This is a genomic window from Rhizobium sp. BR 249, from assembly GCF_047445895.1.
Taxonomy (GTDB): Bacteria; Pseudomonadota; Alphaproteobacteria; order Rhizobiales; family Rhizobiaceae; genus Rhizobium.
The window spans coordinates 1-56,876 of the sequence record NZ_JARWKX010000001.1 but is presented as its reverse complement, the minus strand read 5'-3'; the positions used below and the strand labels follow the sequence as shown (position 1 = coordinate 56,876).

Genomic DNA, 56,876 nt, shown 5'->3' with positions numbered 1-56,876 from the left:
AATCCTCGATCAGATCGTCGGTATCCTCAATGCCGGCCGAAAGGCGGACCGTGCCCGGAGAAATGCCGAGTTCGGCACGCGCTTCCTCCGTCAGATTCTTGTGCGTCGTCGTTGCCGGATGCGTGATCAGGCTCTTGCTGTCGCCGAGATTGTTGGAGATCTTGACGATCTCAAGCGCGTTCTGCAGCGCGAAGGCCGCTTCCTTGCCGCCTTTCAGCTCGAAGCAGACGAGCGTCGAGCCGCCTGTCATCTGCTTGGCGATGATATCGGCCTGCGGATGGTCCTTGCGGCCGGGATAGATCACCTTGGCGACCTTGCCCTGCTCCGCCAGGAAGTCGGCGATCTTCGCCGCATTCTGGGTCTGCTGCTTCACGCGCAGCGGCAGCGTCTCGATGCCCTTCAGCAGTGTCCAGGCATTGAACGGCGACATGGCCGGGCCGGTATGGCGGAAATAGTCGTGCAGGTTCTCGTCGATCCATTCTTTGTCCGACAGCACGACGCCGCCGAGGCACCGGCCCTGGCCGTCGATATGTTTCGTGGCGGAATAGACGACGATATGGGCGCCGAGTTCCAACGGCTTCTGGAAGAGCGGCGTCGCGAAGACATTGTCGACGACGACCTTGGCGCCGACCTGGTTGGCGAGCTTGGCGACGCCGGCGATATCGACCACCTCGAGGGTCGGGTTGGTCGGGCTTTCCAGGAAGAACACCTTGGTCTTCGCAGTGATCGCCTTTTCCCAATTTTCGAGATAACGGCCGTCGACCAGCGTGCACTCGATGCCGTATTTCGGCGCCAGCGTCTCGACCACCCAGCGGCAGGAACCGAAGAGGGCGCGCGCGGCGACGATATGATCGCCAGCCTTCAGCTGGCAGAGGATGGCGGCGGTGACGGCGGCCATGCCGGAGGCGGTGGCGCGGGCGTCTTCGGCGCCTTCCAGCGCGCACATGCGCTTTTCGAACATGTCGTTGGTGGGGCTGCCGTAGCGGGCGTAGATGAAACCGTCCGTCTCGCCCTTGAAGCGGGCTTCGGCCGCTTCCGACGTGTCATAGACGAAACCCTGCGTGAGATAGATTGCCTCGGAGGTCTCGCCATATTGCGAACGCAACGTTCCGCCGTGAACGAGTTGGGTTGCCGGGCGCCAGGTCTTGCTCATGCTATCACCTTCACATAACAAAAAAACCGGCCGCAAAAGCAGACCGGTTTCACACCCGGTCTTTTTAGCCACTTGTTTAACGTGGCTGCAAGCCGACCGGCCAAATCACCACGGGATAATTCTGCAATACTGCTGTTAGCTGCTTGCGTCAATTCCCCGAGTTTGGTTTTGTCGGCGCAAAAGATGGATGGGGCATGATGGCTCGCGAAACGGGAATTCTGGCTGACCGCGCAATTTCGGCGCTGTTCGAAACGGGGCGTCTTATCTCCGAGCGGGAGCTGGACCGCGACCAGATCCAGCCGGCAAGTCTCGATCTGCGCTTGGGCGCCAAGGCCTTTCGCGTGCGCGCCAGCTTCATGCCTGGGCCTTCGCATCTGGTCTCGGACAAGCTCGACCGGCTGAGCCTGCATGTGATCGACCTTTCCGAAGGCGCGGTGCTCGAAACCGGCTGCGTCTACATCGTGCCGCTGATGGAGAGCCTGGCGCTTCCGGCCGACATGTCCGCCTCGGCCAACCCGAAGAGCTCGACCGGCAGGCTCGATATCTTCACGCGCGTCATCACCGACTACGCCCAGGAATTCGACAAGATCCCGGCCGGCTATTCCGGCCCGCTCTATCTCGAAATCAGCCCGCGCACCTTCCCGATCGTCGTGCGCCGCGGCTCGCGCCTGTCGCAGATCCGCTTCCGCGTCGGCCATTCCCTGCTCGGCGAGCCGGAACTTTTGAAGCTGCATGAAAGCGAGACGCTGGTGGCGAGCAAGCAGCCGAACGTCTCCGGCGGCGGCATCGCGCTGTCGATCGATCTCACCGGCGACAAGGACGGCCTGATCGGCTACCGCGGCAAGCACCACACCGCCGTCGTCGACGTCGACAAGAAAGATCAGCACGATATCTTCGATTTCTGGGAGCCGCTCTATAGCCGCGGCCGCAACGAGCTGATCCTCGATCCCGACGAGTTCTATATCCTCGTCTCGCGCGAGGCCGTGCACGTGCCGCCGGATTATGCCGCCGAGATGACGCCCTTCGATCCGCTGGTCGGCGAATTCCGCGTTCATTATGCCGGCTTCTTCGATCCAGGCTTCGGCCACGCGCCGGCCGGCGGGCGCGGCAGCCGCGCCGTGCTCGAAGTGCGCAGCCACGAAGTCCCCTTCATCCTCGAAGACGGCCAGATCGTCGGCCGCCTGGTCTACGAGCACATGCAGGAAAAACCGGCCAGCCTCTACGGCTCCGGCCTCGGCTCCAACTATCAGGCCCAGGGCCTCAAGCTCTCGAAGCACTTCCGCATCTGAAGCGCTTTCCCCGAGACGACTTGACAGCGGCCCCCATCTGTTGGAAATCTCGCCTCATCGCGGGTGTAGCTCAATGGTAGAGCAGCAGCTTCCCAAGCTGAATACGAGGGTTCGATTCCCTTCACCCGCTCCACAGCCCCACAACCGTTTCGCTAATGTTCGTCCAACGGTGTCCAATATTGCAATGAAAATCAGCTACATAGGATAAGCTACGGCCTCGCGCGCGCGTGGCGAGGTGCAACGGGGTGCAGTGACATCCAGCAAAATTTTCGGTACAAAACCACGGTACAAGCCGCAGCATTCAAGGCCGATACCGTAAATGGCGCTCACAGACGTTCAACTTCGAAATGCCAAAAAATCCGAAAAACCCTACAAGCTACCAGATGGTAAGGGCCTCTATCTGTATGTGTCGACGGCCGGCGGCAAGTCCTGGCGGCTTGACTATGCGTATTTTGGGAAGAGAAAGACGCTGACGCTAGGCGCTTATCCCGCCATTGGGCTGGCGGAAGCCCGCAGCCGGCGAGATGAAGCAAAGAAAAAGTTATCAGAAGGCTTGGATCCCTCGCTGGCGAAGAAGCGCGAGCAATTGTCCGCCAAGGCGGCGGCTGGAAACACCTTCGGACTGATCGCTGATGAATTTATCGCGAAGCTACGTCGCGATAAGCGCGCGGAGCCGACCATCGATAAGAACACGTGGATGTTAAAAGTCCTCGCGAAGAAGCTTTCGCCCTATCCAATAACTCAGATCTCGGCGAAAGACGTGTTGGACGTCCTGAATGGCATCGAGAAAAGTGGGCGAGTGGAAAGCGCCCTCGCTAGCTGACAGCTTTATGGCTCGTGATTGTTCGACCCGAGCTATTGAATCAAGTCAGTAGATCGAGTTGCGAGAAGTAGTCAATCTTCCAAATATCCCCTCTTGCATCTTTGTCAAATACCAACTCTGTTCCATTGTTGGACAAGCCTCGTGATAGAATCCGGCTCCTCAGCGTATGATTTCCATAGTTGACGGCCATTCGGGCAAGGCGCTTTTTGCTTGAAATCACTGTCGGCCGCTCGGGCTTGTCCAGCCTACGCCTCGTATATCCGAACAAGAGACCTTGATCAGGAAGAACTCCGCATCCTTCTGCCGAAAGCAAGGGGACACGCTCCACCTCCTGCGGACCAAGCTCATTGCCGGTAACGTGGTAAAGCTCTTTGCCGAAGTGAGCATGCAGGCTCTCAAACATATCGTAGTCAGTTTCTTCGTTACCACCGGTTAGAGCGAACTCCACGACAACGACTTTCTCACATGCGCTCGCAGGCGAGGTATCTTCGACCAATCCAATCTGGGCAATGCAGCCATAATTCACACTGCCGCGGTTGTCTTGCTGCAGAAATGAGCGGACATAGCCATCAAGGATCGCGGCGATGCCGGAATTAATTTTGTCTATCGGGATGGCCGCAAGTTCAGTTGCCGCGTAAGAAAAAGAACGCAGTGCGAAGGCGCTTCTCTGCCAACGCTGCGCGCGAAGTGCGGGTGCCAGTTTGATGCTGTGTAAAAGCATGGTTAGCTTCGAAGCACATATAGGGCACCGACCTTGCCCGCAAGGCAAACTATCTTCACACCGGAAGAGAGAAAGCAGACTGGGCGACAACGGCAAGTTAAGCTCTGCAGCCCCATCGAAGAGGGCATCACGGACGCCGACGGCGCCAGTAGGAGTCATCATAGTTCACCTTTAGGAATTGAGTAGCAGGTTGGGCAGCAACATGCGATTCCGGATGCAAAGCGCGGAAATCTGTGCCGCGATGAGCTTTCCGCGAATTATCGTGGATTTGATCATTTGATGTAGGCGATCACGCGAATAGAAGCGCTCTGCGGCGTGAAGCTCTCGTTGCCGTGTCCTTTTCAAGAGAGTCTCGCGACGCTTTTAACAGAGCACGTCGTAGGCCCACTCCAGTTCCGCCAGCGAAAGTCAGTTGCTTCAGGGAACGGTCACCCATCGCACTCATGGCGCGCACGAGATTCGTCGGCCTGATCGGTCTCTTGCGGTTCCGCCACCTACCGGTAATCGCCCTGCAGCATAATCTGCAGCAGCGTTTTCCTATTCACTCTAATCGTGGAAGCAGCGTAAACGAGAGCAAGGGTCACCTTCGTTTGACTCCACCTGCGATGCAGCAGCGAGCGAGACACGTAGATTTTGCCGTATTCTATCGGTCCCCAAGCTTTCTTGAGATGATTGAAAATCGTGATGGCTCGATTCAAGCTCGGCGCAAAATCAAACTCTGGATCCTTGAAACGATCGGCGCCGTGATGGAGGTAAGTCAGAGCGCGGTTAGCTGTATCGATTGCTTTGGAATACGGCTCGAACAGCGCTGCCATGATGTCGAGGCTAGCAATCCTAGTGAAGGCTTCATACCCACCGATCTCATCGTAAATTTCAGTTAGGAAGTCGATGCCAGTGAGTACATATCGGGCGACAATGTCTCTCGCCACTGTGATAGGCTCATCGGCGAGGCCTACTGATCGTTCGGCTTCATCCATGTGCCGTAAGACGGCTTGCGTCATGAGGGTAATTCTCATTCCGCTGTCTGTTGGAAAAAGCGCCCAGCCAACAAAGCCGCACGAAAGCACTGCTTTGAGACCCGGGTATGCAGGTTCGCCGTTGGAGATGACGGCTAAGGCGTCGCGAGCTTGAAATGTCTTTCCTAGAGCTAGTTCGCGGAAAGTCTTCTCGGTAGCTATTTTTCGAGGAACTTGGCGGCGGGCTATCAGCACCTCTACCGCCTTGACTGCCTCACTTAACTCTTGGGACTCAAATATATCTGATAGGTCGATCATTCGTGGACTTTATCCGGTGGTTCTCAAATGGATCACCTGACGATAAGCTGCTAAGGTCCGCTTTGCGATGGCGCAGAAGGTTGTTCCTGGATAAAATTCGTTTTCTGTGAAGGCTGGTCAAAATATACAAAAATACGGTAGAAGAACCGGTATCGGTACCGGATCAATCGGAATCGTACGGCAGATACAATAGCTTACGTCTCTATTTCGATTCCCTTCACCCGCTCCAGCAACTTCAATAGTTAAGTATTGTGACGTTTCACTCGCGTGACTGCCGTTTCACTTGCGATCTGGGCGATCGTGGCGATTTGCGACTAGCTTTCCGTCGGTCGCCAAGCATTCGGTGAGTTGACGGTCAAACGTGATAAAATCATCTTGTAAGCCAATCGTGTAGCCGGTCTAGGTCAGATAAATGACAATGCTAGTTGCTTCCATGGACCATAGTCCACAGGAGATTCCGAATGATCGTGGGGGCTGGCATACGACCGCCCTCCTGGTGTCTGAGAGCGCCGAACAGTGGGGATGGGAGACTACGCTAGGACCGTTGTTGAACCGTCAGAGCAAGACGTTGAAAAAATGGGCCGCGAACCGCAATCACCGATACCGCGAAGAATTCCGTGGGCAGTTTCCCAAAGTCCTTGCGAGCAGTGAGGTCTTCGGTCTGGCTTTTAGCGTCGAAGGTGGCACAGTTGCAGATTCACTCTCTGAGTTGATCGTCAATCTGGGCTTAAGTCAGCATATTTTGATTTCTGGGCGGGAAGTATCGGTGGTCGGCTTATCATCAGGCCGTGAGTTCGCGATTTCGATCGTTCAGGCTTCCTACGTTATCTACCTTCTATATTTTATCTGTCGAATGCATGCTCTGATTCTTGATCAAATGCGAGACCAAACTGGAAACCCTCTTCCGTATTGTGATTGGCAGATTAGCCCAGACAACTTTCCTCTTGGGGTCACCGGGCCGATGGCCGAATTGTTTTCCATATCTGCCAATAGCGCTTCAGCCCTACGTCTTATACGCGGCAATTTCCGCGTGTCGACACACCTCGGAGGTGACCCCGGGGCAGAGGTTTGCGATAATCTTGCTGGGATGCTTCGGCAAGATTTGCAGCGAGGAGCCTGCAATTTTGACCTCGCCGCGAAGCCCAAGAAGGGCGCGCTATACTGGGAAATCCATTCACCCACTCCACATACCTTTTCTACAGCGACGTCGATCTAATCTCCGAAGAACCGGATCGGCTTATATTGCCGATGCGCGATGATCAGGCTTCGATCGGGCTGGATAATATAGGTTTCCTCCACCTGCCGGCCGTACTGGTCGATAAAATCATGCGGAAAGGACGAGCCGGGAGGCGATTTAGTGAGTTTGGTGCGCGGTTGGCCGTTATAGGTGATGCTCCCCGGTATGGGTTCGAGGCCGGGGCCGCTGTAGGTCGTGGTGTTGCACCCCGCAAGAGCGAGAGTGCCGATGAGGCCGATGATTGCGGGTTTCATGTCCATCCCCCTCCGATGCGCGGAACGATACGATCATACTCGCTGTCATGTCCCATGCATCAAGCAAAAGCCTGTCCGCCTTCAATCCTTTGCGAGGCGCTGCCCGGAACGGCGTGATCGCGGCAAGGTCAGCGCAAAAGAAAGGGCGGCCGCAGCCGCCCCTCGGCATGCTGTTTTCGATCGCCTCAGAATTCCGTCCAATCGGCATCCTGACTTTTCGGCGTGCTGCTGCCTGCGCCGAAGGCGTTGGCGAGATGTTGGCCGAGCGCGCGGGCGGGCGAGGCGGCCGGGCGGGCGGTTCCTTCCTTGGCGATACGGATCGGTGCCTTCGAAGCCGGGCGCGCGGTCGCGCGCGGTGCTGCGGCCGGCGGCCGGGCCGAGGCGATCGGTGCGGCGGCGGCAAAGCCGGCGGTGCCCGTCAGCCGGAACTGGCCGAGCAGATTGTTGAGCGCGGCCGCTTCCGTGGCGAGGTTGTGGCTGGCGGCCGTCGACTGCTCGACCATTGCCGCATTCTGCTGGGTGCCCTGGTCCATCGTGTTGACGGCGGTGTTGATCTCCTGCAGCCCGATCGACTGCTCGCGGGAGGCTTCGGCGATCGCGTGGACGTGCTGATTGATCTCCTGCACCTCCTGGACGATCGAATCGAGCGCCTTGCCGGTTTCGCCGACGAGCGAAACGCCGGTCTGGACATGCGTGCCGGATGTGGTGATCAGCGACTTGATCTCCCTGGCGGCATTGGCCGAACGCTGTGCAAGCTCGCGCACCTCCTGGGCGACGACCGCAAAACCCTTGCCGGCTTCGCCGGCACGGGCCGCTTCGACGCCGGCGTTCAAGGCCAGCAGATTGGTCTGGAAGGCGATGTCGTCGATGACGCCGATGATGTTGCCGATCTCGACCGAAGACTTCTCGATCTGCTGCATGGCGGAAACGGCCTTGCGGACGATCTCGCCGGATTTTTCGGCGCCGAGACGGGTGCGGGCGACGAGCTGGCTCGCCTCCTCGGCACGCTTGGCGGCGTCGCGCACGGTCGTGGTGATCTCTTCGAGCGCCGCCGCCGTCTCTTCGACGGAGGCGGACTGCTGTTCCGTCCGCTTGGAAAGCTCGTCGGCGGAAGAACGGATCTCGTTGGCGCCGGCGCCGATCGCCCGGGCATTGGCGCCGACCGCCTGCATGGTCTCGTTGAGCTTCTCGACCGAATTGTTGAAGTCCTGGCGCAGCGCATCGAGGTGGGCGATGAAGGGTTGGCCGATAGACGAGGCGAGGTCGCCGGAGGCAAGGCGGCGCAGGCCGTCGCCGAGAGCTGCGACGGCACCTTCGAGTTCGGAGGCTTCGCGGGCCTTCTGCGCCTCGCGTTCGCGGCGCTCGCCGTCACTGACGCTGCGGTCGGCTTCGGCGCGCGCCTCGATGTGACGACGCTCGATGGCGTTGTCGCGGAAGACGGAAACGGCCTGGGCCATCTGGCCGACTTCATCGCGGCGGTCGAGGCCGGCGATCTCGCTGTCGGTATCGCCCTCGGCAAGTCGCGTCATGCGCAGGCGCAGCTCAGCCATCGGGCCGGCAATGCCCTTCTGCGCCACGACTATGCCGAGGCCGATCGCGACGAGAGCGGCGATGCCGATCAGAACGGCGCTGAAGGCCATCCGTCCATCGACGGAAGCCGAGAGCGCATCGCCGCCGTCGTTGAGGAGTGCCATCATCGCGTCGTTGTTGGCGATCATCTTCGGCGTCAGCGCATCGAGCCTGGCATTGATCAGGGCGACATTCGCGAGTGCACCGGCGCTGTCCTTGCCCTTGCTCTGTTCGATGATCTTGTTCGCCAGAGCTTCGATTTCATCGATGCCGGCCTGGATTTCGTCGATTGCCGCCTTGCGGCTCGGCACCAGGGCGAGTGCCTGTTTCATCCGGTCGCGCGCCTGCGGCAGCCTGCTCGGTGTGGCAAGCGCGGTCTGATATGCCGGTGTGTCGGGTTTCATCTCGGCAACCAGCGTGACCTGCAGCACCGAGGCCACGACCGAGGCGCTGGCGCGTGCACTCAGCATCGAGGCTGTCGCTTCATGATCGATGAAGGCGCTGTAGGCGGCGTCGGCCCGGCGGAACTCGGAGATGACGTAGACGAGCCCCGCCATCATGATCAGCCCCAGCAGCGCTACGACCGATATGATCTTCGTGCGGATTTTCAGATGCTTCAGCATGGAAATATCACCCGATTGGCCGAGCGTTTCGCGCCCGGCGCTTTGAAATCAATTGTTGCAAACAGAGCGCTGCTGACGCGTGCATCATGCGATCGGCTGGCGGGGTCCGATGTCGTCGGTGGAAATAAACGGCGCTATTCTTTAATGCCGCCCTAACGCGGGACGCCGGACGCCCACAATTTCCAAGGTTCGGATCGTTATCCCCGGCATATTGCGAAAACTGCAATCGCCGCGATGTATCGGCGCATCGGCATTTCGTCTTTTCGCTGTGGCGGCAGATGCCCGGATGCGACGGCGAGGGGGCGGAAGCCTCGCGATGTATATTCCCCGCCGGCCGTGACTCTGATACATCTCGGCGATGCCTAAAGCGCGTCGCGATCTTTCAGATTCGCTCCTTGCGCTTTGGTCTTTGTTTTTACGCATGTCGTTATCGCAAAACCGCCGCACACTTTTGCGCGACATGCTCTAGCGCTTAACCCGAGACCGGATCACGATGATGCAATCCAAGCTGACATCCCTGATTTTGAAGGGATTTTTTGCGGCCGGGCTGTTTCTCGGGGCATTGCTTTCGAGCTTTGCGGTATCCGCTCAGGAGGGCGCGCCTTCGCTGCCGCTGCTCTTCGATGCGCGCGAACGCCTGGCCAAACCGGATCTTTCCTCGCTGGTGCGCCTGCGGTTCCTGACATCGGTCGACTTCCCGCCCTTCAATTTTACCGATCAGAACGGCAAGCTTTCCGGTTTCGACGTCGATCTCGCCCGCGAAATCTGCAGCGAGCTGGAGATTTCGGACAAGTGCCAGATCCAGGCAGTTCCCTTCGCCGATCTCAAGGGGGCGCTCGCCGCCTCGCAGGGAGATGCCGTCATTGCCGGCCTTGCCGTGACCCCGGACCTGCGCCGGCAATTTCTCTTCTCGCGGCCCTATCTGATGCTGCCGGCCCGTTTCGTGCGCAATCTCGCTGCACCGCTGGACGGAAAAACGGCGGCGGCACTTTCCGGCCATCCGGTCGGCGTCGTCAAAGGTACGGTGCATGAAGCCATGCTGGCCGCCTTCTTTCCGGCGATCAAGGCCCAGGCCTTCGACACCAAGGAGGCTCTGCTGGCGGCTCTTAGGGATCGCAAGGTCGATGCCGCCTTCGCGGACGCATTGCAGCTTTCCTTCTGGGTCTCGTCGCCCGCTTCGGCCAAATGCTGCGCGCTCTTCGACGGCCCCTACCTTTCCGAACATTTCCTCGGCGAGGGCATGACGATCATGCTGCGGCAAAAGGACGGCGTGCTGACATCGGCCATCGACCATGCGCTCGCGGCGCTGTCGCGCAACGGCCGCCTGCAGGAAATCTATCTGCGCTATTTTCCCTATGGGCTTTATTGAAGAATAAACGTTAGCCCTTGCGGAAGCGGGCAATCGCGCTGCGTTCGATCGCCGCGCAGGTGAGTTTGTCGAGGCCGAGCCGGTCGCGCAGCAGGCTGAGCAGCCGCAGTTCCTCCGCCTTGACCGAGAGATCGGCGGAGGCCACTTCGACGGCGAGCGCATAGGCGGTGTCATAGAGCTTTGCCGGCAGGGTATCGCGCACGGTTTCGAGAACGACGTCGAGGCCTTCCGGCCCGGCCAGAAGCGAGGCGCAGTCGCGCGCAATCGAAATCAGCTTGTCGTCATCGAAATCCTTGAAGACCGGCAGGAACCCGATCAATTGGCCGATTCTCGTCATCTCCCTGTCGTTCATCGTGCTGTCGACGGCGGATGCCATCACCATCACATAGATCAGGGCGTCGTGGGCGGAAAGCGGCTTGTTCATCTCTGATTCCTTTTTCAATCAGCCCAGATTAGGAATTGGCGGCGGCCATTACAAGGGATCGGTCAGCTCTCGCGGCGACCGATCCTGCCGAGCTCCGCCGGTCATTTCCGGCGCGGATCGCCGCCATAGATGCCTTTCCCCGCCTGTCTGGCCTTTTCGGAGACGGCCGCAAGCGGGGAGGCCGCCGCTGCTTCAGCCCAGCCGTTTTCGGCGAGCCACGCGCCGAGATCCTGGGTGCCGAGCCGGCAGGCAGCCGTCGCCGTTCCCTGCCATTCGGCTGTGTCGAGATCGCAGGTGACGCTGCGGTTGCGCAGCAGTTGGCGCAGCGCCGTCTTCGCCATCATGCCGCAGGGCCATTGCCGGCCTGCCGGCCCGCATATCCTGTCGGCGGGTGTGGGGACGATGCCGGCAAGCTGGAGCCTGCGCTCGCCGAAGAAAAGACTGCCGGCATTTTCGACCATCGGCCTCGGCAGCTCCATCGCCTTCGTCGCGGCGGGACTTGCCGTTCCGCCGGCGGCCGGCGCCGCTTGCTGCGGGATATCGGCGGGTTTGGGAGCCGTGCCGTCACGCGCCGCCGGAGAGGGCGGAGCCGCCGGTTCCCCCGAGCGGGCGATCATTTCGGCACGTTCGTCGGATATCGTCGCTGCCGGCTCGGCGGCAGCATCCGGCACTGCGGTCGCGGTCCCCTCTGCGGGTGAGGTTTCTTCTCCTGCCGTGTCGCCGCGAAGCCTTGCTTCGCCCGCCATCAGCAGACCGGCCACCACCGCCATCCCTGTGATACCTGTGAAGACGGCAGCAGGGCGCATGGAATATCTTCCTATTGACTGGCCCAGATGATGCGGGCGATCCAATCGACATCGGAAAGATCGAGAGTGCGGTTGGGGTGCTCTGGATTGAGCGACATCAGCTCGATCGAGCGCGGGCTCTGACGCAGCAGCACCTTGGCCATCACCTCGCCCTCGCGTGTGCGCACGACGACGCGGTCGTTGCGGCGCACCTGCGCGCCCGGCTCGACGATCAGCACGTCGCCGTCGCGATAGAACGGCATCATGCTCTCGCCCTGCACTTCCAGCGCATAGACGCCGGCCTTTTGCGATGGGGCTGTCGGAAATTCCACCACGTCCCAGCCCTGGCCGGCAGGAAAACCACCATCGTCGAAGAAGCCGCCGGCGCCCGCCTGCGCGAAGCCGAGCAGCGGAATGGAGCTGCCCGGAGGCTGAAACGCTGCTTCCGGCAGCCCGGAAGGGTTGGCGCCCGGCCGCATGAAGGCAAGAAACTGCTCCATGCTCGCCCCTGTCGCATCGAGCACCTTGGCGATCGATTCCGTCGAGGGCCAGCGCAACCGTCCGTCGGCGGAAAGCCGTTTCGATTTGTTGAAGGAGGTCGGATCGAGCCCGGCGCGCCGAGCAAGGCCTGACGGCGTCAGGTCATGCCGTTCGGCAAGCCTGTCGATCGCTCCCCAGATTTGCTCATGTGACAGCATATGCGCCCGATCCTGTGCGGCTCATCCAACGCCGCGCTTCAACCGAGCGGAATATTAACCGACCGTATTGTCCGAGTAAAGACAGGAAAGGAATAAAATCCTCTTGGTGCGCAGCGCTCAGGCGACCATCGCCATGTTGATCTTGCCGAGCTGGATGACAGCCTGCGTTCGGCTGTCGACATCGAGTTTCAAGAGGATTGCCGAAACATGCGCCTTGATCGTCGCCTCGGAGACGCCGAGCTCATAGGCGATCTGCTTGTTCAGCAGCCCTTCGGCCAGCATGGTCAGCACCCGGCTCTGCTGCGGCGTCAACGTGTGCAGGCGGCGGATCAGGTCGGCGACGTCGGGATCTTGCTCCTGCCCGTCGCGATAGCTCTCGGGCGTCGCAATGTCGCCGGCAAGCACCGTCTGGATGCTGCGGCGAATGTCCTCGATGCCGGAGGACTTGGAGATGAAGCCGGAAGCGCCGAGTTCCAGCGCCCGGCGGATCGTCGTCGCGTCGTCGCTTGCCGAGACGATGACGATCGGCAGGCTGGCGAATTCGGCGCGCAGCGCCATCAGGCCGGAAAAGCCGCTGACCCCGGGCATGGCGAGGTCGAGCAGAATCAGATCGGCATCCGCATTTGCGCCCGCAGCCGCGCGGGCGGCGGCGAAATCGCCGGCCTCGACGATGGTCTGCCGGCCTTCCATGCCGCTCACCGCCTGGCGCAGCGCATCCCGGAAAAGCGGATGGTCGTCCGCGATGATGATGGTCTGTTCCTGCATCGAAAACTCCCTCCCAAGAGTCCGATCATGCCTGCATGTGTCGCCATCCCCTCCGCGTCGCATGCGCATTTGCTCGAATGACTATATCAGATCAGGTCTTCTGCGGAAGGGGACTGGTGTTTTCCTCGGTCTGGAACTCCTTCACCATCCCCATGAAACTCTTCATCATCCGCTCCATGATGCTGATCGAGCGGTCGATCTCCGCATCGCTCGGCAGCGCGCGTTGAACCAGGCCGCCTTGTTCCAGCTTCGTCACCCGCTCTGAAAGCCGGTCGAGCTCGTCTTCATAGGCCGCCCGCTCGTCGGCCGCCATCCGGCAGACCAGGGCTCCGTCCTTGTCCTGGCAGATCGACATCGCGCCGGTCTGCCGGTCGAGCCGGACGAAATGGTCGCCGCTCCTTTCGAGCTGGAAGCGGCTTGCATCGGGTTCGGCCGCCGCCGCCGCAAGCGGCAGCAGAACGGCGCCAAGCGCGAGAACCAAAACCTTCATCGTCTCATCCTCCGGATTTTTCCCGTGGCCATCCCCTTTTACGCGCCGGGGCGTGGACATCGCCGCGTCTTTCCGGCAAAGCGCTCATGATCGAGGACCAGCATATCGTGAGGCCATGATGACCGTGACACCGACCCTTTACAAGATCGTGACGGAAGCGCTCTGGCAGGAAGCCAGACAAACCGGCATTTTTCATGGCGCCGGCATCGATCTCAAGGACGGTTTCATCCATTTATCGACGGCTGCCCAGGTCAAACAGACCGCCGCGCTGCATTTTACCGGCCAGTCGGGCCTGTTGCTCATTGCCGTCGATGGCGCCGCCTTCGGTGACAAGCTCGTCTTCGAGCCCTCGCGTGGCGGCGATCTCTTCCCGCATCTCTATGCCGATCTGCCGCTGGCCGCCGTGCTCTGGGAGGCGGCGCTGCCGCTCGATGAGAGCGGCGCCCATGTCTTCCCGGAGCTTACGCCATGATCGATCCCTTCCAGCGTTTCGCCCGCAAGGGGCTTTTCCTGTTCGATCCGGAAACGGCGCACGGTATGTCGATCGCCGCGCTGAAATCCGGCCTCGTGCCGGCCTGCCGGATCGCTCCCGATCCGCGCCTCAGCCAAACCGTTGCCGGTCTCGTCTTCGAAAACCCGATCGGCATGGCTGCGGGCTATGACAAGAATGCCGAGGTGCCGGAGGCGCTGCTGAAGCTCGGTTTCGGTTTTACCGAGATCGGCACGGTGACGCCGAAGCCGCAATCCGGCAATCCGCGCCCGCGCATCTTTCGCCTGATCGAGGATGAAGGCGTCATCAACCGTCTCGGCTTCAACAATGAAGGCCATGACGCCGCCTTCACGCGCCTGGCGGCGCTGACCGGCGGCGGCGTGATCGGCGTCAATATCGGCGCCAACAAGGATAGCGAGGATCGCATCGCCGACTACGTCGCCGGCATCCGCCGCTTTTATTCCGTCGCCCGTTATTTCACCGCCAATATCTCCTCGCCGAACACGCCGGGCCTGCGCGACCTGCAGGCGCGCGAAAGCCTTGCGGCGCTGCTGTCATCCGTGCTGGCGGCGCGCGACGAGATGGCCGAGGCATCCGGCCGGAAGATCCCGGTATTTCTGAAGATCGCCCCTGATCTGACGGAAGAGGGTATGGATGACATCGCGGCGGAAGCGCTCTCGCATGCGCTCGACGGACTGATCGTCTCCAACACCACGCTTTCCCGCGAAGGGCTCAAGGATCAGCGTCAGGCGAAAGAGACGGGCGGTCTTTCCGGCGTGCCGCTGTTTGAAAAATCGACGGCGGTGCTTGCCCGGATGCGCAAGCGTGTCGGGCCCGATCTGCCGATCGTCGGCGTCGGCGGCGTCTCCTCGGCCGAAACCGCATTGGAGAAGATCAGGGCGGGCGCCGATCTCGTCCAGCTCTATTCCTGCATGGTCTATGAAGGTCCCGGCCTGCCCGGCAATATCGTCCGTGGCCTCTCGGCGCTGATGGACCGCGAAAAGGCCGGCTCGATCCGCGAGCTGCGCGACAGCAGGCTGGATTACTGGGCGGCGCGGAAGGTCTGATCGGCCCGCGGCCGCACCAGCATCGCCAGGAAGAAGCCGCGGAAGAGCAGGAAGGCGTTCATGGCAAGCCACAGACCATGATTGCCGAAGAGCGGCACGAAGACGGCGAGCATCAAGAGATAACCGGCAAAGGACATCAGCATCCGATTGCGCATGTCGACTGACCATGTCGCGCCGATGAAGACGCCGTCCATCAGGAAGGCCAGGGCGCCCGTCAGCCCGGTAATGGCGGCCCAGGGCAGGTAGATGCCGGCTGCCTGCCGCACCTCCGGCGAAGTGGTCAGCACCGAGATCAGCCAGGGCCCGGCAAGGAAGAAGAAGGTGGAAACGATTGCCGCCAGCCCGAAGGACCATAGTGTCGTGAGCTTCAGCCCACGGTCGAAGGCCGGCCGGTAGCGCGCCCCGATCGCCCGGCCGGTGATCTGCTCGGCGGCATTGGCAAGCCCATCGAGATAATAGCCCGACAGCAGGAAGAAGTTCATCAGCACGGCGTTGGCGGCAAGCGTCACCGCCCCGAAGCCGGTGCCGATCCGCGTCATGATCGTGAAAGCGCCGATCAGCACGAAAGTGCGGATCAGGATGTCGCGGTTGAGCGCAAAAAGCTCCGCCAGGCGATGCCGGGAAGAGATCTCGGTCCACGCCGGCCGTTCCGCCTTGTTAAAGCCGCTGAGCACGATGAGAAGTCCGGCGATCGCCCCGGCCGTCTCGCCGGCCATGGTTGCCCAGGCGACACCCGCCACACCCCAGCCGAGCGACAGGCCGAGATAGATGGAAAGCAGGATGTTGATGCCGTTGATCAGTGCCTGCAGCAGCAGGCCGACATTGCCCTGTCCGCGCCCGAGCACGAAACCGAGGATCGCATAATTCGCCAGCGCCGCCGGTGCCGCCAGCATGCGGATCGCGAAATAGGTGCCGGTCGCTTCGGCGATTGCCCCTTCCGCGCCCATCAGCTTCAATCCCGCCGCCATCAGGAGCGGCGAAAGACAGAGCAGCGCCAGCCCGCAGCCGAGCGCGGAAATCAAAGCCCGCCAGAAAACGGCCTGCTGCTCGTGCTGGTCCCGCCGGCCATAGGCCTGGGCCGTCAGCCCTGTCGTCGAGGCGCGCAGGAAGTTGAAGCTGCCGAGGATGAGATCGAAGAGCATCGCGCCGATCGCCAGCCCCGCCAGCGCTTCCGCATCGCCCATGCGGCCGACGACGGCGGTGCTCGTCAGCCCGAGCAGCGGTGTGGTCATGAAGCCGAGCGTCATCGGAATGGCGATCGACAGCACCAGCCGGTGCGTCACGTCGAAGGCAAGAGAGTGGCTGTTGCTGCGCGTATCCATGACCTGCCTCATATTGAGGCGGAATCGCCTCGGCTGGAAAGCACCATGGCCCAATAGGGCAGGTTCCTGGAAGATGCATTATGCGCGACGGCGACGCCGAGGCCGTCATAACGCCCGAGCATGTTTTCCAGATGATGCGGCGAGTTGATCCAGGCCGTCACCACGGCATCGACGCTCTGCTGGCCCGACGCAATGTTTTCCGCTGCCGGCAGCCGCACGCCGCTCGCCTTCACGCGCGCGCCGAAACTGTCGGTCATGCCGATCAGATGCGCCATCTTGCCGACGCTCGCCATACGTTTTGCCTGGAAGAGGGCGGCAGTCTGGGCCGCCGGATCGACCTCGAGCGGCGGCAGGCCGTTCTTCGCCCGAAGCTGGTTGACGAGCGGCAATACGCTCACTGTCTCGTCCTCACCGTTCGAAGGAGTGCCGGCAATTCGCGGGGTCGTGGTGCAGCCGGCGATGCCGGCGGCGAACGCAAGTCCGGAAAGACGCAGCAGACTGCGCCGGGAAAGATCGATGGATGTCATGTTACCGGCGATAGCTGAAAAGGCGAAGGATGACGAAGAGCGGGATGACGATCGTCGCCCCGAGGAGGAGATAGTCGCCGACGCGCCCAAGCGCCGAAAAGCCCCGGTGCCAGATCTCCAGGATGAAGTCGCGGAACCCATAGATGATATTCCAGGGCGTCAGGCCGAACACGGTCATGACGAAACCGACGATCAGCGACACCACGACGAGTTTTATCAATGTGCGGCCGAGCGAATCGCCGAGGAACCTGTTCACCTGATCGGACATGCGCCATCTCCTGTTTGCCCATGGGAATAAGGTTGCGGAGCGCCGCCCGCAAGCCCTTTCCTGGATTGGCCGTTCCGCCTCTGAAATAGGACTTGAGTTTTTTTGTGGCCGCCGCCAAATGCGGGCAAAAGAACGGGTGCATGATGCAATCTCATCAGCTTTCCTCAGGCGACGTCATCGTCGACCGCCGCGCCGATTATGCCAGGATGCTCGAAGAGGGCGGCGAGCCGGAGGCGGCGGCCGAGTTGATGGAACAGGCGCTCGAACTCGTGCCCGCCTGGGCCGCCGGCTGGTATCGCTTCGCCACCTATCTGGAAAAGGCGGGCAGGGGGGAAGCCGCGATCGAGGCCTATCGCAGGACGATCGCCCTCGATCCCGAGGATATATTCGGCGCCACCCTCAAGCTCGCCCTTCTCGGCGACACTACGATCCCCGACCGGCCGCCGAGCCGCTATGTCGAGCGCCTTTTCGACGATTACGCCGACCGTTTCGAAACCGCCCTTGTCGATAAGCTCGATTACAGCGTCCCGCAGAAACTTGCCGCCCTCGTCGCCTCCACCGGCAGGCGTTACGAATGCGCCGTCGATCTCGGCTGCGGCACCGGCCTGCTCGGCCCGGAAATCCGTGGCCGTATCGGCCGTCTCGAAGGCTTCGACCTCTCGCAGAACATGCTGGTGAAGGCACAGGAGAAACAGGTCTACGATCACCTCGCCCAGGCCGATCTCTCGCTCGAGCCCGATCTCTCCGGCCTCTTTGCGGATGCGGCGCGCGATCGCGCCGATCTCGTGACGGCAGCCGACGTACTGATGTATCTCGGCAATCTCGAAAGCGTCTTTGCCATCATCGGAGAGCTGGCGGCATCAGGTGCCGACATTGCCTTTTCCGTCGAGGATGGAGGGGAGGGCGGGAGCTTCCATCTCGCCCCGTCGCTGCGTTATGCCCATTCGGAGGCCTATGTCAGGCTGCTGCTCGCCCGTCACGGCCTCGAAATCCTCAAGGTCGTCAAGACGGTCATTCGAAAAGATGGCGGAAACTCGGTTTCCGGCATTCTGTTCCTTGCGCGCAAACCGGCGTGAACGAATGTTTCTTGCGATTTTTTAATAGGTCAGCATTGCTTACCTATCTCGCTTGATCGAGATGCCAAAATGCTGATATTGCATGGATATCCGCAGCGCGCGCGGCGATAAAACGTCGAGCGTGCAAGCTCATTTCATATTGAGAAATTCCATCGTGCCGGGGCCTTGCCTCGGGTGCGCTCCCGAACTCGTTTGCTGTTGGAGACCGGCGACATGACGCAACTCATCAATGCCCTCGGCGTCTGGAATACCAGCGCGACGCGCCATACGCCGATCGAGGACGTCCAGGGCATCTTCTCCGGCAGCCTCGTCGCCGCCCTCGGCCTTTATGTGCTCGCCAGCGCCGGCCTTCTGACGGGCAGCACCGCCGGCGTGGCCTTCCTCCTGCACTATGCCTTCGGCGTCAATTTCGGGCTTGCCTTCTTCCTCCTCAACCTGCCGTTCTTCTATCTCTCGTGGAAGCGCCTCGGCATGGCCTTCACGCTCAAAACCTTCATCGCCATCGGCCTGACCTCGGTGCTATCAGACGTGCAGTCGCGCTTCTTTTCGATTTCGAGCATCCACCCAGCCTGGGCGGCGCTTCTCGGCGGCCTGCTGCTCGGCTTCGGCCTACTGGCGCTCTATCGCCACCGCGCCAGCCTCGGCGGCGTCGGCATTCTCGGCATCTACCTGCAGGAGCGTTTCGGCATCCGCGCCGGCCTCGTCCAGCTCGCCATCGACATGTGCGTGCTCGCCGCCGCCTTCTTCGTCACCACGCCGCCCGTCGTCTTCTATTCGGTCCTCGGCGCCATCGTCCTCAACCTCTTCGTCGCCATCAACCACCGCGCCGACCGCTATATCGCGCTGTAAGGTGACGGCTTTTCTTGGCACGCCACGGCCAGACTCAAACCTTAAAAATCCGTAACCCATTCTAAACAGATCGTAACTTGCCTCTGATCGACCCCGGCGCGACACTCCTCCTCGCGCCGGATTTGATGAGGTGAACTATGTCAGATTTGGAAAAGCTTGTGAGACGCCGCATGCAGGAAGAATACGCCAAGGGCGCTTCCGCAGAGGAAATTACGAAGGTCGTCCGCGACATATTCAACAGCACCGACCTTTCGGACCATCGGGTTGACGCCGGTGCCGCACGGGCCGCCAGGGCTCGTGAGTGATCAGATATTCGACCGACCTGAGTTCTTCGGGTCGGTTGCTAAACTATTGATTACGCTGCCTTTGTCGCGGCATCGATCGGATGCTGCGAGCGGAAGCCGACGGCGAGCCGGTTCCAGATATTGATCGCACCGATCGCCACAGTAATCTTCGTCATCTCCTCTTCGGAAAAATGCGCCTTCAGCGCTTCGTAGTCGGCATCCGGCGCGCCTGTCTTTGCGAGATTCGTGACGGCGTCGACCCAACCGAGCAGGGCGCGTTCGCGGGCGTCGTAAATCGGCGATTCCCGCCAGACGCACATCAGGTTGATCCATTGTTCGCTGAGCCCGTCATGGCGGGCTTCCTTCACATGCATGTCGACGCAATAAGCGCAGCCGTTGATCTGCGAGGCGCGCAGCTTGATCAGGTGGATGAAGCGGCGCTCCAGCCCGGAAGACTGGACATATTGTTCGAGTGCGGCGACCGCCTTGTAGGCATCGGGAGCGGCTTTGGCGAAATTGAAACGTGGTTGCATGGTCATTCTCCGTGTTGGGGCTCAACGAGCCGTCTTGCGTTCATGAACTTCAAGGAAAGCGCAGCCTCGGGCTGCGATCGATCCGTCGTCGAGGGCATTCAGTTCGATGCCGATATCGGCAATGCTGGTCTTGGCGAGTTCGGCCCGATAGACCCGTTCGGCCCGGAGCATCGCCGCGCTGATGTTGCAGGGCTTGGCGAAGAAGCGGTCGGAGACCGGGTTCGGTCCGCGCTGGCGGATTTCGGCGCAGCGAAAGGCCGGCGCCGGCCCCTCCACAGCAAGCAGGATGTCGAGCAGCGAAATCTCCGCCGGCGCCTTCGCCAGCCGATAGCCGCCCTTCGGCCCGGGTACGGTATCGAGGATGCCGGCGCCCGACAGCGCCTGCAGATGCTTCAGCAGGTAGCTCGTCGACACACCATGGAATTCGGCGAGCGCAGCCGCCGAAAGCACGCTGCCTTCGGACAGGCCGGAAAGCATAGCGACGCTGTGAATGGCCTGTTCGACCCCATCGCTCATTTTCATACACGTGGCCTCCTCAATTCGTGGATAAAAAATATCCACGATTATGGCGATTGTCAAGAGGCGCCTTGGCTGCTTGCCTTTATCCCTGCGCCGGATAGAAGACGGAAAAGCCGACAGGGGAACATCATGGCATCCAACGCCTTCGCAGGCCTTCTGAATTCCAGCGCCGATCGCCATTCTCCGTTCGACGACGCGCAAGGCATCATCGCCGGCAGCATGCTTGCCGTGCTCGGCGTCTCGCTTCTTTCCGGCGCCGGGCTGCTGGCCGGCGGCACCGCGGGCCTCGCCTTCCTCGCGCATTACGCCACGGGGATCAGTTTCGGCCTCTGCTTCTTTGCCGTGAACCTGCCCTTCTATTATCTCGCTTTCCGCCGACTGGGTGCCGCCTTCACCATCAAGACCTTCCTCGCCATCGGGCTGACTTCGGTCCTGTCGGAATTCGCGCCTGGCTTCATCGGCATGACGCATGTCCATCCCGTTGCCGGTGCGCTCTTCGGCGGCCTCGTCATCGCCGCCGGCATGCTGGCGCTGTTTCGCCATCGCGCCAGCCTCGGCGGCATAGGCATCCTTGCGCTCTATATTCAGGATCGTTTCGGCTGGCGCGCCGGCTTCGTCCAGCTCGGCTTCGACTTCATCGTGCTGGCGCTCTCCTTTTTCGTCGCCAGCCCCTTCATCATCGCCTGTTCCGTGCTCGGCGCGGTCGTGCTCAACCTGACGCTCGCCATCAATCACCGCAAGGACCGCTATATCGCGATGTGAGCGGCAGGCGGCTCTTCTTTTTCCTTCCTATTTCACTACTTTCAGGGCGTGGACCAGATCGATTCCGAAGCCCGCGCCCTGCTTCCTGCCGCCTTTGCCCGCTGGTTTGCGGAAAAGGGCTGGCGCCCGCGCGCCCATCAGCTGGAGTTGCTTTCCCGCGCCGAAGCCGGTGAAAGCACGCTGCTGATCGCGCCGACCGGCGCCGGCAAAACACTCGCCGGCTTCCTGCCCTCGCTCACCGATCTCACCCGCCGCGGCAAAATTCCGCCCGGCTCCGCCTTCACCGGCATCCATACGCTCTACGTCTCGCCGCTGAAGGCGCTGGCGATCGATATCGAGCGCAACCTGATGAAGCCGGTCGAAGAGATGGACCTGCCGGTCACGGTCGAAAACCGCACCGGCGATACGCCGAACGCCAAGCGCCAGCGTCAGAAGCTCAATCCGCCGGATATTCTGCTGACGACGCCGGAACAGGTCGCCCTGCTCCTGGCGAACCGGGAGGCCGAGCGCTTCTTCAAGGACCTGAAATATGTGGTCCTCGACGAGCTGCATTCGCTCGTCACCTCCAAGCGCGGCCACATGCTGTCGCTCGGCCTTGCCCGCCTGCGTCGCCTTGCTCCCGACCTGAAGACGATCGGCCTGTCGGCGACCGTCGCCGAGCCGATGGACCTGCAGAAATGGCTGGTCGGCCAAGAGGAGGGGGGCGAGCATCATGCCGGTCTCGTCGTCGTCGAAGGCGGCGCTAAGCCTGACATCGCAATCCTGTCGACCGAGGAGCGCATTCCCTGGTCCGGCCATTCCGCGAAATATGCCATTCCAGATGTCTATCGACAGCTCCTCGAACACAAGACGACGCTGCTCTTCGTCAATACCCGCAGCCAGGCCGAAATGCTCTTCCAGGCGCTGTGGACGGTCAATGACGACAACCTGCCGATCGCGCTCCACCACGGCTCGCTCGATGTCGCCCAGCGCCGCAAGGTCGAGGCGGCGATGGCCGAAAACCGGCTGCGCGCCGTCGTCGCCACATCGACGCTCGATCTCGGCATCGACTGGGGCGATGTCGATCTGGTCATCCATGTCGGCGCGCCGAAGGGCGCCTCGCGTCTGGCCCAGCGCATCGGCCGCGCCAACCACCGCATGGACGAGCCCTCGAAGGCGATCCTCGTGCCGGCCAACCGTTTCGAGGTCATGGAGTGCCAGGCGGCCCTCGACGCCAATTATATCGGCGCGCAGGACACGCCGCCTGTCGGCCGCGGCGCGCTCGACGTGCTCGCCCAGCACGTGCTCGGCATGGCCTGCGCCGAGCCCTTCGACATGCTGGAACTCTACGGCGAAGTCACCAGCGCCTCACCCTATGCCGATCTCAGCTGGGAAACCTTCGAGCGCATCGTCGATTTCGTCGCGACCGGCGGCTATGCGCTGAGGACCTACGAGCGATACGCCCGCATCCGCAAGACCAAGGAGGGCCGCTGGCGCGTGTCCAATCCTGCGGTCGCTCAGCAATATCGCCTCAATCTCGGCACCATCGTCGAAAGCCCGATGCTGAATATCCGCATGGTGAAACGCGGCGAGGGCGGCCGGATCGGCCGCGGCGGTGCCACGCTGGGGAAGGTCGAGGAATATTTCCTCGAGCAATTGTCGCCGGGCGATACTTTCATCTTCTCCGGCAAGGTGCTGCGTTTCGAGGGCATCCGCGAAAACGAATGCCTGGCGTCGCAGGCCTTTTCGCTCGATCCGAAGATCCCGTCCTATGCCGGCGGCAAGTTTCCGCTGTCGACCTACCTCGCCGAGCAGGTGCGGGCGATGATCGCCGATCCCGATCGCTGGCGCCATCTGCCCGATCAGGTGCGCGACTGGCTGTCGCTGCAGAAGGACAAGTCGGTGTTGCCGAAGCGCGACGAATTCCTTGTCGAAACCTTCCCGCGCGGCAGTCGCGGCTATATGGTCGCCTATCCCTTCGAGGGCCGTCTCGCCCACCAGACGCTCGGAATGCTGCTCACCCGCCGGCTGGAGCGGGCGGGCGCCAAGCCGCTCGGTTTCGTCGCCACCGATTATTCCCTTGCCGTCTGGGGCCTCGAGGATATGGGGCTGATGATCGGCAACGGCCGTCTCAGCCTCTCCGACCTCTTCGACGAGGATATGCTCGGCGACGATCTCGAGGCCTGGCTCGACGAATCCTTCCTGCTGAAGCGCACCTTCCGCAATTGCGCCGTGATTGCAGGCTTGATCGAGCGCCGCCATCCGGGCAAAGAAAAGAGCGGCCGCCAGATCACCGTCTCCGCCGATCTGATCTACGACGTGCTGCGCAGTCACGAGCCGGATCACATCCTGCTGCAGGCGACGCGGCAGGATGCGGCGACGGGACTTTTGGATATCGGCCGTCTTGGCGATATGCTGAAGCGAACCAGGGGGCACATCACCCACCGCGCCCTCGACCATATCTCCCCGCTCGCCGTGCCGGTGATGCTGGAGATCGGGCGGGAGCCGGTGCCGGGTGAGGCTCATGATGCGCTGCTCGCCGAGGCGGCGGACGATCTGATCGCCGAAGCCTTGGCCTGACGAATTTGGAAACGACGACAGTGATGAACCGCCTGGCGCTCGCGCGCGACATATCGGGATTGGCTGCGGTGCCGGGCGTCGAGACCGCCGTTCATGGCATAGCCGCCGTCTGCGATCCACTGGGCGCCCTCTACCTGCCGGATGCCGGCCTGCTCGTCGTCTCCGACCTGCATCTGGAAAAAGGCGCAGCTTTCGCGCGCCGCGGCATGATGCTGCCGCCCTATGATACGCTGGCGACGCTGACCGTCCTTGCCGCGGTCATTTCCCGCTATGACCCGAAGCTCGTCGTCTCGCTCGGCGACAATTTCCATGATCGTGTCGGCTCCGCGCATCTGCCGGAAAATTTTCGTGCGCTGATCGTCGGCATGGCGCGCGGCCGCGAATGGATATGGGTCAACGGCAACCACGATCCGGATGGCGTCGTCGATCTGCCCGGCGTTTCCGCCGACGAGATGCACTACGCCGGCCTGACCTTCCGCCACGAGCCAAGGAACGGCTTGCAGAGCGGCGAAATCGCCGGCCATCTCCACCCCTCGGCCACCGTGCGCCGGCGCGAGAGATCCGTCCGCCGCCCGTGTTTCGCCACCGACGGCGCTCGCCTCCTCATGCCCGCCTTCGGCGTCATGAGCGGCGGCCTCGATCTTGGCCACCAGGCGATGAAGGGTCTGTTCGACAAAACGTCGCTGGTGGCGCATCTCCTGGGGCGGGATCGGATCTATTCGGTCAGGTACGGGAATTTGCGGGGGTAGCGTTTGTCCTCGATGGGGGTGCCACACGGCACGCCCTTAAATTCAATTGCACCCCTGCAATTGCTGCTGATACGTCCCCGCCATCCGCGCAAATTTCTGCGCTGTCTGCTGCAACTGCCCGTTCGAGCGCCAGTCGCCGCGCTTATATCCCGTCGGCCCGGAATAATAGGCGAGATAGAGATTATAGGCGTCATTCAGCGGAATGCCGGTCTCGGCGCTGTTCTGATAGTGATACCAGCCGATGAAATCGATGGCGTCGGCGAAGTTCGTGCGCCGCGCCGTCCAGTTCCCCGTCTGCGACTGGTAGTGATCCCATGTTCCGTCGAGCGCTTGCGAATAACCATAGGCCGTCGACGGCCGGGTCCAGGGAATGAAGCCGAACAGCCTGGTGCGCGGCGGCCGCGCATAGGGCTGGAAGCCGGATTCGGTGTACATCGTCGCCATCAGGATCGGCACGGGTACGCCGTATTTCTTCTCCGTCCGCTCGGCCGCACTCTGCCAGCTGGAGAAGAGTCCATCGCGCTGGTCGAAGACGGCGCAAATGTTTCTCGTTTGCTTCGGCGCAGTCGCGCAGCCGGCAAGCAGCGCGAGGCCCACGGCCGTCAAAACGATACGAGTACGCATTACAAAACCTCTCGTTTCCGAGAGATTACTAACTCGTAAACGTTAAAAACCGGTTTTTAGTCGAATGCGAACTTTTCTGGAGGTGTCACGGGTGAAGACCCGCCCCAACCCCTCCCTACAAGGGGAGGGGTTTAACCAACCCGTTCGCTCTATTGCCCCGCTCACCCGTTTCCATTCGCGGCAGTGGGAAGAGAGACGGTAGCTCCGGTTAGTCCCTCCCCCTTGTGGGGAGGGGCTTTGTCCAGGAATCAGGCAGCATGACCTGCGGCCCGCTACGCCCCGACAGGCGCGGGCGATCGTGCCGCCCTTGCGGTGGATCAGTCCTTGCGGAAGATCAGGCTGGCGCTCCAGCCGGTGATGACCGCGAGCAGCACGGCCGCAAAGCCGTAAAGGATCGGCTGGTCATGCGCCGCATCGGTGATCGTCTGCTCGATGCCGGTCTTGATGACGCGCAGCGGCAGAGACTTTTCGGTGACGAAGTCGCCGCTCTTGAAGAGATAGGCGCGCACCTTATGCACACCGTTCGGGATGTTCGCCGGCAGGCGCAGGCTCGCCTTGAAGAGGTTGGAGGAAACGAACCGGACGCCGCTCGGGTTGCGGTCGTAGAGTGCGCCTGCCTGCTGCAGCCGCAGGAAAGCCTGGCGGAATTCGCCGAGATTGCTGCCGTCGCCGACGAAGCCGACCGGGGTCAGCGGAATGTGATCGATGCCGATCCCCTGATCGGTGAGTTCGAGCGGGGTCGTCAGGTCGTCGATCCCGCGTGAACTCGACATCGAATAGGAGTGCGGCACGGCTTCGAAGGTCATCGAGCGCCTGTTCACCCAGATGCCGAAGACGCGTTCCTTCTTGCGCACCGTCGCATCCTCGCGCGGCCCTTCCAGCACGACGACCACGTCATATTGGCCGATGGCGAGCAGCAGCTGGTCGGTGTTCGAAAGCGCGCCGAAGATCGTCAGATCCGCGCCGTGGAAATCCGAGGTGATGGCAATTTCGCTGGTCGAGGTGCCGATTTCCAGCCCCTCGCGCACCGCTTCCGTGCCCTGGCCCGGCAGCCACTGCGCTTCGGCAATCGCCGGCAGCAGGCAAAGAAAAGCAATGAGGACAGTAAGCAGGCGCATCAGTTGCCTGCCCCCATCACCACCGAGTAGACGTCGGCCGGCGTCACCACCAGCGCGACCGCAAGGCGCAGGCCGACGGCGAGCACCAGCAGGCCGAGGAGGGCGCGCAACTGCTCGCCACGCAGTTTCTGGCCGACGCGCACGCCGTATTGCGCCCCGATGACGCCCGCCACCATCAGGATGAAGGCGAGCACGATATCGACGGAGAAGTTCGTCGCCGCCTGCACGATCGTCGTATAGGCGGTCACGAAGATGATCTGGTAGAGCGAGGTACCGACGACGACATTGGTCGGGATGCGCAACAGGTAGATCATCGCCGGCACCATGATGAAGCCGCCGCCGACGCCCATGATCGAGGTGAGGATGCCGATCGCAAAGCCGAGCCCGACGATGGGGATGACGCTGAGATAGATCTTCGATTTCTTGAAGCGCACCTTGAGCGGCAGCTTGTGCACCCAATGCTGGTGGCCGGGCTTGCGCGGCACGGGCGGTTCGTTGCGCGCGGCGCGGCGCATGGCGTTGATGCTTTCGAGCAGCATCAGCCCGCCGACGGTGCCGAGGAAGATGACGTACATCAGCGAGATGATGAGGTCGAGCTGACCCACCCGGCGCAAAAGCGAAAAGATCCAGATGCCGACCGTGGCGCCCGAGAGACCGCCGACCAAGAGTACCGTGCCGAGCTTGACGTCGAGCGTGCCGCGCCGGAAATGCGTGATCGCACCCGATATCGACGAGGCCACGACCTGGTTGGCGCCTGTGGCGACCGCGACGACGGGAGGAATGTTGTAGAAGATCAGCAGTGGCGTGATGAGAAAGCCGCCGCCGACGCCGAACATTCCTGACAGGAATCCGACGGCCGCCCCCATGCCGAGAATGATGAAGATGTTCACCGACAATTCTGCGATGGGCAGATAGATTGTCACAACCGACCCCGAATGATGGCCGCTCCTGCCGGGCGGCTTCTGTCACGTCCCCGTTCGAATGCGCATCATATTGTGAAATCGTTGCCAGAGGCTTTCGATCGGCCCCTGATCGGCGGTGAGATCGCAGGCAGGGGATTCGGCGGATGCGCGGGTCGATATGTCCCGCATAATCCGGCTTTTTTCAGGTTTTGTGACAGGCGGCTGTAAAATTGGAAAAAGCCCCGCGGCGTAACGCCGCCAGGCTCTTTTAGATAGCCTTGGTGCCCTGCTTGTTGTGTTGGAGCAGCGCCTTCACCGTCGCGTCGGTCACTTTGCCGTCCGGCTCCTGGCCGATCGATTTCTGGAAGCTCTTGATCGCGGCAACGGTCTTGGCGCCCATTTCTCCATCCGGAACTCCAGCGTCGAAGCCGTTGTTGTTGAGGATCGCCTGGATGTTGCGGATCGCCTTTTTCATGTCGACGCTTGCCGTCTTCGTGCCCGTGCCCGCCCATTCGTCCGGAACGTCGATGCCGTTGGCGCGATGGTCGAGCGGCTCCGGCTTCCAGAGATCGGCCTTGGCGCGCGCCTTTTCGAGCTGATCGGGCTTCATGGCCTTGGCCACTTCGTCGCGCTTCTGCGCCGCATCCTTGTCGCCGGCCTTGGCGGCGATCGCGAACCACTTGTAGGACTCTTCGAGATCCGCCGGGACCCCGTTGCCGCGGGCACAGAGGATCGCCAGGTTGAACTGGCTGTCGGTGATGCCGAGGTTGGCAGCCTTGATGAACCACGAGGCGGCCGTTGCATAATCCTGCTGGCCGAGCGCGCCGGAGGCGTAGAGAACGGCGAGATTGTGCATGGCGCTGGCATTGCCCTGGTTTGCTGCCTGCTCGTAGAAGCCCTTCGCCTTGTTGACGTCGCGTTCGACGCCGTTGCCCTTCTCATACATGCTGCCGAGCCGGTATTGCGCCGGCGCGAAGCCTTTATCGGCCGAAAGCTGATACCAGCTTGCCGCCTGCTTCTGATCGACCGCCATGCCGTTGCGGCCGTCCGAATAACGCGCGCCGATTTCGAACAGCGCCAGCGCATCGCCGCCCTGCGCCGCATCGGCCAGCGATTTCGGCTGCACGGTGTCGGGAATGGTGATCGCGGCCTGCGGCGCGGGTGCTGCCGTGGTGGGGGCGGCGGGAACGAAACCCGAAGTCTCCTGCGCTGCGCCAGCCGCATCGGGTGCGGCAAGGGTCGCGGCACCTTCGCCGTCGAGCGGCGCCGCGTCGGTCAGATGCTCGCCGGTAACAGGCGCAGCTGCGTCCGGTTGCGCCTGTTCGGCGGCGGGAGGCGTCGCCTCCGCTGTGGGGGCGTTTGCTTCGGCAACGCCGGCATCGGTCTGTGCGGGCGTCGCTTCGGGCAAAGCCGGCGCCGGATTTTCGGTCGCTCCCGTCAGCGCGGACACCTCTGCCGGCGGCTGCGGCGCGCTCTCGCCGCTCGTCAGCGTGCGGGCAAGCGGAAAGGCCATGATGGCGAGCAGCACGGCGCCGATTGCCAGCAGGATCGGCCGGCGGTAGCGCGAAAAGGCGCTGGTCTTGCCTGTTTTATCAGTCTTGCCAGCCTTGTCGGCGGTTGCGCCCTTCTTTTCTGCCTTGACTGCTGCCTGCTTCGGATTGGCGTCGACCTCCATGGCGGCGGCCTGTGCCGCGCGGCGGGCGGCGGCGATGTAATCGGCGCGGTCGTTTTCGCCGGCAGGTTTGCCGCGCGCGGCACTCTGGCTGGCGCGCACCCGTTCGAGGATCTTCTTGACGTCAGGCGCGCCGGAGCCCGGCTCGAGCAGTTCGTTGGCCGCATCAGTCGGAACCACGTCGGCGGGGTCGATCGACGGGGCCGGGTCGATGACTGCCCGTTCGCTGGACTTTGCCTTGACCTCGGCCTTTTTGCCGGGCCGCAGCCGTTTGCCGAGGCTGGCGAGCAGGCCGGCCTTCGCGGGCGCCGGTGTCGCAGCCTCCGGCGAGCGGGTCGCGGCTTCGATGGCGATCGCACTTGCTCCGCTCATGGCCGCAGCCTGCACCGGAGCGGCAGGCTCCACCGCGACCTCGGCCGTGCGGATGACGGGAGAAGCCTTCGCCGTCGCGGCAGCGGCCGGAGCCAGGAAAGTTTCGGCCTCTTCCACGACAAGCGCATAGGGATCGACATCGAAATCGACGTCGGCGACGGGCATCTGGGCGATCGGCCGCCCGCGCTCTTCCATACCGTCGAGGCGGTCGGCGATATGCACCAGCGTCTCGTGCAATGCCTTGAAGGTCTTGTGCGTGCGCTCCTCGCTGTCGCGGGTGATATCTTCGAGATGGCGCAGATCTTCGGCCAGCGCCGTCAGCGCCGACATGTCGGCGGCAGGCACGGCGCCCTGGGCGCCGCCGTTACGCGAATAGGCGTCGACGACGGCTTCCGCCGCCTGTCGGGCGGCCTCGATGATATATTCGTCGCTCGTCGCCATATAATCTTCGATCGCGCCCATACGGCGGTCGAGATCGGCGGGTATCTGGGCGCTTTCGCGCGGCTCGCTCATCAGCGCCGAAAGATTGGCGATCTGGTCCTCGAGGTTCTTCAGCGCCCTGGGATCGGTCGCCGGCGCCGATGTGCTCTCTTCCAGCCGTGCGGCGATGTCGCTCAGCCGCCCTTCCAGACGCCGGAAGGCGCCGTCCTCGATCGCGGCTGATGGAACCGGCTGCTGATGGGCCATCTCGTCGATGCGCCGGGCGAGATAATCGAGCCGCTGCGCCAGCACGTCGTTGACGGCGCCGTTTTCGAGCGCGTCGATCTTGCGCGAAATGTCGGAAAGCGTGCCGGTGAGGTCGGGCTGCGGGGCGGCCTTCTGAGTCCGCTCCAGGAGATAGGAGAGATGTTCCAGCCGCTCGTCGAGCCGCGACGTCGCTTCCGCCTTCGTCAGTTCCTCGACGCGCGCCGTCAGCGCTTCCAGCCGCATCGCCAGCTCGTCGGCGGGCGCCGTGCGGCTGGCCGCGTCGTTGCTCATCACGTCGATCTGGTCGGCAAGCGCCGAAAGCCGGCTTTCCAGCCGCTGCATCAGCGCCGGGTCGTTGGCGGCTGCGGTGCGCCCGCTTGCCGCGATCGCCCGGCTGATCTCGTCGAGCCGCATGTCCATGGCGGCGAACTGCTCGGACATGATCCGGTCGTGCGGCTGGATCATGTTGCCGAACTGCTCCATCGCCGTGGCGATGGCGATGAGCTTGTCCTCCAGCGCCCGTACCGCCGGGCTTTCGCCCATGCCGCCGATGTGGCGCTTGATGTCGTCGAGCCGGTAGGCGAGCGAAACGAGCTCTTCCTGCAGCCCTTCGGTATCGAGCGCGGCGAGCCGGCTCTCGAAGCCGTCCCAGCGATTTTCCATGTGACGCAGCGAATCCTCGCGCGCCAGCCCGTCCATCAGCGAGCGCAGCTCTTCGAAGTCTTCGCGCAGGCCGGCTGCCTCCGGCCCGGCGGAACGGCCGGTCAAGTGGGTTATGCTCTGGGCAAGCCGGCTCATGTCGGCGCGGATGTCGTCGGCGAAACGGCCGTCTCCGGCACTCGTTTTGATCTCGCGCAATTCGGCGCGCAGCGCGTTCATCTCGCGGGTGACGCCCTCGGAGATATCGCGCTTCAGGTCTTGGCGCAGGTTGACGAGCGCCTGGGCGATCTCCGTCATCGTGTCATCGCCCGCCCGGAAGGCAGGCTGCGGGGCGGCGGCGCGTGGCACGGGCTCGCGAATCTGGGGTGTTTGTTCGCGTCCATAGGGCCGTTCGCGGCCGGCGTCGAGAGCGCGCTGGCGCTGGCGGATTTCCGCGAGCGGATCCGGCCGCGGCTCGAGCGGCGCTCGTGCGGGATGCGGGGCATGTGAGCTGGCGTAAGGATCACGCTCGGCCGTTGCCGTGCGCGGCCGCTGGTCGCGCCCGCTGCCCATCAGCCCTTCTATCCGCGCCTCCAGCCCCTCGATCGTGCGGTTCAGCGCATCGAGCGAGGTCCTGTCGGACTGCCGGGAAGGATTTGATCGCGATCCGTTCATCTTCTTGCTCGCTTCGACTGCTCGACCTCTCGTCAGAGCTCGATCCGTGGCTTTTCCGTCTTTGGCCCGCGTCTTCACGCCGGCCGGAGCGCACCATTCATCAGAAGATAGTCAATTAGACTTTTCTCAAGCTGAACGATGTAGCGGCATCCTTAGAAACGCGAGACAGGGAAAAGGAATGCGGATCACTACTGCTCAATCCGCACCTTTCATGAAACGTGGTAAACAAGCCGTTAATGTCGCTGAGAATTTTTTAACGCTTATGTTCGAAAGGCCGTTTTTGGCGGCAATTGCCGTTGAATTCGCTACATTGAGCGGCCCCGCGCCGCGCTCAGGCGGGCCGGGGATATTGCAGCTCGATCTTCACGCCCTCTGGGCCATAGACGAAGACCTGGCCGAGATCGGTATCGGGAATATCGTAATATTCGTAGCGATAGCCGCTGGCCTTGATGCGTTCCAGCGCCGGCCCGAATTCGTAAAGGCTGAAGGCGACATGGTTGAAGATGCCGGGCGGAAAATCGGTGCTGCGCGATGTCAGGCTGAGATGGATGACGGGGCGTTCGTCCAGATAGAGCCAGTGGCCGCGTGACGCGAAGGGCGGCCGATAGCCTTCCTTGACGCCGAGCAGGGTCTCCAGAAAGCTGATCATGACAGGCGCGTCGCGCGTCTCGATGGTTACGTGATCCAGTCGCGGCATCGGGTTCCTCCCAGCCAGCTCCGACGATGCGAAGCCTAGCCTTTTCGAGTTCACTGCGAAAGCCGTTTAATCAGCGCTGTACTACCTCCGGCCGCAATTTCAGTGCGGTTGCGCCGCATCGATCGAATAGGCGCTGATGCGCGAGAGATGGATGAAGGAAAGGCCGGTCTCCTCGGCCCATTCATTGAAGGCCTGCTGGATCAGCTGCTGGTCCTTTTTCGCCGTGCCGGAGGAGGAGAGCGGCACGCCGGCCGATCTCAAACAGGCAAGCACGTCGACGGTAGCGACGAAGCTGTCGCGGCCGATGCCGCGCAGGAAATATTGTCCGGTCATGCCGCCGAGCCGGCTGCCGCGTTTGCTCAGCAGGTCGAGAAGGCCGATCTGGTCCTCCCTCGGCCAATCGGCGAAGAAGGCGCCGGCGCTGCCATATTCTTTCGCCAACTCCCGGATGAAGGCGGCATTGGCCCGCACCGACATGATCTTCGCGCCGTTGCGGATGATCCGCTCATCCGATGTCAGGTCATGCCAGTAATCATCAGGTGCGATGTTCAGCATGGCCGGATCGAAACCGGAAAACGCCGCCTCGAAGCCGGGCCACTTGTTGTCGATCACCTTCTGGACGAAGCCGCTGTAGAAAATGCGCCGCGACATATCCGCGAGGATGCGGTCGTCGGCCATGGCGCGCAGCCGGTCGTGGTCCGGCTGGTGCTTATCGAGCATTGCCTGCAGCGCGGCTGCTCCGCCTTTTCGTTCTTCCGCACGCTGCCTTATCGTCTCGAAACTGATCATGCCGGCGGCCTCCTGAAGCATCGCAGCCATTGCGGGTTGAAAGACGCTCGCCCTTATACGCCGGTCTGTATTGGAAGGGGAGATGGCGTCCCCTCAGGCTGATGCCAAACCGTTGCAAAACCCACGACGTCATCCTCGGCCTTGTGCCGAGGATCTGCGAAGGTCGATTAAGTAGCTGAAAATAAATATTTTCCTGCCAAGGAATTGCAGTGGTTAGATGCTCGGCACAAGGCCGAGCATGACGGAGGAGACTTGGTCAACAAACTGAAGAGATGACATCTTCTCCCGATGTTTCATGCTCGTGGATTCGTGCCTCGGAATTTTTTCACGAAAAGGCGGCCAAGGTGCAAAATTTGACGTTTACGCAAACGTCAATATTTTGTAAGACAGTGCCCAAGGCCGGCGCGACCCGGTCAGTCGAATGGAGGAATTCGCAAGATGCCAGTCTACAAGGCCCCGGTAAACGATACGCTCTTCGTCCTGAACGACGTGCTGGGCCTCGAACGCTACAACAATCTTCCCGGGTTTGCCGATGCGACGCCCGATATGATCGAAGCGATCCTCGGGGAGGCGGCGAAGGTTGCAGAAGAGGCTCTCTTTCCGGTGAACTATTCCGGCGATCAGGAAGGCTGCGCGCGCCATGATGATGCGAGCGTCTCGACGCCGAAGGGCTTCAAGGAGGTTTACAAGTCCTATCGCGAAGGCGGCTGGATCGGCCTTGCGGTGCCTGAGGAATTCGGCGGGCAGGGGCTTCCCTATACGCTGCATGCCGCCGTCGGCGAATATACCTCCGCCGCCAACATGTCGCTGATGATGTATCCGGGCCTGACGCAGGGCGCGATCGCCGCGATCCTCGTCCACGGCACGCAGGAGCAGAAGGAGACTTACCTGCCGAAGATGGTCGACGGCTCCTGGTCCGGCACCATGAACCTGACCGAGCCGCACTGCGGCACCGATCTCGGCATGCTGCGCACCAAGGCGGTGCCGCAGGCTGACGGCAGCTACAAAATATCCGGCCAGAAGATCTTCATCTCCGCCGGTGAGCACGACCTGACCGACAACATCGTCCATCTGGTGCTGGCCCGCATCGAAGGCGCACCCGACGGCACCAAGGGCATCTCGCTCTTCATCGTCCCGAAATTCCTCGTCGGCAAAGACGGTGCTCTTGGCGACCGCAACGCCGTCTCCTGCGGCGCGATCGAGCATAAGATGGGCATCCACGGCAACGCCACCTGCGTCATGAATTACGACGAAGCGACAGGTTTCCTCATCGGCGCCGAAAACCGCGGCCTCAACGCCATGTTCGTGATGATGAACGAGGCCCGGCTCATGGTCGGCCTGCAGGGCATCGGCATTTCCGAGATCGCCTACCAGAATGCCGCGAGCTATGCCCGCGACCGCATCCAGGGCCGCGCGCTCTCCGGCGTCAAGGCGCCGGATAAGAAGGCCGATCCGATCATCGTCCATCCCGATATCCGCCGGGCGCTGATGACCATCCGCGCCTTCAACGAGGCCGGCCGCGCCTTCCTGCTCTGGACTGCGCTGAAGTCCGATATCGCCCACCGCGCCACCGACGAGAAGGAGCGCCAGACCGCCGACGACATTCTCGGCCTCGTCACCCCGATCCTCAAGGGTGTCATGACCGACAAGGGCTTCGATCACGCCGTCATGGCCCAGCAGGTCTTCGGCGGCCACGGCTATATCGAAGAGCACGGCATGAGCCAGTATGTGCGCGATGCCCGCATCGCGATGATCTACGAAGGCGCCAACGGCATCCAGGCGCTCGATCTGGTCGGCCGCAAGCTCGCCCAGAACGGCGGCCGCGCCGCCATGACCCTCTTCAAGGAGATCGGCGACTTCTGCGATGAGAACCGCAGCGACGAAAAGCTCTCCTTCTTCACCAAGCATCTGAAGAAGGGCTTGAACGACGTCCAGGGCGCGACCATGTGGTTCATGCAGAACGCCATGGCCAAGCCCGACAACGCCGGCGCCGGCTCGACCGACTACATGCACCTCTTCGGCCTCGTCGTTCTCGGCTATATGTGGGCGAAGATGGCGAAGGCCGCCGAGGACGGCCTTGCATCGGGCGGGGGAGACCGCGAGGATTACCTGAAGAACAAGCTGATCACTGCCCGCTTCTTCATGGAGCGCATCATGCCGGAAACGGCGTTGCGCAAGGCCCGGATCGAAACCGGCGCCGACACGATGATGGCGCTGGCCGCGGAAGCGTTTTGAGTTGAATGGACTCCCTCCCCTTGTGGGGAGGGTTGGGGAGGGGCTTCTCTCCTCCTTCCAAGATTCGAGGCAAGATAGATTGCCGCCAGGGAGATGAGACAATGACCGAGGTTTTCATTTACGATCACGTCCGCACGCCGCGCGGCCGCGGCAAGAAGGACGGCGCCCTGCATGAGGTGCCCTCCGTCCGCCTCGCGGCCAAGGCGCTGGAAGCGATCCGCGACCGCAACGGGCTCGACACGACAACCGTCGACGACATCATCATGGGCTGCGTCGATCCGGTCATGGATGCCGGCGCCGTCATCCCGAAGGCCGCCGCCTTCGAAGCCGGTTATTCCACCAGGGCGCCCGGCATGCAGATCTCCCGCTTCTGCGCCTCCGGCCTCGATGCCGTCAATTTCGGCGCCGGCAAGATCGCCCAAGGCGCCGACGATATCGTCATCGCGGGCGGTGTGGAAAGCATGTCGCGCGTCGGCCTCGGCATGTCCGGCGGCGCCTGGTTCATGGACCCCTCGGTGAATTTCCCGGCCTTTTTCATGCCGCAGGGCGTCTCGGCCGATCTCATCGCCACCAAATACGGTTTCAGCCGAACCGATGTCGACGCTTATGCCGTCGAGAGCCAGAGGCGGGCCGCCCATGCCTGGGAACAGGGCTGGTTCGACAAGTCGGTCGTCCCGGTCAAGGATCAGAACGGCCTGACCATCCTGGATAAGGACGAGCATATGCGCCCCGGCACCGATATGCAGGCGCTCGCTTCGCTCAATCCTTCTTTCCAGATGCCCGGCGAGATGGGCGGCTTCGAGGCTGTCGGCATCCAGGCCCATCCCGAGATCGAACGGATCAACTATGTCCACCATGCCGGCAACTCTTCCGGCATCGTCGACGGCGCCGGCGTCGTCCTGCTCGGCTCGAAAGCCGGCGGTGAAAGCATGGGGATCAAGCCGCGTGCCCTCATCAAGGCTTTCGCCAATATCGGCTCCGATCCGGCCCTGATGCTGACCGGGCCTGTCGACGTCACCGAGAAGCTGTTGAAGCGGACGGGCATGAGCCTGTCGGACATCGACCTCTTCGAGTTGAACGAGGCCTTTGCAGCCGTGGTGCTGCGCTACATGCAGGCCTTCGACATCGGCCACGACAGGATCAACGTCAACGGCGGCGCCATCGCCATGGGCCACCCGCTCGGCGCCACCGGCGCCATGATCCTCGGCACCGTGCTGGACGAGCTTGAACGCCGCGACCTCAACACCGCGCTGGTGACGCTTTGTATCGGCGCCGGCATGGGCACGGCAACGGTTATCGAACGCGTTTGACGGGATCTGAACCCTCCCCTTGTGGGAAGGGGCTTCACCGCAGAGAATTCAGGGAGAGGAATTCCCAATGAGCACCTACATCAACTTCACGCTCGAAATCGACGCCGACGGCATCGCTCTCGTCACCTGGGACATGCCCGGCAAATCGATGAACGTTTTTACCGCCGAGGTGATGGAAGAACTCAACGCCATCATCGATGCGACCACTGCTGACGCCGCCGTCAAGGGCGTCGTCTTCACATCGGGCAAATCCTCCTTCTCCGGCGGCGCCGATCTTTCGATGATCAAGTCGATGTTCAGCGCCTACCAGGAGGAGAAGGCCAAGAGCCCGGAAGCAGCAGTGCAGACGCTCTTCGGTCTGGTCGGCCGCATGTCCGGCCTGTTCCGCAAGCTGGAAACCTCCGGCAAGCCCTGGGTGTCGGCGATCAATGGCACCTGCATGGGCGGCGCTTTCGAACTGTCGCTTGCCTGCCATGGCCGCGTCGCCTCTAATGCCAAGAGCGTCAAGATCGCGCTGCCGGAAGTCAAGGTCGGCATCTTCCCCGGCGCTGGCGGCACCCAGCGCGTGTCGCGCCTCGCCAACGCCCAGGACGCGCTGCAGATGATGACGACGGGCCAGTCGCTGAGCGGCTCGCGCGCCAAGGCGATGAATCTCGTGCATCAGGTGGTCGAACCGGATCAGCTGATCCCCGCCGCCAAGCAGATGATCAAGGACGGTCTGAAGCCGGTTGCCCCCTGGGACGAGAAGGGCTTCAAGCTGCCGGGCGGCGGCATCTGGACGCCGGCCTCTGCGCAGCTCTGGCCGGCCGCGCCGGCGATCCTGCGCCGCGAGACGTCGGGCAATTATCCGGCCGCACTCGCCATCCTGAAATGCGTCTATGAAGGCCTGCAGGTGCCGTTCGATACGGGCCTGAAGATCGAGCAGCGTTATTTCACCGAGGTGCTGCAGACCCGCGAAGCCTTCTCGATGATCCGTTCGCTGTTCATCTCCATGCAGGAGCTCGGCAAGGGCGCCCGCCGCCCAGCCGGCATTCCCAAGACTGAACTAAAGCATGTCGGCGTCGTCGGCGCCGGTTTCATGGGCGCCTCGATCGCCTATGTCACGGCCGCCGCCGGTCTGGCGGTGACGCTGATCGACCGCGATATGGAGGCTGCCGCCAAGGGCAAGGCCGTCTGCGAAGGTCTCGTCAAGGATTCTGTCGGTAAGGGACGTCTGACGCAGGACGAGGCAGCCGCCCTTCTCTCCCGCATCACGCCTTCGGCCGAATATGCCGATCTCGCCACTGCCGATCTCGTCATCGAGGCGGTGTTCGAGGATCGCGAGGTGAAGAAGGCTGTCATCGAGGCGGTCGAAGCGGTGCTGCCCGAAGGCGCGATCTTCGCCTCCAACACCTCGACCCTGCCGATCACGGGCCTCGCGAAGAATTCGAAGCGCCCCGCCGATTTCATCGGCATCCACTTCTTCTCGCCCGTCGAGAAGATGATGCTGACCGAGGTCATCCTCGGAGCGGAAACCGGCGACAGGGCGCTGGCCGTCGCGCTCGATTATGTCGCGACGATCAAGAAGACGCCGATCGTCGTCAACGACACCCGCGGCTTCTTCGTCAACCGCTGCGTGCTGCGCTACATGTCGGAAAGCTACGACATGCTGATCGAGGGCGTGCCGCCCGTCATGATCGAGAATGCCGCCAAGATGGCGGGCATGCCTGTGGGGCCTTTGGCTTTGAACGACGAGGTGGCGATCGACCTCTCGCTCAAGATCCTCAAGGCGACGGTCGCCGATCTCGGCGAGAAGGCCGTCGATCCCAGGCACATGGACCTCATCTCCCGCATGGTCGAAAAGGAAGGCCGCTTCGGCCGCAAGAATTCCAAGGGCTTCTACGATTACCCGCCGAAGCCTGCGAAGAAATCCCTCTGGCCTGACCTGAAGACCCTCTACCCGCAGAAGAAGGCCGATGAGGTCGACGTCGGCGTCCTCAAGCAGCGCTTCCTCGTCACCATCGCGCTGGAAGCCGCCCGCACCGTCGAGGAAGGCATCGTCACCGATCCGCGCGAAGCCGACGTCGGCTCGATCCTCGGCTTCGGCTTTGCGCCCTACACCGGCGGGGCGCTGAGCTATATCGACGGGATGGGCGTGAAGGTTTTCGTAGATCTGGCGGAAAAGTTAGCGGAAGCTTACGGAGAGCATTTCAGGCCGACGCCGCTGTTGAAGGATATGGCTGCCAAGGGCGAGACGTTCTATGGGCGGTTCGATCCCTATACGGAGGCGAAGGCGGCGTAAGCTGCTTTTGCGGTCTTGATCTGAAGGTGGCCTGTTTTAGAAACGGGCTATCTCTAGCGTCGTGCCGTATGGCACCCCCCTCTGTCCTGCCGGCCCCGGGTCGAGCCACGGGTCTCGACCCGGGGCCGGCAGGACAGAGGGGGGTACCTCACGGCACAGCGGTCAAGAGATCACTTCCCGCGGCGAGCACAATCGGAAACATCGCCAGCAATTCAGCCGCGAGCCTCCTCTCCGGCCTCCAACATCCCCATCACCCGCGCCATCACCGCCTGCGCAGCATCAAGTTCCGCCGCCGTAAACGCAGCACCCAGCTCGTTCGCCCATCCCGCCTGCGCCATCTCGATCACCCCAAGCCGCTCCGCCCCTTCCGCCGTCAGCAGCACCAGCTTGGCGCGCTGGTGCTGCGGGTTGTTGGCATAGGCGATCAGTCCTTCGCCCTCCAGCACGTCGGCGAGCCGCTGCACGCCCTGGCGGGCGAGACCGAGGGCGCGGGCGATCTGGGCTACCGACATGTCGCCGCGCCTTGCCGCAGCCAGCACCTGCCAGCGCGCGCTCGTTTGGCCAGCCGGCTTTGCCAGCCGGTCGCCGGCGGCCGTCAGGTGGCCGGCGAGGCGAAGTGCGGTGATCGCGAAGGCGGAAAAGGCGTCACCTTCCATTGTCCGCTCCGGTCGATTTCGTTTGACAACATGTTGTCTATTTTGTATCTCATCCATAGTGACAATATATTGTCATATCCAGGCACACGACGCAACGTCGAAGGAGGAGAGCGCCATGAAGAGGACCTATCGGGGAAGCTGCCATTGCGGCAATGTTCGCTACGAAGTGGACATCGATCTCGAAGAAGGCACCGGCCGCTGCAATTGTTCGATCTGCGCCAAGCGGCGTTATTGGGGCGCCAACGTCAAGCCCGCGGATTTTCGGCTGATGTGCGACGAGGCTGTGATGGCCGATTATCAGTTCAACACCAGAAGCGGTCATCATCGCTTCTGCCGCACCTGCGGCGTACCCGCCTATGGTGACGGTTATGTCGAGGCGATCGGCGGCGCTTATGTCTCGATCAACATCGGCTGCCTCGACGACATCACGCCCGAGGAACTGGCGGCGCTGCCGGTGCGCTACTACGACGGCAGGCATGATGCCTGGTGGAACGAGCCTGAGGTGGTGAGTTATCTCTGAAGCAATTCCACCAAATTACTTAGCGGTTTGTGTCCGGATTGCCAGACGGAAACGCATCATTGTCGGATCGTCCTCCTGCCGCTCGTCCTCCATCCATAACGCAGAAGGAGAGCGGCCGTGAAAGATGAAGCGAATGCCAGGCAAGAGGATGAGGCGACCATCGCCATGCTGATGATGCGGGCCAAGGCGCTGTGCCCTTCGCCATGGATGGCAGCGGCCGCGCACCGCTCGATCTCCAGCCCTGAACTCCTTGGATGTCAGGCAGCATTCTCCGCCGCCTTGCGCCGGCCGGTGCGGATGCTGATCAGGCCGATACCCAGCAACAGCAGCATCGCCGTCGCATAAATATCCGTCGTCACCTGGTAACCGGCGGATTTCGCTAGGAACCCGGCAAGGATCGCCGGCAGGCTGAAGGCGAGGTAGCTCTGCACGTAGAAGGCCGACAGCAGCCCGGCCCGTTCGTCCGCCTTGGCGAGCGGCATGATGGTGCCGATCGAGCCGAGGAAATTGGTGCCGAAACCGGCGCCGGTAAAGATCGTGCCGATCAGCAGCAGCGGCACATTGGCAAGATGCACGCCGGCAACGACCGTCAGGATGCCGAGCGTTTTCGCCGAGACGCCGAAGGCGAGATTGGCCGAGGCCGATTTGCCGCGCCTGGCATAGACGGTGATCGCCCCGCTCACCATCAGCGCCGTCACGACGGCCCCGCCCGTCAGCGGCGCGGTGCTGCCGGTCGTGCCGGCGACCAATGAGGGGACCAGCGAAAGATAAAAGCCGGCGAGCGTCCAGTTGGCGATGTTGATCGGTGTTATCAGCGAGAGCGGCCGTTTCGCCTGCGGCGGAACGGAAACCCGCGGCACCAGCGAGCCGAGCGCACCCGGCCGCTTGCCGCCGGTCTCGCGCGTCAGCCAGATCGCCGCCGCCTGCAGCGCGAAGGCGGCGAGCAGCAGCGCGTAGACGAGATGCATCGGGAAGGGGCCGTATTGGATCAGCGCGCTGGTGCCGACCGCGCCCACCGCCATGCCGCAGAGCGGCGCGATCGAATTGACGATCTGCCCCTTCGCCCGGTCGACATCGACGAGCGCCGCGCCAAGCGATGCTCCGGCGATCCCGGTCGCAATACCCTGCACGATCCGCGCCGCGATCAGCCAGCCGGGACCGCTCGCGACCACGAAGAGGCCCATGGCGACGATTTCGAGCACGAGGGCGGTAAAGATCACCGGCCGCCGGCCGAGGTGATCCGAGATCGAGCCGGCGATCAGCAGCGCCGCCAGCAACGCGAAGGCATAGACGGCGAAGATGACGGTGATCAGTACAGGCGAGACGGAGAAGTTCTCCTGATAGATCCGGTAGAGCGGCGTCGGCGCCGCGGAGGCGCCGAAGAAGGTAGCAAGCGTCAGCGCATGGAAACCGATCGAGGGGCGCGGCGCATTCTCTGTGGATTTGGCTGCGGCGAACATATATAAGCCCCTTAAAGCTAAGCCGTTGCGTTAGCTCCATGTAGGGCGGGTGGATCGTAAAGGCAAATTATTTGCGTTTATGCTCCTGTCAAAGATTTTGAATCATCGAAGTCAGGACGAAGGTCGGATTGCAGGCATGGCAGTGAAAGAAAATCTCCGTCCGGGCGGACGAAGCGCCCGGGTTCAGGCGTCGGTGCACAAGGCGGCGCGCGATCTCCTGGCCGAGATGAGCCGCGCCGAGGTGACGATCCCATTGATTGCCGCCAAGGCGGGGGTGACGCCGTCGACCATTTATCGCCGCTGGGGTGACCTGCAGGAGCTTCTGGCCGACGTCGCCGTCGAGCGGTTGCGGCCGGACATGCAGCCGATCGATGCGGGCAGCGGCAAGGCCGACCTCGAAGCCTGGGCGGAGCAATATGCCGAGGAAATGTCTTCGGGGCCGGGCCGCGAAATGATCCGCGACGTGCTGGCGGCGCAGACGGGCGAAAATGCCTGCAAATGCTGCGAATATACCCGTCAGCAGATCGTCGTCATCGCCGAGAGAGCGAAGGGCCGCGGCGAGACCTTCCCTGATGTCGATCTCGTCATGGATCAGGTGGTAGCGCCGATCATGTACCGGATCCTGTTCGGCGACGTGCCCGATTCCGCACGCGTGCGCGATCTCGTCTCGCGCGTCATCAGCGCGACCGGCTGAGCTCGGCGTCTATTCCGCAGCGGCTCGTTTGAGGCCGGAAATCTGGGTAATAAAGGCGCGCAGAGCCGCCGGCCGCACCGGCTTGTGTTGAACGGCGATGCCGTGTCGCTCCGCCTCGCTGCGTACCTCCGGCGTGCGGTCGGCCGTAACCAGCAAAGCGGGAATATCGGCGCCGAATTGCTGGCGCAGATGCAGGATCGCGGCAATGCCGGTGCCGTCGCCGAGATGATAATCGGCGATGACGAGATCCGGCGGGCCGCTGCGGCCGTCGACGGCCATCGCTTCGGCAAGGCAATCCAGCGCTTCCACCTCACAGCCCCAGCCGTTGATCAAAAGCCGCATGCCTTCGAGGATCTTCGGCTCGTTGTCGATGCAGAGGATGCGCAGCCCCTTGAGCGGCTGCCCCGGCCGGTCGGCAGGGGCGATTGCCGCGGCAGTCTCGGCCGGACGCGAGATGTCGAGAGGCATGGTGATGCGAAATTCAGTGCCCTTGCCATGGGTCGATTGCAGGTCGACCGGATGGTTGAGAACGCGGGCGATGCGGTCGACGATCGAAAGCCCGAGTCCGAGGCCGGAGGCGGTCTTGGCGCCTTCGTCCAGCCGCGCGAATTCCTTGAATACCGTGCGGAATTTCGATGGCGGAATGCCGATGCCGGAATCCATCACCTGGATGATCACCTGGTTGCCGCGCCGCCGCGCGCCGACCAGCACCTTGCCGGTGATCGTGTATTTGATGGCGTTGGAAACGAGGTTCTGCACCAGGCGGCGCAAAAGGTTCGGGTCGGAGCGGACGCGCAGCGAGGTCGGCATGACCACCAGCTTCAGCCGCTTTTCCCGCGCGATTGGCGCAAAATCGGTCTCGATGCGTTCCAGGAGGTCGGAGAGTGCGACGGAGGCGAGCCGCGGCCGCATGGCGCCGGTATCGAGCCTCGAAATATCGAGCACAGCGCCGAGAATGGTCTCGACCGATTCCAGCGCGGAATCGATGTTGCGCACGATCGGGCTGTTGTCGGATTGCGCCATGCGCTCGACCAGCGCTGAGGAATAGAGCCTGGCGGCGTTGAGCGGCTGCAGGATGTCGTGGCCGGCGGCGGCGAAAAAGCGTGTCTTGCCGATGTTTGCCTCGTCTGCGGCCGCGCGCGCCTCGGCCAGTTCGCGGTTGACGCGGGTAAGCTCCGCCGTACGTTCGGCGACGCGCTGCTCCAGCGTCTCATTCGCCTGTTTCAGCGCCTGGTCGGCGTTTACGCGCTGGGTGATATCGGTGAAGGTTGCGACGATGCCCTTGTCAGGCATGGCGTTGGAGCGCACTTCGATGATCCGCTCGCCGCCGCCGAGCACCAGCGAGAAGGGTTTGTCGAGCGTCAGGAAATGCCGCACCGTATGGCTGAGATCGCCGGGCGCGATGTCGCCGCGCTGGATGAGCGTCGTGACGATATCCGACAGCGGGAAGCCGACCTGGCCGGCGCTTTCCGGCAGATCCAGCAATTGCCGGAAACGCCGGTTCCAGATCGTCAGCCGGTTGGAGCTGTCGAAGACCGCAATGCCCTGATCCATCTGCGAGAGCGCGGTCTGCAGCATGTCCTGGTTATATTGCAGCGCCTCGCTTGCCTGGTCGAGCAGCCAGGCGGTGTCGGAAGAAGCATCCTCGATCTTCTGCAGGATCAAGGACAACACGAGGCGGGCCGAGGAGGAGCCGATGGCGCTGCCGAGTAGCTGTTCGCTGAAATGAATGAGCGCCATGTCGGCCGGCTGCTCGTCCTCCAGCTTGCGCCCGGAGCTCTGCTCGTAGGTCGTGAACGAGCGCTGCATCCGCTCTTCGCCGAGATAGCGTGAGATCGCCGCCTTGAGGTCGCCGACGCTGATGCGGGTCTTCCAGCCGCGCGTGGCGAATTGCGAGCGTGAATGCCGCTTGACGAAGATGCCGGCCTGGATGCGCTCCAGCGGCTTGGCATTGCGCGTGAGCGAACCGACGACGAAGAAGGCGGTGTTGACGAGCAGGCTCATCACGGTCGCGTTGACCAGCGGATCGGCGTCGGGCGCGGTGAACAGCGTCGAGCCGGGAAAGATGAAGCCGAGCACGGCGCTTGCCACATGCGAATAATCCGGGCCGCCGAGCGAGGGCAGAAACAGCAGGTAGATCCAGGTGACGAAGCCGGAGGTCAGCCCGAGGATCGCGCCGCGCGCATTCGCCCGCCGCCAGATCAGCCCGCCGAACAGCGCGGGCGCGATCTGCGCGATCGCGGCAAAGGAGAGAAGGCCGATAGAGGCAAGGCCCGCGGTGCTGTCGGTCGAGCGGTAATAGGCATAGCCGAACAGCAGCACGGCGAAGATGGCGCTGCGGCGGATGTTGAGCAGGCTCTTGGCGAAATCGTCGCGCTGGCCGGCGCGGCCGGCGAGTTTGCGCCTGAGGAAAATCGGCATGATGATGTCGTTCGACACCATGATCGACAGCGCCACGGAATCGACGATCACCATCGCGGTGGCAGCCGAGAAGCCGCCGATGAAGATGATCAGCGACACCACCGGCATCTCGCCGGCCAGCGGCAGCGACAGCATGTAGAAATCGGCATTGCCGGCGCCGCCGAAGGTCAGGAGTCCGCCGATCGCCACCGGCAGCACGAAGAGATTGATGGCGACGAGATAGGTGGGAAACAGGAAGCCAGCGAGCTTCAGCTGTTTCGGCGTCCGGTTTTCCACGACGGTTACGTGGAACTGCCGAGGCAGCATGATGATTGCGAAGGCCGACAGGACGATCAGCGTGATCCAGCGGCTGATCGGCGTATGGTAAGCGAGCGCCGACATGACCAGATCGTTTTCGACGGTCTTCTGCCAGAGATCCGTGGGGCCGTCGAAGAGAAACCAGATGACGCAGATGCCGGCCGTCAGGAAGGCGACGAGCTTGACCACGGATTCCATCGACACGGCGAGGATGAGGCCGTCCTGATGTTCCGTCGCGTCCGTATGCCGCGTGCCGAACATGATGGCGAAGCAGGCGAGCACCAGGGTGGCTGCGAGCGGCAGGTCGAGGAAATAGAGATTGCCGCTGCCGATACCGTAATCGGAGGGGTTGACCATGGCGCCGACGGTGCTCGAAATCGCCTTCAGCTGCAGCGCGATATAGGGAATGGTGCCGATCAGCGAGATCAGCGCGACGATCGTCGCGACCGTCGGGTTCTTGCCGTAGCGCGCGGCGACGAAATCGGCGACCGAGGTGAGTTTCTCCGCCTTGGCGAGCTCGATGATGCGGCGAAGCAGCGGCATGCCGAATGTAAAGACGAGGATGGGGCCGATATAGATGCCGGCGAATTCCAGGCCGCGCTGCGCGGCAAGCCCGACGCTGCCGAAATAGGTCCAGGAGGTGCAGTAGATCGCGAGGCTCAGCGCATAGACGACGGGCCATCCGCCTTCCAGCGCACCTGGGCCGCGGTTCTTGCGGTCGCCATAGCTTGCCACGGCGAAAAGCAGGAGCAGATAGCCGAAGGCAGACGCGAATATGACCCAGCCTGGAAGCATTGACCCTCCGCCGGCGGAAAAGCCGCCGGGACCTCCCGCAACGCTCTCAGCTTAAGTCATTTCAGGCGCGTTGAGAATTCCCGGCCGTCTAGGCCTTAAGTCAAGACCTCCGCGACTTCGCCGGACAATTGCGATTTCCGATTGATTAATTGCAATGAAGATGTAGCTAATAAAACCGGTTGCATGTCTTTGAAATGCATCGAAGGGAGACGGATCGGATGCTCAACGAGTTTAAGGCCTTTATCGCCCGCGGCAATGTCATGGATCTTGCAGTCGGCGTCATCATCGGCGGCGCCTTTGGCGGCATCGTCAAATCGCTGGTCGACGACATCATCATGCCTGTTGTCGGCGCCATCTTCGGCGGCTTCGATTTTTCGAATTACTTCCTGCCGCTGTCTTCGGCCGTCAACGCGCCGACGCTCGCCGCCGCCCGCGCCCAGGGCGCCGTTTTCGCCTACGGCAATTTCATCACCGTCCTCATTAATTTCCTGATCCTCGCCTGGATCATCTTCCTGATGGTCAAGGGCGTGAACACGCTGCGCGAACAGGTCGAGCGCAAGGAAAAGACCGCACCGGAAGAGGTTCCGCCGCCGCCGGCAGATGTGGCGCTGCTGATGGAAATCCGCGACCTTCTCGCCAAGCGCCCAACGGTCTGATCCAGTCCTGAGTCCGCCCGCTTCGGCCGGGCTCATTCATCACGAAAATCGATATGCCATCACTCGTTATCATGGGATTTGCGGATGCAAATCCTCTATGAAGGCGGAAACCGGAGATATGCATGTCGATTGTAAGCAGCCTCAGCCCGCGCGCCATGGCGGCGCCCGAAAGCGGGATCGTCGAAGTCGTCAATTATGCCCGTGGCCGTGAAGGCCTGTTGCCGCTCTGGGTGGGGGAAGGCGATCTGCCGACGCCTGATTTCATCAGCAGGGCGGCGATGGACGCGCTGGCCGCCGGTGAGACCTTCTACACCTGGCAGCGCGGCATTCCGGCGCTTCGCCAGGCGCTTTCGGATTATTACCACAGGCATTTCGCCGTCCGCCTGCCGGTCGAGCATTTCTATGTCACCGGTTCCGGCATGCAGGCGATCCAGATCGCCGTGCAGACGCTGACCTCGCCGGGCGACGAATTCGTCTATCTCACTCCCGCATGGCCGAATATCGCCGCCGCGCTCGAGATATCGGGCGCGCGCTCCGTGGGCGTCGAGCTGCAGTTCGAAGGCGGCAAATGGGCGGTCGATCTCAACCGCATCGAGGCCGCGATCACTGAAAAGACCAGGGGCCTTTTCATCAACACGCCGTCGAACCCGACGGGCTGGACCGCAACAAGGCAGGATCTCGAAGCCATCCTGGCGCTCGCCCGCAAACATGATCTCTGGATCATGGCGGATGAAATCTACGCGCTTTATTACTTTGCCGGCGGCCGTGCGCCCTCCTTCCTCGACGTGATGGAGCCTGACGACAAGATCATCTTCGTCAATTCCTTCTCGAAGAACTGGTCGATGACCGGCTGGCGCGTCGGCTGGATCGTCGCGCCGCCTGCGATCGGGCAGGTGCTCGAAAACCTCATCCAGTATTCGACGTCGGGTGTGGCGCAATTCATGCAGAAGGGCGCCGTCGCAGCCCTCGATCACGGCGATGATTTCGTGCGTGCCAATATCGCCAAAGCGGGCCGCTCCCGCGATATTCTCTGCGATGCGCTTGTTGCCACCAACCGCGTCGAGACGCTGAAGCCCGACGGTGCGCTTTATGCCTTCCTGAAGATCGACGGCGTCACCGACAGCCGCAAGGCTGCGATCGACATTGTCGACAAGACCGGTGTCGGCCTTGCTCCCGGGACGGCCTTTGGCGCCGGCGGCGAGCTCTTCCTGCGCGCCTGTTTCCTGCGCGATCCTGCCCAGGTGGCAATCGCGGCCGAGCGTCTCTGCGACTATATCGCCAAACTCTAAGATTGCGCGCTCCGGGCGATTTCGTGCCGAAATCGCCCGATCGATAAAACTGTAGCAAAGCCTGAAATCGGGCTCTAACCACGACTCCAAACATACCCGTTCAAAGCCGCCCGAACGGCGCTCCGATAAGAAGATTGGAAAGAAAAACCGGCGCCTGATGCCCCCTGCCTATAAAACGAAAGCAGGGATGCGGGACATGGCGGTTTTGGTGACGGGCGGGGCCGGATATATCGGCAGTCACATGGTTTGGTCGTTGCTCGACGCGGGCGAGGATGTGGTCGTGCTCGACTGCCTCTCCACCGGCTTCCGCTGGGCGGTGGCGCCGGCCGCGCGTTTCTATCTCGGCGACGTTGCCGATCCCGACATCCTGAAGAAGATCTTCATCGAAAACGACATCGAGGCGATCATCCATTTCGCCGGCTCCGCCGTCGTGCCGGTCTCGGTCGCCGACCCGCTCTCCTATTACGACAACAACTCCGGCAAGACCCGCGCGCTTCTGAGCTCCGCGATCAAGGCCGGCATCCGCAACTTCGTCTTCTCCTCGACGGCCGCCGTCTACGGTCAGCAGAAGACGGACCTGCCGGTCAAGGAGACCGCCCCCCTCTATCCGGAAAATCCATACGGCCAGTCCAAGCTGATGACCGAGCTGATGCTGCGCGATGCCGCCGCCGCCTATGACTTCAATTATGTCGCCCTTCGCTATTTCAATGTTGCCGGCGCCGACCCGCACCACCGTACCGGCCAGTCGACCTCGGGCGCCACGCACCTCATCAAGGTTGCCTGCGAAGCGGCACTCGGCAAGCGTGACGGCGTCCATGTCTACGGCATCGACTATCCCACCCATGACGGCACCGGCGTGCGCGACTATATCCACGTTACCGATCTTGCCGACGCGCATCTGAAAGCGCTGCAACACCTGCGCAGGGAGAAAGGTCCGCTCGTTGCCAATTGCGGTTATGGCAGCGGCTATTCCGTGCTCGACGTGCTGAACATGGTCACTCGCCTGCACGGCCACTCCTTCAAGATCCACATGGCGCCGCGCCGGGCTGGGGATTCGGCAAGCGTCGTGGCGGATGCTTCGCTCGCCAGGCAGGTGCTCGACTGGAGGCCGCACTACGATTCGCTTGAGACCATCGTCCAGAGCTCGCTCGATTGGGAACTGTTCCTGTCGAACAAGAACGTCGACGACCTTCAGAGCATTCACCGGGCACTTGCGGCCGCTTCCTTCTGAGCGGCAGGATCAAGGAAACAGCAAGCTTTCTCTGGCTGGCTCTGCCGACGGAAAAGAGAACATGAAGAACTTCCTGGCTGCGCTGCAGCTGCAGAAAGACAATCCGACCTTGCTGACGGCGCAGTTCCAGGCCTTGGCGTCGCAGATTCCCATTCTTTATGTCCTCCTGATCATCAACGCTCTCGCAGTGGCGATCACCCATCTCGAATCCGCCCCGCTCTGGCTTTCGCTCTATATGCCGGTCGGCCTCAGCATCGTCTGCGTCTTCCGTCTCTTCTGGTGGGAGATCAGGGGCAAGAAAGACATATCCGCCGAGCGCGCCTACCGGCTGATGAAGGTCACCATATCGGGCGCCGGCATCCTGACCGTCGCTTTCGGCGGCTGGGCCGTCGCGCTCTACCAGTATGGCGATGCCTCCCAGCAGGGCCAGATCGCCTATTTCCTCGTGGTGACGGGCATTTCCTGCATCTTTTGCCTGATGCATCTGCCGATGGCGGCGACGATAACCACGGTCATCACCTTCTCGGCCATGATTGCCACCTTCATGTTTTCGGGCAATCCCGTTTTCGTGGCGACCGCCGTCAGCGGTCTCTTCCTGATCCTGCCCTTCCTCAGGGTGATCAACAGCTATTTCCAGAATTTCGTCGGTCTGGTGCAGTTGACCGAGGAGCTGAAGCAGAAACAGGCGGAAGCCGAGGAGCTGAACCTCGTCAACAGCCGCAATGCGCTGCAGGACCAACTGACCGGGCTTGCCAATCGCCGCAGCTTCTTTCTCTCGCTGGAAATGCGGTTGCAGAAGAACCCGGCCACGCCACCGGTCATCGGCATTATCGATCTCGACGGCTTCAAACCCGTCAACGACGTCTTCGGCCATGCCGCGGGCGATCTCGTGCTCAAGGAGACGGCCCGCCGTTTCACCGCGCTGGTCGGCGAAGAGGGCATCGTTTCCCGCCTCGGCGGCGATGAGTTCGGCATCATCTTCCCCTGCTCGATGACGCGACAGGCGATCGCCGATCTCGGCCAGGCGCTTTGCGCATCCGTCCGCGATCCCTACGAGATCCCCGACGGGTCAGTGCGCGTCTTCGGCTCCTGCGGCATCGTCTATCCCGATGCCGGGACATACACTGCCGAGGATCTGTACGAGAAGGCGGATTTCGCCCTCTATCAGGTCAAGAGCAAGCGCAGCAGCGGCGTCGAATTCTTCTCGGCCGACCACGAAAAGATTCTGACCCAGCGCTACCTGATCGAACTCGAGCTGCAGGCGGGCGACTTTGCCCGGGAATTGAAACTCGATTATCAGCCGATCGTCGACTTGAAGAGCGGCCGCGTCGTCGGTTACGAGGCGCTCGCCCGCTGGGACAGCGCCCGTTTCGGCCGCATCAGCCCGGAAGCCTTCATTCCCGCGGCCGAGCGCACCGCCGTCATCGGAAGGATGACGCGCATCCTCTTTGCCCAGGCGCTCGAAGCGCTGGCGATCATGCCGAGACATCTCAAGCTATCGTTCAACCTCTCGGCGCGCGACATCTGCGACCACGAGACGTCGATGGCTCTGCTTGCCATGATCACCCGCTCCGGCATCGACCCGAAGCGCATCGAATTCGAGATTACCGAAACGGCGCTGCTTTCCGATTTCGATGCTGCCGACCGGGTGATTTCAATGCTGCGCGCCGCCGGCATCGCGATCGCGCTCGACGATTTCGGCACTGGCTTTTCGAGCCTCAGCCATATCCATCGTCTTGCCTTCGACAAGCTGAAGATCGACAAGAGCTTCGTGATGAATTTCGATCGCGACGCCCGCTGCATGAACATTACCCGCTCGGTCGCCAATCTCTGCCAGAATCTCGGCATCGCCTCCGTCGCCGAAGGCGTCGAAAGCGAAACGATCGCTGAGGGGTTGAAGGCGATGGGTGTTCGGCTGGCGCAGGGCTATTATTTCTCGCGGCCGCTGCCGCTGGAACTTGCCATCGAATACGCCGCCAGATGCGACGGCGCCGCTTCCGCCCGCAATTCGCTTTCCGCCTGACAATCGGTCGCCGCCGGACGCAAATCGACTGGAGCGATGTTTCATCCTCGTCTATTCCTAGTCTCGAGCCTTTCCTGGTCAGAGTGCTTCAATCTGACCAGAAAAGGCTCCAACAGGGGAGGCGAGGAATGCAGGACGGCGAAGTCATCATCGAGCGGCGGGGCACCGCCGGCATCATTCGGCTCAACCGGCCGCGCGCGCTGAACAGCCTGACGCTGCCGATGATCCGGACGATCACCGAAGCCCTCGAGGCTTTTGCCGGTGACACCACGGTGGCGAGCGTCGTGATGACCGGTGAGGGCGAGCGCGGCTTCTGCGCCGGCGGCGATATCCGCGCCCTGCATGAGAGCGCCCGTGCGGGCGACGGGCTAGCAGGAACCTTCTGGCGCGAGGAATTCCGCCTCAATCACATGATCGCCCACTATCCGAAGCCCTATGTCGCGCTGATGGACGGCATCACCATGGGCGGCGGCGTCGGCCTGTCGTCGCACGGCCGCCACCGCATCGTCACCGAGCGCACGCGCCTTGCCATGCCCGAGACCGGCATCGGCTACCTCCCCGATATCGGCGCCACCTGGCTGCTGCCCCGCGCCCCCGGCGAGATCGGAACATGGCTCGGCCTGACCGGGCTCGATGTCGGCGCGGCCGACGCGATCCACGCTGGGCTTGCCGACCTCCAGATCGCCTCGTCGCGGCTTGGAGAAGTGATCGATGTCCTGTCGGCCTTGCCGCTCGGCAGTGCGTCAGGCGATGTCGACGCCGTCTTGCGGAGGTTTTCCGAGCCTCCGGCAGAAGGGCGGGTGCAGCGCAACGCGGCGACGATCGATCGCGCCTTCCGTTTCGACACTGTCGAGGAGATCCTCTCGGCGCTTTCCGGGGAGAAGGATGAATTCGCCGGCGAGACGCGGCGCGTGCTGCTGACGCGCTCGCCGACCAGCCTGAAGCTCGCTCTCCACCTGCTGAGAGCCGGCCGGCGCAGCGCTTCGCTTGCCGAATGTCTCGGCCGCGAACTCGGCGCCTGCCTGCATATGCTGGATAATCCTGATTTCTTCGAGGGCATCCGCGCCGCCGTCATCGACAAGGACCGCAATCCGAAATGGTCGCCGGCGTCAGTCGAGGCCGTGGAGGCGGCAACGGTCGAGCGCTTCCTGAAACCGGCCGAGCCGCCGCTTTCTCTTTGATGCCGTAGCCCTTCTCCATCGACGCATGCAGGGACTGCCCGGCGGGCGAGGGCGCCTGCGTCCTCATGTCAGCCGCTTCGCCACCAAATCTCTGCTGCGCCCCGCTGAAACCATAGGCTGCCCTGTCCTAAAGCCTAGCCTTTCCTCTCCCTTGATCCGATCGACCGCCAAACACGCTCCGACATAGTGTCGGCGAGGTGACCCGTAACCGACACCTCTCGATCACGCAAAACAGGAGCGCATCATGTCACAGGCAGAAGCAAGACCTCGTACGACTGGTCAGCAGGAGACAAGCAGCATCCAACAGCCCGGCAGGCCGCAGCCCGACGAATTGGTTCCGTCGCGCTACGCGGTGCGGATCGGCGATATCGAGGTTCTGATCATCAGCGACGGAGTGCTGCCGCTCCCGACCGCGATGCTGGGGCACAATGTCGACGCGGCCGACCGGGCGGTGTGGCTCGACGACATGTTCCTGCCGCAGGACGCTTTGGACTGGGCGCTGAACGTCGTCCTCGTACGCAGCGGCGGGCAGACCATCCTCATCGATGCCGGACTGGGGTTGGACCCGGACTTGAACCTGCCGCGGGCCGGGCAGCTGGTCAGGCGGCTGGAGGCTGCCGGCATCGATCTTGGTTCGGTGACCGACGTGGTGCTGACCCACCTGCACATGGACCACATTGGCGGGTTGCTGGTCGATGGGGTGAAGGACCGGCTGCGTCCGGACCTCAGGATTCATGTGGCAGCGGCCGAGGCGAAATTCTGGGAAGCTCCCGATTTCAGCCACGTCTCGATGCCGCCGGGCTTCCCGGATGCGCTTCGGGCGACTGCAAAGCGGTTCCTGAGCGAGTACGGCAGCCATCTCAGGCTGTTCGACGAGCGGTCCGAGGTGGCGCCAGGGGTGGTTGCCCAACGCACCGGCGGCCACACTCCCGGGCATAGCGTGGTTCGTCTGGCATCCGGCGGCGACAAGCTGACCTTCGCCGGCGATGCCATTTTTGCGGTCGGGTTCGAGCACCCCGACTGGTACAATGGTTTCGAACACTATCCCGAGGAAGCGGCTCGCGTTCGCCTCGATCTTTTGCGGGAGCTGGCGGCGACCGGTGAACAGCTGGTGGCCACTCACCTGCCGTTCCCCTCCGTCGGCCGGGTGGCGGTCGACGGCGAAGTCTTCCGTTGGGTGCCGGTCTTCTGGGACTATTGAGCGCCTGTCAACTCAGGCCGAACCAAAGCGCGCTGCATGGATCGGATTCCATGCGGCGCGCTTTATCGCCACATCCCACGCATGCGGGCGCCGACATCGATGCGCACCTGCCGCGCCTGCGCCTGAGCGGCGGATTCCGATTTCACCTGCGGCCAACTGCAGGCCTCGAAGAACTGAAGCAGCGTCGCCGGGATGAAGCGGCTGCGCGAGGCATAGACGTGCCGGTCGCCCTGGGCGTTCTGCCCGTAGGTGAAGAAACGTTGTGGCACCACGAGATCGAGCCCATCTCTCGCCCGCGTCATCGCGACATAGAGCAGGCGGCGTTCCTCCTCGATTTCAGCAGTGGTGCCGACGGCGAGATCGTTCGGAATGCAGCCGTCGACGACATTCAGCATGAAGACCCTGGTCCATTCCTGGCCCTTGGCCGAATGGATTGTGGAAAGGATGAGATAGTCCTCGTCGAGCAGCGGCACGCCCGCCTGATCGCTCGTCGCATCCGGTGGATCGAGCGTGAGTTCGGTAAGGAAACGCTCACGCGAGGCATAACCGCCGGCGATCTGCTCGAGCTGCAACAAATCGGCTTGCCGCGTTGCAGCATCCTCGTGAAGGCGTTCCAGATGCGGCGCGTACCATTGCCGCGCCAGCTCGATTTCCGCCGGCCAGCCGGCCTTGCCGGATTTCATCTCCTGCAGCATCGAAACGAAGGCGGTCCAATCCTCGCCGGAGCGCGGCGGCGCCGGCATGGCGGCAAGAGCCGACAGCGGGCTTGCATCCTCGGCCATCAGGTCGAGCGCCTTCTGCGCCGTCGACGGCCCGACGCCCGGCAGGATCTGCATCAGCCGGAAGCCCGCCACCCTGTCGCGCGGGTTCTGCGCGAAACGAAGGGCGGCCAGCATGTCCTTGACATGCGCGCTGTCGAGAAATTTCAACCCGCCGAACTTGACGAAGGGAATGTTGCGCCGGGTCAATTCGACCTCCAGCGGCCCGCTGTGATGGGAGGCGCGGAACAGCACGGCCTGCTGCTTCAGCTTGAGGCCTTCCTCGCGATTGTCGAGCACCTTGTCGGCGACATAGCGCGCCTGCTCGGCTTCATCCCGCACGGTGACGAGGCGCGGCCGCTCGGATGATTGCCGCTCGGTCCAGAGGTTTTTGGTGAAGCGCTCCGAGGCGAGATCGATGACGGCGTTGGCCGCCGCCAGGATCGGCTGCGTCGAGCGGTAGTTGCGGTCGAGCGTGACGATATTGGCCGCCGGGCTGAAGGCGGCGGGAAAATCGAGGATATTGCGCACCGTCGCGGCACGGAAGGAATAGATCGACTGCGCGTCGTCGCCGACGACGGTCAAGCCCCGGCCCTCCGGTTTCAGCGCCAGCAGAATCGAGGCCTGCAGCCGGTTCGTATCCTGATATTCGTCGACGAGCACATGGTCGAAACGGCTGCCGATGTCCTCGGCGATTACGCTCTCGCCGACCATCTGCGCCCAGTAGAGCAGCAGGTCGTCGTAATCGAGCACGTTCTGAGCCTGCTTCGCCTCGACATATCTAGCGAAAAGCTCGCGCAGCTGTTTCTCCCAGGCCGCGCACCAGGGAAAAGCGTCGCGCAGCACGAGGTCGAGCGCCGTTTCCGAATTCACCGCCCTGGAATAGATGGCAAGGCAGGTGCCTTTGGCCGGAAAGCGGCTTTCCGTCTTCGAGAAGCCGAGGTCGTGCCGGATGAGGTTCATCAGGTCGGCGCTGTCTTCGCGATCGTGGATGGTGAAATCGGCATCTAGGCCAATCTGTTGCGCATAATCGCGCAGCAGCCGCGCGCCGATGCCGTGAAAGGTGCCGGACCAGGATAACGCATCCGCCATGACGCCGGCATTCGAACCCAGCACGTCGCGGCAGATGCGCTCGACGCGCCGCGCCATCTCGGCCGCCGCCCGGCGCGAGAAGGTCATCAGCAGGATGCGACGGGGATCGGCGCCCTTGACGATCAGATGGGCGACCCGATGCGCCAGCGTATTCGTCTTGCCGGAGCCTGCGCCGGCGATGACCAGCAGCGGCCCGGCAATATGGATGCCGTCGGTGAGCGTGCCGTGTTCCACGGCCATGCGCTGCTGGGGATTGAGCTTTTCGAGGTACATCCAGCCGTCCGGTCGGGCTCCCGCAGAATCACTGGGGAAAGATTAGATGTTCCTTGAATGTTCGCGATTGCCGCCTCTGTCAAGCGGCGCGACGACCTCAATCGGGGAAATCCGGGCCGATCACGCGCCGCACCAGTTTCAGGCTGCGATCAGGCTGGAGGATATAGGTTTCCTCTACCCGCTGGCCCGTCCCGTTGTAGAATTGGTGATGGACGGCGCTACCGACCGGCGACTTGGTGAGCTTCGTCCGCGGCTGGCCGCCATAGGTGATGCTGCCCGGAATGGGTTCGAGCGGCGGCGTATCGGCCGAGGAGCAGCCGGCCAGCAATGCTCCGGCAAACAATGCCCCAGAGAATCGGGCGGGCAGAAGCGCTTTCATCGTCGTCATCCCTCTTCGATTGCTACAAATATGGAAGCTGCCGCGGCTCCCGCCAAGGGCCGCAGCATCGCTGTCTGCGGCGATATCGCTCGCGCATCCCCGCCGGAGAAGGGAACCAAAACGCCGCCTGGGGTGTTGACATGCCGGATCGAAACGCGGGAGACCAACATGCAGTTGCTTCTTCGCCTCTGGGCAACGACCCTGATATTGGGTTGCGGCGTCTTTGCCGGCTCCGCCTACGCCTCGCTGGAAACGGCCGGCACGGACTATTCGGCCTTGCCGAAGGACCAGATCGCCCTCAACGACTATACCGGCACGGCCGCCTGTGAGCCGGTAGAGCCTCACTATCTCCCATCTTTCATCCGCACGGCGGACGGTACGATCATCGGTGTCGGTTATGTCGAGGTGGAGAGTGAGGGCGGCTCGGCCTGCTGAGCATATGGGCCTGCTCGGACGAGGCTCGCCTGCGTTCCCGCAGAGGTAACGAGCCTCTGACCATCATCATGATGGCTGGACGTCTTCTATTGAAGCCATTGCACCGGACGCAACGCCTCTTGCGCCAAAACCCGGCACAACTTCGATGCAGGGTTAAGTGAAAATCAACGCATCGTATCGTTCCGGCACGCACCATTGGCAAGGAGCCGGAATTTCATCAAGCCACTAATGCAGCTTCAGCTTCGCCTCTTCGGCCGCCGCCAGGAATTCGGCTCTCGCCTCTTCCACGCTCTTGCGCCCATCGAGTGCCGCCCGGCAGGTGCTGCGGGCCTTGATGTAACGAAGCCCGCGCGAACTCGGCCAGAGATCCGCCAGGCATTTCAGCGCATCGAACGGCCCGTTGACCGTTCGCGCATCCGCGCCTTCGAAACCGACCGTAACCGGGCTGTTCCATCGTTCAGTTGCCATCGATGCTCCTCCAGGGTTTTCGACAGAAACAAGGGCTAGTGTCTCCTTATTCCTCCGGGGAGACGCCGCCATAACGGGCATTCTAGCGTGATTTTTGCTGTCAACAATGGTGAATCGTTCGTTGCCGATGAGACGAAATGTCAGCTTGCGCACGCACGCAGACCAAGAGGAATTTTATCCATCGCAAATAAGTTGTATGGCGCTGGCGCCCTGCCATGGCTGCCCCTAACCCTCTCCCCGTAAACGGGGCGAGGGGACGTGCCCTCCGCGAGGCTTGCGAGGAACGGAGAGGTCGCGGCTTGGTCCCTTCGCCCCGCGAGCGGGGAGAAGCGCAACCATTAAGCTGAAGACCTTTGCGGCGGGGGATTTTTTACCCACGGGGTTTGGCGTTTGAGGACTGTGTTGGCGAAGATGATAAGTTTGCGCACACATGCAATGAGGGCCGTTCTGTGGGCTTTACCTTTTTCGACGAGGCGTCTGTAGAGCGCCACCAGCACCTCGTTCCAGCGCTGCGACGCCGGTAAGGCGGCATTGAACAGCGCTCTGCGCACGCGCGCCCGGCCGCCG

General features: G+C 62.5%; 50 protein-coding genes, 1 tRNA gene, 1 pseudogene and 1 riboswitch (1 of these 53 running past the window's edge). Of the genes and pseudogenes, 24 read left to right on the top strand and 28 right to left on the bottom strand.

Annotated elements, in window-relative coordinates; all coding sequences use genetic code 11:
- Positions 1-1,153: the 5' portion of an O-succinylhomoserine sulfhydrylase gene (locus QD408_RS00260; protein ID WP_088680338.1), read on the bottom strand. 32 nt of this gene lie to the left of the window's left edge; only the first 1,153 of its 1,185 coding nucleotides appear in the window; it begins with the start codon at positions 1,151-1,153; its stop codon lies off the left edge, out of view.
- A 43-nt stretch (positions 1,154-1,196) separates the two neighbouring features.
- Positions 1,197-1,275, bottom strand: a riboswitch (SAM riboswitch).
- Between the two features lie 72 nt (positions 1,276-1,347).
- Here QD408_RS00260 and QD408_RS00255 point away from each other — a divergent pair.
- From QD408_RS00255 to QD408_RS00245, 3 genes are all read left to right on the top strand, one after another.
- Positions 1,348-2,442 carry a 2'-deoxycytidine 5'-triphosphate deaminase gene (locus tag QD408_RS00255; RefSeq protein ID WP_190237358.1) on the top strand — a complete coding sequence of 365 codons (1,095 nt, stop codon included), beginning with the start codon at positions 1,348-1,350 and terminating at the stop codon, positions 2,440-2,442.
- 59 nt (positions 2,443-2,501) lie between these two features.
- A tRNA-Gly gene (locus QD408_RS00250) sits at positions 2,502-2,575 on the top strand.
- 186 nt (positions 2,576-2,761) lie between these two features.
- Positions 2,762-3,265, top strand: coding sequence for an Arm DNA-binding domain-containing protein (locus tag QD408_RS00245; protein ID WP_414137966.1), 504 nt, complete (start codon positions 2,762-2,764; stop codon positions 3,263-3,265).
- 40 nt (positions 3,266-3,305) lie between these two features.
- On the opposite strand, the gene QD408_RS00240 is transcribed toward QD408_RS00245, so the two are convergent.
- Positions 3,306-3,986 (bottom strand): hypothetical protein, encoded by a 681-nt coding sequence (locus QD408_RS00240; protein WP_414137965.1) that lies wholly within the window; start codon positions 3,984-3,986, stop codon positions 3,306-3,308.
- Between the two features lie 494 nt (positions 3,987-4,480).
- Positions 4,481-5,260: a hypothetical protein gene (locus tag QD408_RS00235; RefSeq protein ID WP_414137964.1), complete on the bottom strand. Its 780-nt coding sequence runs from the start codon at positions 5,258-5,260 to the stop codon at positions 4,481-4,483.
- A 547-nt stretch (positions 5,261-5,807) separates the two neighbouring features.
- On the opposite strand from QD408_RS00235, the gene QD408_RS00230 reads away from it, so the two are divergent.
- Complete coding sequence (locus QD408_RS00230; RefSeq protein ID WP_414137963.1) at positions 5,808-6,476, top strand: hypothetical protein; 669 nt, start codon at positions 5,808-5,810, stop codon at positions 6,474-6,476.
- Here QD408_RS00230 and QD408_RS00225 read toward each other — a convergent pair.
- Positions 6,473-6,751: a hypothetical protein gene (locus QD408_RS00225; protein ID WP_414137962.1), complete on the bottom strand. Its 279-nt coding sequence runs from the start codon at positions 6,749-6,751 to the stop codon at positions 6,473-6,475. The two genes, QD408_RS00230 and QD408_RS00225, sit on opposite strands and share 4 nt — an antisense overlap.
- A 185-nt stretch (positions 6,752-6,936) precedes the next feature.
- Positions 6,937-8,943 carry a methyl-accepting chemotaxis protein gene (locus tag QD408_RS00220; protein WP_414137961.1) on the bottom strand — a complete coding sequence of 669 codons (2,007 nt, stop codon included), beginning with the start codon at positions 8,941-8,943 and terminating at the stop codon, positions 6,937-6,939.
- 493 nt (positions 8,944-9,436) lie between these two features.
- Here QD408_RS00220 and QD408_RS00215 point away from each other — a divergent pair, with 493 nt between their 5' ends.
- The gene (locus QD408_RS00215) at positions 9,437-10,312 is read left to right on the top strand and encodes a transporter substrate-binding domain-containing protein (RefSeq protein WP_088680340.1); all 876 of its coding nucleotides are present in this window, start codon (positions 9,437-9,439) and stop codon (positions 10,310-10,312) included.
- Between the two features lie 10 nt (positions 10,313-10,322).
- Here the strand turns inward: QD408_RS00215 and QD408_RS00210 are convergent, their stop codons facing one another.
- From QD408_RS00210 to QD408_RS00190, 5 genes are all read right to left on the bottom strand, one after another.
- Positions 10,323-10,736 (bottom strand): tellurite resistance TerB family protein, encoded by a 414-nt coding sequence (locus tag QD408_RS00210; RefSeq protein WP_088676740.1) that lies wholly within the window; start codon positions 10,734-10,736, stop codon positions 10,323-10,325.
- A gap of 101 nt (positions 10,737-10,837) precedes the next feature.
- Complete coding sequence (locus tag QD408_RS00205; protein WP_414137960.1) at positions 10,838-11,542, bottom strand: thermonuclease family protein; 705 nt, start codon at positions 11,540-11,542, stop codon at positions 10,838-10,840.
- Positions 11,543-11,553: 11 nt separating this feature from the next.
- Positions 11,554-12,219, bottom strand: a complete 666-nt coding sequence (locus QD408_RS00200) for a helix-turn-helix transcriptional regulator (protein WP_414137959.1) — start codon at positions 12,217-12,219, stop codon at positions 11,554-11,556.
- A gap of 117 nt (positions 12,220-12,336) precedes the next feature.
- Positions 12,337-12,984 (bottom strand): response regulator, encoded by a 648-nt coding sequence (locus QD408_RS00195; protein ID WP_088680343.1) that lies wholly within the window; start codon positions 12,982-12,984, stop codon positions 12,337-12,339.
- Between the two features lie 91 nt (positions 12,985-13,075).
- A complete protein-coding gene (locus tag QD408_RS00190) occupies positions 13,076-13,474 on the bottom strand; it encodes a hypothetical protein (protein WP_414137958.1) in 399 nt (132 codons plus the stop codon).
- A gap of 118 nt (positions 13,475-13,592) precedes the next feature.
- On the opposite strand from QD408_RS00190, the gene QD408_RS00185 reads away from it, so the two are divergent.
- Positions 13,593-13,946 carry a DUF952 domain-containing protein gene (locus QD408_RS00185; protein ID WP_414137957.1) on the top strand — a complete coding sequence of 118 codons (354 nt, stop codon included), beginning with the start codon at positions 13,593-13,595 and terminating at the stop codon, positions 13,944-13,946.
- Complete coding sequence (locus QD408_RS00180) at positions 13,943-15,031, top strand: quinone-dependent dihydroorotate dehydrogenase (RefSeq protein WP_414137956.1); 1,089 nt, start codon at positions 13,943-13,945, stop codon at positions 15,029-15,031. Before QD408_RS00185 ends, QD408_RS00180 begins: the two co-directional genes overlap by 4 nt.
- On the opposite strand, the gene QD408_RS00175 is transcribed toward QD408_RS00180, so the two are convergent.
- Genes QD408_RS00175 through QD408_RS00165 form a run of 3 tightly spaced genes read right to left on the bottom strand, consistent with a single transcriptional unit; the run spans position 15,007 to position 17,148 of the window.
- Positions 15,007-16,353, bottom strand: coding sequence for an MATE family efflux transporter (locus tag QD408_RS00175; RefSeq protein ID WP_414137955.1), 1,347 nt, complete (start codon positions 16,351-16,353; stop codon positions 15,007-15,009). The genes QD408_RS00180 and QD408_RS00175 overlap by 25 nt on opposite strands.
- Before the next feature lie 8 nt (positions 16,354-16,361).
- Entirely contained in the window at positions 16,362-16,880 is a 519-nt protein-coding gene (locus QD408_RS00170) for a CAP domain-containing protein (protein WP_414137954.1), read from the bottom strand.
- 1 nt (position 16,881) lies between these two features.
- Positions 16,882-17,148 (bottom strand): DUF6460 domain-containing protein, encoded by a 267-nt coding sequence (locus QD408_RS00165; RefSeq protein WP_088680348.1) that lies wholly within the window; start codon positions 17,146-17,148, stop codon positions 16,882-16,884.
- Positions 17,149-17,291: 143 nt separating this feature from the next.
- On the opposite strand from QD408_RS00165, the gene QD408_RS00160 reads away from it, so the two are divergent.
- Entirely contained in the window at positions 17,292-18,224 is a 933-nt protein-coding gene (locus QD408_RS00160; RefSeq protein WP_414138230.1) for a methyltransferase, read from the top strand.
- 213 nt (positions 18,225-18,437) lie between these two features.
- On the top strand, positions 18,438-19,073 hold the full coding sequence (locus QD408_RS00155; protein WP_414137953.1) for a YitT family protein: 636 nt from the start codon (positions 18,438-18,440) through the stop codon (positions 19,071-19,073).
- A 355-nt stretch (positions 19,074-19,428) separates the two neighbouring features.
- Here the strand turns inward: QD408_RS00155 and QD408_RS00150 are convergent, their stop codons facing one another.
- Both QD408_RS00150 and QD408_RS00145 read right to left on the bottom strand, forming a co-directional pair.
- Positions 19,429-19,890, bottom strand: coding sequence for a carboxymuconolactone decarboxylase family protein (locus tag QD408_RS00150; protein WP_088680350.1), 462 nt, complete (start codon positions 19,888-19,890; stop codon positions 19,429-19,431).
- Positions 19,891-19,911: 21 nt separating this feature from the next.
- Positions 19,912-20,412, bottom strand: coding sequence for an RrF2 family transcriptional regulator (locus QD408_RS00145; protein ID WP_414137952.1), 501 nt, complete (start codon positions 20,410-20,412; stop codon positions 19,912-19,914).
- A 126-nt stretch (positions 20,413-20,538) separates the two neighbouring features.
- Here QD408_RS00145 and QD408_RS00140 point away from each other — a divergent pair, with 126 nt between their 5' ends.
- From QD408_RS00140 to pdeM, 3 genes are read left to right on the top strand one after another with little or no spacing between them, the layout of a single operon-like run.
- On the top strand, positions 20,539-21,171 hold the full coding sequence (locus QD408_RS00140) for a YitT family protein (protein WP_414137951.1): 633 nt from the start codon (positions 20,539-20,541) through the stop codon (positions 21,169-21,171).
- Between the two features lie 48 nt (positions 21,172-21,219).
- On the top strand, positions 21,220-23,730 hold the full coding sequence (locus QD408_RS00135; protein WP_088680352.1) for a ligase-associated DNA damage response DEXH box helicase: 2,511 nt from the start codon (positions 21,220-21,222) through the stop codon (positions 23,728-23,730).
- Between the two features lie 23 nt (positions 23,731-23,753).
- Positions 23,754-24,479, top strand: a complete 726-nt coding sequence (gene pdeM / locus QD408_RS00130) for a ligase-associated DNA damage response endonuclease PdeM (RefSeq protein WP_088680353.1) — start codon at positions 23,754-23,756, stop codon at positions 24,477-24,479.
- A 42-nt stretch (positions 24,480-24,521) separates the two neighbouring features.
- Here pdeM and QD408_RS00125 read toward each other — a convergent pair whose 3' ends face one another.
- From QD408_RS00125 to QD408_RS00100, 6 genes are all read right to left on the bottom strand, one after another.
- Positions 24,522-25,103 (bottom strand): transglycosylase SLT domain-containing protein, encoded by a 582-nt coding sequence (locus tag QD408_RS00125; RefSeq protein WP_088680354.1) that lies wholly within the window; start codon positions 25,101-25,103, stop codon positions 24,522-24,524.
- 317 nt (positions 25,104-25,420) lie between these two features.
- Positions 25,421-26,221: a TIGR02186 family protein gene (locus tag QD408_RS00120; protein WP_088680355.1), complete on the bottom strand. Its 801-nt coding sequence runs from the start codon at positions 26,219-26,221 to the stop codon at positions 25,421-25,423.
- Positions 26,221-27,144, bottom strand: coding sequence for a sulfite exporter TauE/SafE family protein (locus tag QD408_RS00115; protein WP_088680356.1), 924 nt, complete (start codon positions 27,142-27,144; stop codon positions 26,221-26,223). Before QD408_RS00115 ends, QD408_RS00120 begins: the two co-directional genes overlap by 1 nt.
- A gap of 247 nt (positions 27,145-27,391) precedes the next feature.
- The gene (locus tag QD408_RS00110) at positions 27,392-31,168 is read right to left on the bottom strand and encodes a peptidoglycan-binding protein (protein WP_414137950.1); all 3,777 of its coding nucleotides are present in this window, start codon (positions 31,166-31,168) and stop codon (positions 27,392-27,394) included.
- Between the two features lie 331 nt (positions 31,169-31,499).
- The gene (locus tag QD408_RS00105) at positions 31,500-31,865 is read right to left on the bottom strand and encodes a VOC family protein (RefSeq protein ID WP_088680358.1); all 366 of its coding nucleotides are present in this window, start codon (positions 31,863-31,865) and stop codon (positions 31,500-31,502) included.
- A gap of 99 nt (positions 31,866-31,964) precedes the next feature.
- The gene (locus tag QD408_RS00100) at positions 31,965-32,654 is read right to left on the bottom strand and encodes a DNA-3-methyladenine glycosylase I (RefSeq protein ID WP_414137949.1); all 690 of its coding nucleotides are present in this window, start codon (positions 32,652-32,654) and stop codon (positions 31,965-31,967) included.
- Between the two features lie 438 nt (positions 32,655-33,092).
- On the opposite strand from QD408_RS00100, the gene QD408_RS00095 reads away from it, so the two are divergent.
- The 3 genes from QD408_RS00095 (at position 33,093) to QD408_RS00085 (ending at position 38,480) form a co-directional block, all read left to right on the top strand.
- Positions 33,093-34,889 carry an acyl-CoA dehydrogenase C-terminal domain-containing protein gene (locus QD408_RS00095; protein WP_414137948.1) on the top strand — a complete coding sequence of 599 codons (1,797 nt, stop codon included), beginning with the start codon at positions 33,093-33,095 and terminating at the stop codon, positions 34,887-34,889.
- 101 nt (positions 34,890-34,990) lie between these two features.
- Positions 34,991-36,199: an acetyl-CoA C-acetyltransferase gene (locus QD408_RS00090; protein ID WP_088680360.1), complete on the top strand. Its 1,209-nt coding sequence runs from the start codon at positions 34,991-34,993 to the stop codon at positions 36,197-36,199.
- 67 nt (positions 36,200-36,266) lie between these two features.
- Positions 36,267-38,480 (top strand): FAD-dependent oxidoreductase, encoded by a 2,214-nt coding sequence (locus QD408_RS00085; protein WP_088680361.1) that lies wholly within the window; start codon positions 36,267-36,269, stop codon positions 38,478-38,480.
- Between the two features lie 212 nt (positions 38,481-38,692).
- Here the strand turns inward: QD408_RS00085 and QD408_RS00080 are convergent, their stop codons facing one another.
- Positions 38,693-39,193 carry a MarR family winged helix-turn-helix transcriptional regulator gene (locus tag QD408_RS00080; protein WP_088680362.1) on the bottom strand — a complete coding sequence of 167 codons (501 nt, stop codon included), beginning with the start codon at positions 39,191-39,193 and terminating at the stop codon, positions 38,693-38,695.
- A 58-nt stretch (positions 39,194-39,251) separates the two neighbouring features.
- On the opposite strand from QD408_RS00080, the gene QD408_RS00075 reads away from it, so the two are divergent.
- Positions 39,252-39,656 carry a GFA family protein gene (locus QD408_RS00075; RefSeq protein ID WP_088680363.1) on the top strand — a complete coding sequence of 135 codons (405 nt, stop codon included), beginning with the start codon at positions 39,252-39,254 and terminating at the stop codon, positions 39,654-39,656.
- Between the two features lie 257 nt (positions 39,657-39,913).
- Here QD408_RS00075 and QD408_RS00070 read toward each other — a convergent pair whose 3' ends face one another.
- A complete protein-coding gene (locus QD408_RS00070) occupies positions 39,914-41,116 on the bottom strand; it encodes an MFS transporter (protein ID WP_414137947.1) in 1,203 nt (400 codons plus the stop codon).
- Positions 41,117-41,252: 136 nt separating this feature from the next.
- Between QD408_RS00070 and QD408_RS00065 the strand changes: the two genes are divergently transcribed.
- Positions 41,253-41,810 carry a TetR/AcrR family transcriptional regulator gene (locus QD408_RS00065; protein ID WP_414137946.1) on the top strand — a complete coding sequence of 186 codons (558 nt, stop codon included), beginning with the start codon at positions 41,253-41,255 and terminating at the stop codon, positions 41,808-41,810.
- 9 nt (positions 41,811-41,819) lie between these two features.
- Here the strand turns inward: QD408_RS00065 and QD408_RS00060 are convergent, their stop codons facing one another.
- Positions 41,820-45,323, bottom strand: coding sequence for a PAS-domain containing protein (locus tag QD408_RS00060; protein WP_414137945.1), 3,504 nt, complete (start codon positions 45,321-45,323; stop codon positions 41,820-41,822).
- Between the two features lie 218 nt (positions 45,324-45,541).
- Between QD408_RS00060 and mscL the strand changes: the two genes are divergently transcribed.
- The 6 genes from mscL to QD408_RS00030 all read left to right on the top strand — a co-directional run bounded on the left by mscL (position 45,542) and on the right by QD408_RS00030 (position 52,904).
- Positions 45,542-45,979, top strand: a complete 438-nt coding sequence (mscL, locus tag QD408_RS00055; protein WP_088680367.1) for a large conductance mechanosensitive channel protein MscL — start codon at positions 45,542-45,544, stop codon at positions 45,977-45,979.
- A gap of 122 nt (positions 45,980-46,101) precedes the next feature.
- Positions 46,102-47,268, top strand: coding sequence for a pyridoxal phosphate-dependent aminotransferase (locus QD408_RS00050; RefSeq protein WP_414137944.1), 1,167 nt, complete (start codon positions 46,102-46,104; stop codon positions 47,266-47,268).
- A 196-nt stretch (positions 47,269-47,464) separates the two neighbouring features.
- The gene (galE, locus tag QD408_RS00045; protein ID WP_088680808.1) at positions 47,465-48,499 is read left to right on the top strand and encodes a UDP-glucose 4-epimerase GalE; all 1,035 of its coding nucleotides are present in this window, start codon (positions 47,465-47,467) and stop codon (positions 48,497-48,499) included.
- A gap of 61 nt (positions 48,500-48,560) precedes the next feature.
- The gene (locus tag QD408_RS00040) at positions 48,561-50,522 is read left to right on the top strand and encodes a putative bifunctional diguanylate cyclase/phosphodiesterase (protein WP_414137943.1); all 1,962 of its coding nucleotides are present in this window, start codon (positions 48,561-48,563) and stop codon (positions 50,520-50,522) included.
- A gap of 128 nt (positions 50,523-50,650) precedes the next feature.
- Positions 50,651-51,703: an enoyl-CoA hydratase/isomerase family protein gene (locus QD408_RS00035; RefSeq protein WP_414137942.1), complete on the top strand. Its 1,053-nt coding sequence runs from the start codon at positions 50,651-50,653 to the stop codon at positions 51,701-51,703.
- Between the two features lie 244 nt (positions 51,704-51,947).
- On the top strand, positions 51,948-52,904 hold the full coding sequence (locus QD408_RS00030) for an MBL fold metallo-hydrolase (protein WP_414137941.1): 957 nt from the start codon (positions 51,948-51,950) through the stop codon (positions 52,902-52,904).
- A 62-nt stretch (positions 52,905-52,966) separates the two neighbouring features.
- Here the strand turns inward: QD408_RS00030 and QD408_RS00025 are convergent, their stop codons facing one another.
- Positions 52,967-55,027 carry an ATP-dependent helicase gene (locus tag QD408_RS00025; protein WP_414137940.1) on the bottom strand — a complete coding sequence of 687 codons (2,061 nt, stop codon included), beginning with the start codon at positions 55,025-55,027 and terminating at the stop codon, positions 52,967-52,969.
- 97 nt (positions 55,028-55,124) lie between these two features.
- Positions 55,125-55,406, bottom strand: coding sequence for a hypothetical protein (locus QD408_RS00020; RefSeq protein ID WP_414137939.1), 282 nt, complete (start codon positions 55,404-55,406; stop codon positions 55,125-55,127).
- Positions 55,407-55,574: 168 nt separating this feature from the next.
- Between QD408_RS00020 and QD408_RS00015 the strand changes: the two genes are divergently transcribed.
- Positions 55,575-55,841, top strand: coding sequence for a hypothetical protein (locus QD408_RS00015; RefSeq protein WP_088680810.1), 267 nt, complete (start codon positions 55,575-55,577; stop codon positions 55,839-55,841).
- Between the two features lie 225 nt (positions 55,842-56,066).
- On the opposite strand, the gene QD408_RS00010 is transcribed toward QD408_RS00015, so the two are convergent.
- The gene (locus QD408_RS00010; protein ID WP_414137938.1) at positions 56,067-56,309 is read right to left on the bottom strand and encodes a DUF982 domain-containing protein; all 243 of its coding nucleotides are present in this window, start codon (positions 56,307-56,309) and stop codon (positions 56,067-56,069) included.
- 338 nt (positions 56,310-56,647) lie between these two features.
- Positions 56,648-56,876, bottom strand: a pseudogene (locus QD408_RS00005) (IS110 family transposase); the annotation flags it as partial.

Bases quoted from the DNA above. Each gene is read 5' to 3' on its own strand.
- QD408_RS00030 (WP_414137941.1), top strand. From the start codon at position 51,948: ATGTCACAGGCAGAAGCAAGACCTCGTACGACTGGTCAGCAGGAGACA.
- QD408_RS00180 (WP_414137956.1), top strand. From the start codon at position 13,943: ATGATCGATCCCTTCCAGCGTTTCGCCCGCAAGGGGCTTTTCCTGTTC.
- QD408_RS00120 (WP_088680355.1), bottom strand. From the start codon at position 26,221: ATGCGCCTGCTTACTGTCCTCATTGCTTTTCTTTGCCTGCTGCCGGCG.
- mscL (WP_088680367.1), top strand. From the start codon at position 45,542: ATGCTCAACGAGTTTAAGGCCTTTATCGCCCGCGGCAATGTCATGGAT.
- QD408_RS00085 (WP_088680361.1), top strand. From the start codon at position 36,267: ATGAGCACCTACATCAACTTCACGCTCGAAATCGACGCCGACGGCATC.
- QD408_RS00095 (WP_414137948.1), top strand. From the start codon at position 33,093: ATGCCAGTCTACAAGGCCCCGGTAAACGATACGCTCTTCGTCCTGAAC.
- QD408_RS00240 (WP_414137965.1), bottom strand. From the start codon at position 3,986: ATGCTTTTACACAGCATCAAACTGGCACCCGCACTTCGCGCGCAGCGT.
- QD408_RS00065 (WP_414137946.1), top strand. From the start codon at position 41,253: ATGGCAGTGAAAGAAAATCTCCGTCCGGGCGGACGAAGCGCCCGGGTT.
- QD408_RS00080 (WP_088680362.1), bottom strand. From the start codon at position 39,193: ATGGATGAGATACAAAATAGACAACATGTTGTCAAACGAAATCGACCG.
- QD408_RS00195 (WP_088680343.1), bottom strand. From the start codon at position 12,984: ATGCAGGAACAGACCATCATCATCGCGGACGACCATCCGCTTTTCCGG.
- QD408_RS00175 (WP_414137955.1), bottom strand. From the start codon at position 16,353: ATGGATACGCGCAGCAACAGCCACTCTCTTGCCTTCGACGTGACGCAC.
- QD408_RS00185 (WP_414137957.1), top strand. From the start codon at position 13,593: ATGACCGTGACACCGACCCTTTACAAGATCGTGACGGAAGCGCTCTGG.
- QD408_RS00090 (WP_088680360.1), top strand. From the start codon at position 34,991: ATGACCGAGGTTTTCATTTACGATCACGTCCGCACGCCGCGCGGCCGC.
- QD408_RS00125 (WP_088680354.1), bottom strand. From the start codon at position 25,103: ATGCGTACTCGTATCGTTTTGACGGCCGTGGGCCTCGCGCTGCTTGCC.
- QD408_RS00060 (WP_414137945.1), bottom strand. From the start codon at position 45,323: ATGCTTCCAGGCTGGGTCATATTCGCGTCTGCCTTCGGCTATCTGCTC.
- QD408_RS00070 (WP_414137947.1), bottom strand. From the start codon at position 41,116: ATGTTCGCCGCAGCCAAATCCACAGAGAATGCGCCGCGCCCCTCGATC.
- QD408_RS00110 (WP_414137950.1), bottom strand. From the start codon at position 31,168: ATGAACGGATCGCGATCAAATCCTTCCCGGCAGTCCGACAGGACCTCG.
- QD408_RS00220 (WP_414137961.1), bottom strand. From the start codon at position 8,943: ATGCTGAAGCATCTGAAAATCCGCACGAAGATCATATCGGTCGTAGCG.
- QD408_RS00160 (WP_414138230.1), top strand. From the start codon at position 17,292: ATGCAATCTCATCAGCTTTCCTCAGGCGACGTCATCGTCGACCGCCGC.
- QD408_RS00155 (WP_414137953.1), top strand. From the start codon at position 18,438: ATGACGCAACTCATCAATGCCCTCGGCGTCTGGAATACCAGCGCGACG.
- QD408_RS00170 (WP_414137954.1), bottom strand. From the start codon at position 16,880: ATGACATCCATCGATCTTTCCCGGCGCAGTCTGCTGCGTCTTTCCGGA.
- QD408_RS00040 (WP_414137943.1), top strand. From the start codon at position 48,561: ATGAAGAACTTCCTGGCTGCGCTGCAGCTGCAGAAAGACAATCCGACC.
- QD408_RS00020 (WP_414137939.1), bottom strand. From the start codon at position 55,406: ATGAAAGCGCTTCTGCCCGCCCGATTCTCTGGGGCATTGTTTGCCGGA.
- QD408_RS00165 (WP_088680348.1), bottom strand. From the start codon at position 17,148: ATGTCCGATCAGGTGAACAGGTTCCTCGGCGATTCGCTCGGCCGCACA.
- QD408_RS00145 (WP_414137952.1), bottom strand. From the start codon at position 20,412: ATGAAAATGAGCGATGGGGTCGAACAGGCCATTCACAGCGTCGCTATG.
- QD408_RS00225 (WP_414137962.1), bottom strand. From the start codon at position 6,751: ATGAAACCCGCAATCATCGGCCTCATCGGCACTCTCGCTCTTGCGGGG.
- QD408_RS00100 (WP_414137949.1), bottom strand. From the start codon at position 32,654: ATGATCAGTTTCGAGACGATAAGGCAGCGTGCGGAAGAACGAAAAGGC.
- QD408_RS00050 (WP_414137944.1), top strand. From the start codon at position 46,102: ATGTCGATTGTAAGCAGCCTCAGCCCGCGCGCCATGGCGGCGCCCGAA.
- QD408_RS00075 (WP_088680363.1), top strand. From the start codon at position 39,252: ATGAAGAGGACCTATCGGGGAAGCTGCCATTGCGGCAATGTTCGCTAC.
- pdeM (WP_088680353.1), top strand. From the start codon at position 23,754: ATGAACCGCCTGGCGCTCGCGCGCGACATATCGGGATTGGCTGCGGTG.
- QD408_RS00025 (WP_414137940.1), bottom strand. From the start codon at position 55,027: ATGTACCTCGAAAAGCTCAATCCCCAGCAGCGCATGGCCGTGGAACAC.
- QD408_RS00010 (WP_414137938.1), bottom strand. From the start codon at position 56,309: ATGGCAACTGAACGATGGAACAGCCCGGTTACGGTCGGTTTCGAAGGC.
- QD408_RS00190 (WP_414137958.1), bottom strand. From the start codon at position 13,474: ATGAAGGTTTTGGTTCTCGCGCTTGGCGCCGTTCTGCTGCCGCTTGCG.
- QD408_RS00210 (WP_088676740.1), bottom strand. From the start codon at position 10,736: ATGAACAAGCCGCTTTCCGCCCACGACGCCCTGATCTATGTGATGGTG.
- QD408_RS00200 (WP_414137959.1), bottom strand. From the start codon at position 12,219: ATGCTGTCACATGAGCAAATCTGGGGAGCGATCGACAGGCTTGCCGAA.
- QD408_RS00140 (WP_414137951.1), top strand. From the start codon at position 20,539: ATGGCATCCAACGCCTTCGCAGGCCTTCTGAATTCCAGCGCCGATCGC.
- QD408_RS00015 (WP_088680810.1), top strand. From the start codon at position 55,575: ATGCAGTTGCTTCTTCGCCTCTGGGCAACGACCCTGATATTGGGTTGC.
- QD408_RS00235 (WP_414137964.1), bottom strand. From the start codon at position 5,260: ATGATCGACCTATCAGATATATTTGAGTCCCAAGAGTTAAGTGAGGCA.
- QD408_RS00205 (WP_414137960.1), bottom strand. From the start codon at position 11,542: ATGCGCCCTGCTGCCGTCTTCACAGGTATCACAGGGATGGCGGTGGTG.
- QD408_RS00215 (WP_088680340.1), top strand. From the start codon at position 9,437: ATGATGCAATCCAAGCTGACATCCCTGATTTTGAAGGGATTTTTTGCG.
- QD408_RS00255 (WP_190237358.1), top strand. From the start codon at position 1,348: ATGATGGCTCGCGAAACGGGAATTCTGGCTGACCGCGCAATTTCGGCG.
- QD408_RS00105 (WP_088680358.1), bottom strand. From the start codon at position 31,865: ATGCCGCGACTGGATCACGTAACCATCGAGACGCGCGACGCGCCTGTC.
- galE (WP_088680808.1), top strand. From the start codon at position 47,465: ATGGCGGTTTTGGTGACGGGCGGGGCCGGATATATCGGCAGTCACATG.
- QD408_RS00150 (WP_088680350.1), bottom strand. From the start codon at position 19,890: ATGCAACCACGTTTCAATTTCGCCAAAGCCGCTCCCGATGCCTACAAG.
- QD408_RS00035 (WP_414137942.1), top strand. From the start codon at position 50,651: ATGCAGGACGGCGAAGTCATCATCGAGCGGCGGGGCACCGCCGGCATC.
- QD408_RS00245 (WP_414137966.1), top strand. From the start codon at position 2,762: ATGGCGCTCACAGACGTTCAACTTCGAAATGCCAAAAAATCCGAAAAA.